Genomic DNA, 56,021 nt, shown 5'->3' on the forward strand with positions numbered 1-56,021 from the left:
GCAGCGGCGGTAGTTCTAGCTGAGCAGCTCTTAAAAAATGGCTATGCACTGGCGGATTTATGAGGGGATCCTTCAGGACCCTGTATCCGAAGCATCAGGAATGGGAAGACTAACGTCTTCCTGGTCATCAAAGTTAACCGATTCCTGAAAATTGACACCTTGTGAACCCGCGCCTCTGGGATGTCTATTCGCAAAAATGGCGATAAGAATAGTTAATGGAATTAAGGACAAAATAAGCCCTCCGCTTCCAGCAATTTTGTATGCAGCGAACAAAGTAGCCAGCACTATGCTCCATCCAAATATACGTTTCATATTGAATACCTCCGGTCATTCTATGACCAATATTTCATTATTACCTGAAACTGCAAGTCTTCAAAGTATCAAAAAATGATACTGTAAAAAAACACAGTATTTGGCATTGCATATCTGAACTTTCGTGATAGAAAGGAATTGAAACCCTAGTTTTATCGTAGGAGATATGTGATGAAGAACACCAAGAAAAACAAACTGGTCTGGTTCGTTGCCGCCCTCTTTTCCTTGTCTATCGCGTCGCTGATTACGCTTGACGGGGTGGAGCGAAGCGATTGGCTTTACGCGGCAGCTCTTCCAGTAGTGATTGCAGCGTTGTGGATGCAATACCGAAATTTGTTCGCCAATAGCAAGGAAGCCTGACAATGGAGAAAAGCACGGATTATAAATCAGGGTGGCTAGGCCGATGGATAGCTGCACGCCACATGGCCTTGGCTGGCTACATCACCAAAATCATCATGATCGAGACGGGACTGACGTACAAACAGGTACGCAGGTTATATCAGGACATCGAAAACGACGGATACGAGCTGGAGCGCAGATCACGTACCTTCCGTGGCGGGGCCACGCTTATTCACAGTCACACCTCCAAGATTCAGGCGTCACTGCTGATGCAGCTTTACCGCAATATTGGTGGTGAGGACGTAATCAGATCGATTGATATCAAAGCCTTGAACAAGGCATTTCGTATGTATCACGCTATTCGCAAGGAAGTTCCTGGTATGAAAGGAGCTCGATGGGCTCCTTTCGATATCACTGATGCCTGGTGTTTGGCATCTGAGCTCAGATGTGGTGATGCAATGCTTGAGCAGTGCGATAATTGTGAATGCACGTACTTTACCTCGGTCAACCAAAGGACCTGCGTCGAGTGTCCTTTTTGCGTCGCCGATAAGAGTAAAGCCGCGTGATTTTCCGCAATTGGGCAGTTTGGCGTAGGAGGTTTATTACTTCAGCCGAATAGCATAGCTCTCAAGATTTTATTGAGAGCTATGCTATGAGAAACCAAACACTCTTCATGAGAATAGTGGCCTTGCTGCTGACGGTCACAATCTCGATGCTGCCGATCCATACATACGCCACCGACGGTCAGAATCCGGATATTTCCTCTGTTGGGAAAGAAGCTCAGACCTTTGGGCAGGACCTAGCCAATTCGTTCAGAGCCAACTCGGGTTCGGTCCAAAACGGCACGATCTCGATGCCGACGCTGAAAGACGGTCAATTCCAGATGAATGGTGGAAGCCAGATCAATGTGAATGACCTGTTTCCTGGCACCAGCGGTGGTGACGGTCAACCCGATAGCTACTATTTCCCGGATGCCAACAAACCCGATGTTGACATGCTCCAGGGTATTTATGATTCCGGCGACGATATGGACGACGTGGGCAACAGCGCCAAGGGGGCTCTTTGGTCCGACGCGAATAGCGCCGATCCATCCATCTCAGGCGCTGCCTACAAAGTACTCCTCGATGCAGCTAACCGCTCACGTCCAGATTTCAGTAAGGACCCGATACTGAACTTGAGCAAAAAGACCTACGAGGACATGGACCTCATTGCTGATGGGTTTGGAGATTGCTCTGCCGAAACAACCATCAGCCAGAACGATATCAATACTCATGTTCCTGAGTATGAGCGATGCCAGCGCGTTGTTGACCAAAGCGCTGATTGCGAAGTGGTTCATGATTACGATGCCTCTGTAGTGAAGCACTATGACGGTCCATACAACCTCAAGTCTTGTGGCGAAGGATGTACAGAGCTCTGGATTGGTAAAGTCGGGGATGACTATTGGGCAGGTAACTGCAAAATCTATGAGGAATACACCCGTGTCCAGGTAAGCAACCCGGACGCCATCGTTTCCGCGACGCTTGAATATGTGAAGTGGGACGACTATATGCAGGTTTGGGTCGGTAAATCCGGCCAAGAGGCTAAGGTGTGGTCCGGCCCGAATGGAAACTTCCCTCCTGAAACTGTTGGTAAATGTGAGCTTTCCACGAGCTGGGAGCGGAACCCAAATGTTGATGTCACACCCTATTTCAAGAATGTGAAAGATGGTGATGTCGTTACATTCAAGATCCGGGTTTCAGTAACCGGGGAAGGTGAAGGCTATGGCCGCATTAAGCTCCGTTATGACCCATCCAAAGCCATTACCAAGGATGAATGGTCTCCGCAGAGCTGTATGGATTCTGCCAAGGGCGTAGCCGACGGATTTGCTCAAGGGGAAATTACCTGCATTGATAACCCGACCGATACTACCGGCTGCACTGTTATCAATGGCATCAAGGTTTGTGAATCACAACTCAAGCCGTCACCCCTGCCAGGCATTCCAAAGCTCTGCAAAAAGGTGCGGGTCAAAGCTGACTACGACTTCTACAAAGGGCAAATGGACTGCTGGACCGATCCCCAGGGGGAAACTCATTGCCCGGTCAACTCGGGCGGTAATCTCAATAGCTGTACTGAATTCGAGAATAACCTGCAGTGCGGTTTTATCAGCTCTAAGTGCGTGGATGGGGCCGAGGGCGCATCCGGCACCTGCTATGTGCATGAAGATACCTACGATTGCGGCTCCGATGTGGCTGTGCCAACGCTCGAAAAGGAGACCGAGTACCAGTGTGGAGGGCCTATCCGCTGCATGGGGGATGATTGTCTCGATGTGTCAAAGACCCAAAGCACTGACTTTGCCCGTGCCACAGCTCTTCTCAATGCGGCTCAGTTTATGACCCAGGATATGAGCTGTACTGGACAAGATGGGGACAAGAATCCAACTGGTGATGAGAACGTCGTATGTTCAGCATTCGCAGGGGAGGCAGGTGAATGCAAAATAGCTGTAGGAGGTGTATCTGATTGCTGCGAGAAGCCATCTAACATTTCGCTAGCCGACTACCTTAACCTGATCATGGCAGTACCAAAGCTGGACGGTGCAGTGATGGGCCTACAGAACGGTAATTCAATCAAAGGCGCTTACCAGATCCTGCGTGAGCCCGTCTTACAAGGCTGGACCGAAATAACCAAACCTTTCACCAGCTATATCGAGAATATCTCCGGCGCAGTTGATTCCTTCTATCAACCGGTAGAGCAGGTTATTGATGAATTGATGGACCAACTGACCGAGCAGGTTAAAGAGGTCATGGCGGACATCATGAAAGGACTTGGGCAGGATGCTGCCACTCAGGAGGCGGCTGCCGGAGGCGCTGGTAAGATGGCTCAGGAAGGAATGATGGAAAGCGCTGCCACTTGGCTGAGCACAGCGATGACAATCTATACGGTCTATGTCGTGGCGATGGTCATGATCCAGATGGTTTACAAATGCGAGGAGGATGAGTTCACCATGAACGCCAAGAGGGCTCTCAAGAACTGCTCCTATGTTGGCTCGTACTGCAAGTCGAAAGTTCTTGGTGCTTGTGTCGAGAAGCGAGAGGCATACTGCTGCTTCAACTCGCCCTTGTCTCGTATCATCCAAGAGCAAGTTCGGCCTCAACTGGGTCAGTCCTTTGGTGATCCGAAGAACCCTCAGTGTGGTGGCATCCCGTTGGACAAAATAGCAGAGATCGACTGGAGCAAGGTGAACCTAGATGAGTGGCTTGGCATTCTGCAACAGAACGGCAAGTTTCCGGACCCGAGTTCGCTAAACCTCGACAGCCTTACCGGCAACGGTAGCGACTTCAACATTGACGGTAGTCGTAAGAATACCAAGGAGAGAACACTGGAACGCTTGAACGGCATCGACGTCGATAAGGCACGGCGCGACTTGGCGTCCGAGATCTTTCCAGACTGGGATGGTAAGCAGTAGTTTGCTGTGTCGGAGGGGCCTGGAACTTTCACATGTGAAAGTTCCAGGCAGAAAGATAAGGCAAGTTTTCTTACTTTTACACCCCAAAAGGGCAACTTGAGCGCTCTGCTTTAAGCCCTAACAGATTAAGAATATCCCCATCGTATTAGCAATATCCAAGAAGATGGGAATTTCGAATGAACAGCTCACAAAATATCAATATTGGTTTAGACCATACCAACGCAGAGTTACGGCTCCTTACTATCCGAGAAGTAACTGACTTGCTCCAGATTTCTCATGTCACCCTCAATCGCCTTTCAAAAAAAGGCGACTTTCCTCGCCCGGTAAGAGTGTCTCGCCAAGTTCGTTACAGAGCCACAGAAGTTCGGGACTGGATACAGAAGAACCAGCATTAAAACAACAAACCCGGCACTGGGCCGGGTCTGGTAAGCGGTTGTTGAATGCTGATGAGTTGGCGCTCCGCAAAGCATTCAGCACATGGCTTGGGAAGCCAATGCGTATAAATAATGTACGCCATAAGTTAGCTATCTGCAACCTTGCTCGCTGGGAATTCCAGTTCAAGGTGACTTTCGACTTCCCGTGGCCGCTCAGAATCAAGCGAAGGGAAGGGTACATTGAAAGTAGCAGTTTCCACTGCCGATTCCGGTCGGTATTTTCAACAAGGTACGGCACTCCACCGGATTTTATCGGAAGCACCATACTTACCGCGATGCAGTGACAATAAGACGGCTGCCAGGATCAGGCCCCGCGAGTATGCCATCCGCTATCCCTATATGCAGGTCAATCGTCCTGGCATGGTTTCCTGGTTGGTCTTCGACCTCGATCACTCCAACCCGTTAATCTGGGAGGACGAAGGACTCCCCGCTCCCAATATCATCGTCAGTAACCGCAAGAATGGTCACCCGCACCTTTATTACGCCATTCCCCCTGTTTGCACAACCGAAAACGCCCGCTCCAAGCCTATCGCCTTCATGAAAGCCGTATACGAGGCTATGGCGGCCCGATTGTGCGCTGATCCGTCCTACAGCGGTCCGGTCGCAAAAACACCGGGGCATCCGTGGTGGAATACCTGGGAGATCCACCATTCAATCTATGATCTGGGCGAACTGGCCGATTACGTTGATTTGGCTGTTAAGCCCTTGTGGAGCTCTGGCCCCAACCTTGATGCCGTGGCGCACTCACGGCATTGCCTGTTGTTCGAAGAGCTGCGTTTCTACGCTTATTCAATCGTCAACCGTGAACGTGAGCAGGGGAACTTTGGTTCCTTTAACCGGCTGTTGGAAGCCTACGCCTTTAATAAGAACAATTTCAGGCTTCGTGGCTTTGACATGAATCTAACAGCAGCACAGGTCAAAGCCACGGTCAAAAGCGTCGCCAGATGGACGTGGGACCGCTATACCGGCTCCAGTCGATGCCATCGGGGGATGATGCGACTTGATAGCTCCCTACCGCTGCGAGAACGTCAGAGATTGTCGGCCAAGCGTACTCATGAGGTTCGCCAGAAGTCCACGGAATCACGGATACGGGCTGCTTGCAGGCAGTTATTGCAACAGGGCTTGAAGCTTACTCAAACAGCCATAGCAAAGCTCGCCAAGCTATCCAGACAAACGGTGGCCAAGTATCGCCATATCTGCAACGAAGTCTCCGAAAGCTCAACGAATGTCATCAGCTTAGATGAGGTTGTTATGGCCCCCAAAGCTGTTAAGCATGGTGTACATCAGATACCTGCCCCCCGCAGGGGCCAACAAGAATCGTCCCACCTCGGTGGTGATTTGAAGTCAGATGACGCCAAAACTAGGGATGTTCATTCCGAAGACCTCTCAACCAGGCCCGTTGATTGGCCTTTAAAAGAATAAGCAAAACTTTCACATGTGAAAGTTCCAGAAAGTAAGCCGAGTTGTCCAAAAAGGGCACTTTCAGAGCGGAGGTTTCTCAACGGGCACCCATAAAATTGCAGTCATTGAGAGGGTTGCCAATGAAGTAGGTATGCGATGACAGCACAAGAAAGCGAACTGTTACAAAACTTGAGGAATGAGATGGCAGAGATAAAAATGTTGCTAGCTCAGGTTGTTGAGAATGCTGGGAGTGACGGCAATAAGTCGAGCTTACCACCGTCTGATAAAGAGTATCTGACTGTTGATGAGGCGGCGGCTTACATTGGAGCCAAACGTTCCTACATCTACCGTTTGACTCATGAAAAACGAGTATCGTTTACTAAACCGGGAGGGAATAGAGTTCTAATTAAACGATCAGACCTTCAGGCGTGGCTTGAAACGAACAGAGTGAAGTCCCAAGATGAAATTCATCAAGATGTTGCAGCCTATATTACAGGCTCTCGTCGTGGCCGCAGAGCATCCTAAGGGTTTGCTTGCTGACCACAGTGAGGGCAACAAGATCCAAATTCTTTTGCTTGTTCTTCAAAGATATCGGGAAAGCTCCTCATTGCTGTTACTCTGCGGCTTTCGAGAATATCTGCATAAATTTCAGTTGTTCTTAGCTCTGAGTGTCCAAGAAGCCGAGAGAGAGAATAAATATCAACACCACGGTTAAGTTGGGCTACAGCAAAGGTATGCCTACCAGCATGAAAAGTAACGTGTTTGGTTATGCCTGCTCTCATAGCCCATTGCAATAGAGCCACATTCATATAGCTATTGTACTTTAGGCCAACAAAGACTCGATCATCAGGCCCTTCCTTATTTTGAATATTTAGAAGCGTAACCGCTGAATCTGGCAAATCCAGATATACAAGAGAATTGCCTCCGTTCTTGAGTTTTTGCTGGTCAAATATAATTCGATAATGACCGGGTTCGAATTCCTCTATTTCACTCCAAGTAAGCTTATTGATGTCGCTCCATCTCAAGCCTGTCGTGCAGCTAAAAAGAAACGCCCGCTTCAAAACATCATAGCGACACTCTGCCTTTGTCATTGCCCGAACTTCATCTAGAGTGAGATAGGTTCGTTTCGTATTTTCCGCCTTGACACTTTTTACCCGCTGGACAGGGTTATCTCTGATGATGCCTTCTCGGTATGCTTCATTCAGGGCGGCTCTGACTTTGTTGAAATAACTAGAGGCAGTGTTTTTGGCAAGTTTGGATTTAGATTTCGTTAGAGGTTCTTCCAGAAGATATTTCCTAAACCCTTCCAAGAATTTTTTATCAATTTCCTCAAAAGTAAGTTCCGCTCTCCCATGGTAGCTTCGAAGATGTTTGCCCGCTGAAACCCAAATTGAATAGTTTGAGGTGCTTCCTGACTCCTTGGTGGAAGTCAATCTGTCGTAGTACTCGTAAAAGCTCGAAGCAAGCTTTACCCGGTCTTCAAGTTGGAACTTGTTGGCGTGAGATTCAACCAGCCTGGCTGACCGCGCAGCCTCGGCCTGACGCAACATCTCTTTATTATGCTGGCGTTCTGCTTGAGTCTTTGGGCTCTGATAGACATAGAGCTCTAACGGCTCGTAGTCGCGCTTTGGTCTTTTTTTGCCATCTTCCCCTTCAACAACACCGTAGTAGTACACCAGTCTAAGTTGCTGAAGCCCTTTCGAGTTAGGATTACGCTTGTTTACTGATACCTTCATCTCCGCTCCTTTTTGCTCCCATTACTCCAAAATTCTAACCTGGGAGTAAATAGGGATCAATTTTTAGCAAAGAGGAGCAAAAGCATGTGAAATGCAGTAAAACCGCTTCGCAACAAAAAATGAATAATCATCATTAAAAACAATTAGTTATTTTGATGTGTTTTGAAGGGTTTTACCACATTTCTCTGATTGATGAGCTACTTCACTTCCCGATACAGAATGAGCTAAAGATGCGACCCAGCAGGTCGTCAGAGGTAAACTGGCCAGTGATCTCGCTCAATGCCTCTTGGGTTAAGCGTAATTCTTCAGCTAGCAGTTCGCCGGCTTGGAACACTTCCAACTGCTCTTTACCGAGCGCGAGATGTTCGCTGGCAGTTTGCAGCGCATCGAGGTGTCGACGGCGAGCGATAAAGCTCCCTTCGGTACTGCTATTAAAGCCCATGAGCTGTTTTAGATGCTGTTTTAGCTCCGCCACGCCAGCGCTAGTTTTCGCAGAAATACGGTACACTGGATAGCCTTGTTCTGTGCTGTTAGCTACCACTTCACCAGTGAGATCGGCTTTATTGCGTACGACCGTAATGCCAAGCTTTGCTGGTAGACGATCAACAAAGTCAGGCCAAATCTCTTTCGGATTAACCGCATCTGTATCGGTACCATCCACCATAAATAGAACCCGATCAGCATTGGCTATTTCGGCCCATGCGCGTTCAATACCTATTTTCTCTACGGCATCGTCGGTATTGCGTAGCCCGGCGGTATCAATGATGTGTAGCGGCATGCCATCAATATGAATATGCTCGCGCAGCACGTCGCGGGTAGTGCCCGCAATTTCGGTAACAATAGCGGATTCTTTACCTGCCAAGGCGTTAAGCAGACTCGACTTACCCGCATTGGGGCGGCCAGCAATGACCACTTTCATTCCCTCGCGGATCAATGAGCCTTGTTGTGCGCTTTGCTGTACTTCGCCGAGCTTAGCTATGATGCGATATAGGGCGTTGGCAATTTTGCCATCAGAGAGAAAGTCGACTTCTTCGTCTGGAAAGTCTATGGCAGCTTCGACGTAGAGGCGCAGATTAGTGACTTGTTCTACCAACTGATGCACTTCGTTGGAGAACTCACCTTGCAGGGACATTAGCGCGCTTTTAGCTGCTTGTTCACTACTGGCTTCAATCAAGTCGGCAATGGCTTCGGCTTGAGCGAGGTCGAGCTTATCGTTCAAAAAAGCTTGTTCGCTGAATTCCCCAGGGCGTGCCATACGGATACCGTCGACGTTTAATACGGCGCGCAGCAACATATCCATCACGACTTGACCACCATGCCCCTGAAGCTCCAATACGTCTTCACCGGTGAATGAGTTTGGCGCTTTAAAAAACAGTGCGATACCTTGGTCTATCACACTACCATCGGCGGCTTTAAACTCACAGTAATCGGCGTAACGAATTTTAGGCACTTTGCCCAGTAATGCCTGTGCCGCTTGCGTTGCAAGCTCACCAGATACACGAATAATGCCTACACCGCCTTTACCGGGAGCGGTAGCTTGCGCAACGATAGTATCGATAGCCACGGTATATTCCTTACGTTTAACAATATAAAAAGGCGGCTGATGGGCCGCCTTATAATTTAGCTAACAAAGCCGTTTTACTTCAGGCCTTTTTTCTCAAGACCGGCGTAAATAATCTTCTGTGACACGATGTTCACAATGTTACCTACCAACCAGTACAGTACCAGACCTGCTGGGAACCACAGGAAGAAGAAACCGAAGATAACAGGCATGTATTGCATCATCTTGGCTTGCATTGGGTCCATGGTTGGTGACATCGGTTGCAGCTTCTGCATGATGTACATGGTGATACCGTTCAAAATCGGCAGCACGTAGTATGGGTCTTGTACTGACAAGTCATGGATCCAGAAGATGAATGGTGCATGACGCAGTTCAACACTTTCCATCAATACCCAGTACAAGGCGAAGAAGATCGGCATCTGCAATACGATTGGCAGACAGCCACCCATAGGGTTTACTTTCTCTTTCTTGTAAAGTTCCATCATCGCCTGACCCATCTTTTGGCGGTCATCGCCAAAGCGGTCTTTCAGCTCCTGCATCTTAGGTTGCAGGTTGCGCATTTTCGCCATTGAAGTGTATTGCGCTTTGGTCAATGGGAACAGAATACCGCGCACGGTAAAGGTGATTAGGATAATTGCCAGACCCCAGTTACCCACAAATGAATGGAAGAACATCATCAGTTGGTAAATAGGTACTGCTAACCACCACAGCACGCCGTAATCCACCACCAAGTTCAGTGTTGGTGATAATTCTGACAGTGCAGCTTGGTCTTTTGGGCCGACATAAAAATCGGCACCGACAGTTTTGGTTTCACCTGGGGCAACAGTTTTTACTGTACCTTGGAAACCAATGGTCGCAATCGATGGACCATCTTTGGATGTCACTAAGGTGTTGTTTTCATCAGCTGGTGGTACCCAAGCAGACACAAAGTAGTGTTGCAGCATGGCAACCCAGCCACCTTGAGTGTTCTCACTGAGGTTTTTCTTGCTGATATCATCAAAGTCATACTTTTCGTAGCGTGTATCAGTGGTAGAGAACGCGGCACCACGATAAGTCGGCATCATCATGTGGCTGTCAGACTCTTTAATGGTCTGCGCAATGTTAGCCGACATCTGAATTTGCAGTGGCTCTGCCGAGGTGTTGTTGATGCGATAATCAACCCGCACATCAAATTTACCTTTGGTGAAGGTAAACACTTTGGTATAGGTCACGCCGTTAGCCGCCACAAAAGTTAATGGCACTTCGAGTTTATCTTGGCCGTCAACTAAGCTGTATTGCTGCTTCTCTGCTGCATAAGCGGCACGCTTAGTATCTGAATCAATACCGTTTTGACCGATCAGGCGGCTCTGGGCGATGTAACTGAAATCAGGTTTCTGTTCCAGCAACACAAACGGCTCATCTTTATTGAGTTCCAGTTTGTGAGAGACCAGCGCTGCACGCACAATATCGCCACCCACTGGGTTGATCAGCACATCCAACTGGTCAGTGGTTACATGGATCAACTCTTTAGAAGCGGCAACTTGATTGTCAGAAGCATTTGCTGCAGTCGTATCAACGTTACTATTCGCAGCTGCTTGTTGCTGTGTTGAAGTCGCCACTGCAGGTTCTGTTACTGCTGGCTTGGGTGCATGATCTGCCTCCCACTGGTTCCAAATTAAATAGCTCACCAGTAGCAGGGCGATAAGCAATATATTGCGTTGAGATTCCATAGCCTATTTATTACACCTATTGTTTTTAGGAGGTACGGGGTCATTGCCGCCCGAATTTAAGGGGTGACATTTTATAATGCGTTTGATGGATAACCAACTCCCTTTAAGCGCACCGTGAAGTTGAACAGCTTCAATTGCATAATGAGAGCAACTTGGATAAAAACGACAACGCTGCCCAAGTAATGGACTGATAAACATTTGATAGCCTCGAATGAGGCTAATGATCACCCATTGAAACGGCGACTTAACTTGCGCCATAGCTTATCCACCAAGGTTCTGAGCTGAGCATTGTCCAGCTCCAGCACTCCACCCCGTACCAGCACCACGATATCAATATCTGGCATTGCATGCTGATTCTGGCGAAAACTTTCGCGAATAATGCGTTTAACTCGGTTGCGTTGATTAGCTCTTTTTACATGGCGTTTCGCCACAGTCAAGCCAATTCTAGGATGGGGCAAGCCGTTAGGAATCGCCAGCAGAGTTATTTCCGCTGATGAGGCTTTTTTAGGGTCGGTAAAAACTGATTTGAATTGTGCGGGAGTTAACAAACGTAACTCCCGCGAAAAGGTGTAACTTGTCACCTATGTCTACTCTACTTAATTAAGCAGACAGACGAGCGCGACCTTTAGCACGGCGACGAGCTAGTACCTTGCGGCCGTTAGCTGTAGCCATGCGTGCGCGGAAGCCGTGAGAACGCTTGCGCTTCAGGTTGCTTGGTTGAAAAGTACGTTTACTCATGATGGCAATCCGTCTTCATAGTTAGTTAATTTCCCTGAATCCGGAGATACAGGTGCAAAAAAGAGGCCGAATTGTAATCACTTTAATACTGTGCGTCAACAATGCGGCTTCACTTTGCAGCGAATTAAATCGCTGCAAACGATATTGATTTTGTTTTAACACTATAGAGTGTGGATAACTTTGTGTATTTACCACAAGATATAGTACTGAATTCCACAATAACAAGATCGCTGGGCGCGCATTATAGATCAATGTCGATCGCTTAATAAAGTGGGATTTTTCATAGATTCTTTACCCCAAGATCCAGTATGATCGCCGCAGATCAAAATAGATGCAGATCGACGATCAGCTTGGGGATAACATTTTTGTCCATGCCTGGTTATTCAGATCTTGCCTTATAATTCGCACCCTCAGGGCTAAATATTGGGGATAAATTGGTGACAGTTTCTCTTTGGCAGCAATGCATTGGCAGATTGCAGGATGAGCTCTCTGCACAGCATTTCAGTATGTGGATTCGACCTCTCCAAGCAGAGATGGATGGTGAAACACTGGTGTTGTATGCGCCAAATCGTTTCGTACTCGATTGGGTACGCGACAAATACCTCAATATGATCAACCAGTTTTTCACTGAGCAATTGGGCACAGATGCGCCGAAGTTACGCTTTGATATTGGTAGCCGTCCTGTTGCTAAACCTATTGCCCCCGCGGCACCTAGTGCCAGTACGGTGACTCGCACCAAAAATACCGCCGCCAAAGCTGCGATGCCTGCGTCATTGTCTTTCGCTGATGATGAACCTGTTGTTGAACATGGCTACCGTAGCAATATCAATCCGACATATCAGTTTGATAACTTCGTTGAAGGTAAATCGAACCAGTTGGGTAAGGCTGCGGCACTGCAAGTGTCTGAAAACCCTGGCGGTGCTTACAATCCACTGTTCCTCTATGGCGGTACCGGCTTAGGTAAAACCCACTTATTACATGCGGTAGGCAATGGCATTTTAAAAAATAAGCCTAACGCCAAAGTGGTGTATATGCATTCAGAGCGCTTTGTGCAAGACATGGTAAAAGCGCTACAAAACAACGCTATTGAAGATTTCAAACGCTACTACCGTAGCGTGGACGCGTTGTTTATCGATGATATTCAATTTTTTGCCAATAAAGATCGTTCTCAAGAAGAGTTCTTCCACACCTTTAATGCGTTGTTGGAAGGTAATCATCAGATCATCCTGACGTCTGATCGTTATCCAAAAGAGATCGACGGTGTTGAAGATCGTCTTAAGTCGCGTTTCGGCTGGGGTTTAACCGTGGCTATTGAGCCGCCGGAGTTGGAAACCCGCGTGGCAATTTTGATGCGTAAGGCGCTGGAGAACGGTATTACCTTACCTGATGAGGTGGCGTTCTTTATTGCTAAACGTTTACGTTCTAACGTGCGTGAGTTAGAAGGGGCATTAAACCGTGTTATTGCTAATGCAAATTTCACCGGTCGACCAATTACTATCGATTTTGTGCGCGAAGCGTTACGTGACCTCTTGGCTCTGCAAGAAAAATTAGTCACTATAGATAACATTCAGAAAACTGTGGCTGAATACTACAAGATTAAGATGGCTGACATGCTATCTAAGCGCCGCTCCCGCAGTGTTGCCCGGCCACGGCAAATGGCAATGGCGTTGTCTAAGGAATTGACCAACCAAAGTCTGCCAGAGATCGGCGATGCCTTCGGTGGTCGAGATCATACAACGGTGCTTCATGCTTGCCGCAAAATTGCACAGCTGCGTGAAGAAAGCCACGACATCAAAGAAGATTATGCGAACTTGATCAGAACCTTATCTTCTTAAATCAGGGATCTACACAATGAAATTTACTATTGAAAGGGATGAGTTGCTCAAACCGTTGCAGCTCGTATCAGGTGCAGTTGAAAGACGACACAATTTACCCATTCTCTCTAATGTTCTTGTGGAAGTAAGCGGTCACTCACTTAAGCTGACCGGTACTGATTTAGAAGTTGAATTAGTCGGTTCTGCCGCTGTATCTGGTGATATTCAAGAAGGGCGCACGACGGTGCCCGCCAAGAAGCTGCTCGACATCGTTAAATCCCTGCCTGAGCACACCGAAGTTAACGTTGAACAGCAAGAGAACAAATGGCTGTTACGTTGTGGTCGCAGTCGTTTCTCATTGGCAACATTACCTGCCGAAGAATATCCCAACGTTGAGAGTTTTGCGCCAAATATTGAGTTCAGCCTGAGCCAAGGGTTATTGAAATCGCTGATTGAGTCGACCCAATTCTCCATGGCTAACCAAGACGTGCGCTATTACCTCAATGGTTTGTTGTTTGAAACCGAGGGGAGTGTGTTGCGTGCGGTGGCAACTGATGGTCATCGTTTGGCGTTAAGTCACCGTTCTATTGAGGCGCAATTGCCTGAAAATCAGGTGATCGTGCCACGTAAAGGTGTGGTGGAGTTATCTCGTTTGCTGGATAGCGATGATCAAACTATCGCGTTAGCTATTGGTGAGAATGCCATTCGCGCTACCACTGAAAGTGCTGTCTTGACCAGTAAACTGGTTGATGGTCGTTTCCCTGATTATCGCCGTGTTTTGCCCAAAGGTGGCGATAAAGTGGTGATTGCCAGCCGTAACTCGTTGAAACAGTCATTAACGCGCGCCTCGATTCTTTCCAATGAAAAATTCCGTGGTGTACGCATTCAACTTTCTGACTCGCTGTTAAAAATCAATGCCAACAATCCAGAGCAGGAAGAAGCGGAAGAGATTGTTGATGTTGAATACGTTGGGCCTGCGTTGGAGATCGGCTTTAACGTCTCTTACTTGTTAGACGTGCTCAACAGCCTTAAATCAGACGATGTGCGTATTACCTTGTCTGATGGCAACTCCAGTGCGCTGATTGAGAACCACGTAGAGGAAGATTCTATGTACGTGGTCATGCCGATGCGGTTATAGGTCCTACGCGCGTTAATGATTATTCAGCAGTTGCACGTAGAGAGTTTTCGCAACATTCGTTCAGCCCAATTGTCACCCGGCAATGGGCTGAATCTCATTTATGGCCAGAACGGCAGCGGTAAAACCAGCCTGCTGGAAGCCATCCATTTCCTTGGTCTTGGCCGTTCTTTTCGCAGTCATCTTTCGCAGCGTGTCATCCAAGAAGGCGAGGATAAGCTGCAACTCTTTGCTCGCTTAGCCGCAGGGGATGATCAACATAAGCTCGGATTGCGCCGTTTTCGCAACGGTGATACCGAAGTGCGGATGGACGGTGATCGCATCAAGAAACTGTCGCTATTAGCCGAAGCGTTACCGATTCAATTAATCACGCCAGAGAGTTTTGCGTTGCTGTTTGAAGGGCCAAAAGCACGGCGGCAGTTTATCGATTGGGGCGCCTTTCACGCCGATGGCAGCTTTTATTTGAATTGGATGAGTGTTAGACGTGCACTTAAACAACGCAATCAATTACTTAGAGATAAGGCGCGTTATCAACAAATCGCCTTTTGGGACAAAGAATTCGTTCGATATAGCCAAGTCGTTACTGAAATACGAAAACACTATGTGGACTCGTTAAATGAGCAACTTAAGGGTATAATCGGGGGGTTTTTACCGCAGGTAGAAGTGCGGGTTTCTTTCACTCAGGGATGGGACAGTAAATCTGATCTGGCTGAGTTGTTGCAATCGCAATATGAGCGGGATATCGCGCTAGGTTTTACCGTTAGCGGCCCACATAAAGCGGACTTGCGCTTACGAGTAGGGACCTTGCCGGCGCAAGATGCTTTGTCCCGCGGTCAGCTGAAATTGTTAGTTTGCGCGTTGCGAATCGCCCAAGGAAAACTGCTCCAGCAGCAGTTAAACAAGCACAGCATCTATCTGGTGGATGACTTGCCGTCAGAGCTAGATAAACAACATCGAAAATTATTGCTGCAGGAGCTGGTGGACACTCATGCTCAGGTATTTGTGACTGCCATCGACCCTGCTGCTATATCGGATTCTTTGAACTTCCCACCTGACAGGACGTTCCGCGTGGAGCGGGGGGAAGTGAAGGTCATTGAATAGCCAACGAGAGAATAATATGTCAAATAACAGTTATGATTCTTCGAGTATTAAGGTGCTCAAAGGCCTGGACGCCGTACGGAAAAGACCAGGTATGTACATTGGGGATACCGATGACGGTACCGGTTTGCACCACATGGTATTCGAGGTGGTAGATAACTCCATCGACGAAGCTTTGGCGGGTTACTGTCGCGATATCACCATCACTATTCATCTCGATGGCTCGGTATCCGTTAAAGACGATGGTCGTGGTATTCCAGTGGCGTTACACCCTGAAGAAGGTGTATCGGCAGCACAGGTGATTATGACCGTACTGCACGCCGGTGGTAAATTCGACGACAACTCTTATAAAGTTTCTGGTGGTTTGCACGGTGTGGGTGTGTCAGTAGTAAACGCTTTGTCTGAAAAGCTGAAGCTGACCATTTGTCGTGACGGCCATAAATACGAGCAGTACTACAACCACGGTGAGCCGAAAGAGCCGATCAAAGCGATTGGTGACACAGATAAAACCGGTACTGAAATCCGTTTTTGGCCAAGTAAAGAAACCTTCACCGATGTTGAATTCCATTACGAGATTCTGGCAAAACGCGTTCGCGAACTGTCATTCCTGAACTCAGGTGTGGGCATCCGCTTGGTGGATGAACGTGACCAGAAAGATGAATTCTTCCACTATGAAGGTGGTATCAAGGCATTTGTTAACTATCTGAACGTTAATAAAACCCCAGTAAATAAAGATATTTTCCACTTCTCGCAAGAGCGTGAAGATGGCATCACCGTTGAAGTGGCGATGCAGTGGAACGATGGTTTCCAAGAAAACATTCTGTGTTTCACCAACAACATTCCACAACGTGACGGTGGTACCCACTTAGCGGGTTTCCGCGCTGCGTTGACTCGTAACCTCAACAACTATATGGAAGCTGAAGGTTACAACAAGAAGAACAAAACCAGCGCTACCGGTGATGATGCCCGCGAAGGTTTGACTGCTGTGATCTCGGTAAAAGTACCGGATCCTAAATTCAGCTCGCAAACCAAAGATAAACTGGTATCAAGCGAAGTGAAAGCTGCCGTGGAACAAACCATGGCAGAGAAGCTGAATGACTACCTGCTAGAAAATCCAAACGAAGCACGCATGATCGTATCGAAAATTATCGATGCAGCCCGTGCCCGTGAGGCGGCCCGTAAAGCGCGTGAAATGACTCGCCGTAAAGGCGCGTTAGACTTAGGTGGTTTGCCAGGTAAACTGGCTGACTGCCAAGAGAAAGACCCTGGTCTTTCTGAAATCTACATTGTGGAAGGGGACTCAGCGGGCGGTAGTGCTAAACAAGGCCGTAACCGCAAGAATCAAGCGATTCTGCCGCTGAAAGGTAAAATTCTGAACGTAGAAAAAGCCCGCTTCGACAAGATGCTGTCTTCACAAGAAGTGGCTGCGCTGATCACTGCATTGGGTTGTGGTATTGGCCGTGACGAATACGATCCAGATAAAACCCGTTACCACAACATCATCATCATGACTGATGCTGACGTCGACGGCTCGCACATTCGTACGCTGCTATTGACCTTCTTCTTCCGTCAAATGCCTGAATTGATTGAACGTGGTTATATCTATATTGCGCAGCCACCACTGTTCAAAGTTAAAAAGGGCAAGCAAGAACAGTATCTGAAAGACGAACCAGCGTTGACCGAATACCTGACTAACCAAGCGTTGGATGGTGGTTGTATCTATCCATCTAAAGATGCACCAGCAATTGCTGGTGCCTCGATGGAAAAACTGGTTTATCAATATCGTGAAGTGGAAAAAGTGATCGAGCGTTTGGAAAAACGTTTCCCTACTAACGTGACAGACCGCATGATCTACCACCCACGCGTTACTGCCGAGATGCTGGCCAGTGAAGCCGATATGGCCTCTTGGTGCAAAGCGCTGTTGGAAGACCTTGAAGCTCGTGAAGTGCATGGTGTGCTGTACAAACTGGTACCAACTTTAGAGCCTGAACGTGGTGTTTATCTGCCACAACTGACGGTACGTAAACACGGTATTGATACTCACTACCTGTTTAGTTTTGATTTCTTCCACTCACACGATTACAACAAGATTGCTAGCCTCGGCGAGCAGTTGGATGGTTTGATTGAAGAATCTGGCTACGTGCAACGTGGTGAACGTAAGAAAGACGTTGATACCTTCGCAGACGCGTTAGATTGGCTGGTGGCTGAATCCAAGCGTGGCGTGTATATCCAGCGCTATAAAGGATTGGGTGAGATGAACCCAGAGCAGCTGTGGGAAACCACTATGGATCCTGAAGCCCGTCGTATGCTGCAGGTAACCATTGAAGATGCTATCGGTGCCGATCAGCTGTTCAATACCCTGATGGGGGATGCGGTGGAACCTCGTCGCGACTTTATCGAATCTAATGCCCTGAACGTGGCAAACTTGGACGTGTAAACAAGTACAATAGATTGATAAATAATAAAAAAAGGAAGCTTCGGCTTCCTTTTTTATTGCTCAAATTCGCGGCAATCTACGATAAACGAGGGCATAAAAAAATGCGCCACTCTATCTCAGAGGTTGGCGCGTCATTATTGCTGAGGCCTTTACGTGTGTAGCCACAGACCGCTAATTGCGGTTATTGCAGTAACGAGATATCTGCAACTTTAAGGAACAGGCCTTGCAGCTTGTTCAGCAGTGCCAAACGGTTACTGCGTAGCGCGGCGTCGTCTGCCATCACCATGACGTGTACGAAGAAGTTATCTACCGTCTCACGTAGGCCGGCTAATAAGGTCAGGGCTGCTTGGTATTCACTTTGCTCAAACATAGGAGCCAGTTGCGGTGCCAATGCGTTCAGCGCGTCATTCAGCGCGATTTCCGCAGCATCTTGCAACAATGCTGGATTGATGTCGCTTGGCAATTCGCCGTCAACTTTTGCCAGAATGTTGGATACACGTTTGTTCGCCCCTGCCAACGCCTCTGCTTGTTCCAGCGTGCGGAAGTGACTTACGGCGTTGATACGCGCATCAAAGTCAGCAGGTCTGGTTGGATAACGCGCCAGTACGGATAAGATAACGTCGGTGGCGATACCTTTATCTTGGTACCAAGCACGGAAGCGTGCCATCAAGAACTCTACTACCTCATCGGCAGCATTAACGTTGCTTAGGCTGCTACCATGTGCCGCAATTGCTTGTGCCACGATATCACGTAGATCTAAGTTCAGTTTGTTCTCAACGATGATACGCAAAGTACCAATTGCTGCACGACGCAGCGCAAATGGATCTGCGGCACCTTTTGGCGCTTGGCCTATGCCGAAAATGCCCGTCAGCGTATCGAGTTTCTCCGCTAGCGCTACCGCACATGACGTAATGCTAGTTGGTACGCTATCGCCAGAAAAACGTGGTTTGTATTGCTGTTCTAATGCCACGGCAACCGCTTCGGTTTCACCATCAAGACGGGCGTAATGCATACCCATGGTGCCTTGGGTGTCGGTAAACTCCATCACCATGTTGGTCATCAGGTCAGTTTTCGACAGCAGACCCGCACGTTTAGCATCTGTGCCACTTGCACCTAGGCTTTCAGCAATGAAACCAGCCACGTTGGCGATACGCTCAACACGGTCTTTTAATGTACCGAGTTGTTGTTGGAATACCACCGAGTCCAAACTCGCAATACGTGATTCAAGTGTTTGTTTCTTATCGGTATTAAAGAAGAACTCCGCGTCGGCGAGGCGAGGGCGAACCACTTTCTCGTTACCCGAAATGATCTGCTGTGGATCTTTTGATTCGATGTTGGCAACAAAGATGAAGTTAGGCATCAGCTTGCCGGCGGCATCAAATACTGGGAAGTATTTTTGGTCACCTTTCATGGTGTAAACCAAGGCTTCTGCCGGTACTTCCAAGAATTTATCTTCAAATGATGCTGTCAGTACTACTGGCCACTCTACCAGTGACGCGACTTCTTCTAACAGGTCGTCGTTAATATCTGCAGTGCCACCCAATTTAGCGGCAGCGGCTTCGGCGTCGGCTTTGATGATCGCTTTACGTTGCTGGTAATCCACCATCACTTTGCCACGTTCTAGCAGGCTTTGTTGGTAGTCATCCGCGTGTGCCAGTTCAAAGCTTGCTTCACCCATAAAGCGGTGACCACGAATAGTGCGAGCAGAAGCAATTCCCAGAATACTGCCGTCAACTACGGCGTCACCCAGCACCATAGTCACAGTGTGTACCGGACGGATAAATTGTGCAGTATTTGCGCCCCAACGCATACGTTTAGGGATAGGCAGTTTATCCAGTGCGGTTTGTACCATGGCAGGGATCAAGTTGGTGGTTTCTACGCCCGTCACTTTGGCGTGATGGACCAACCATTCGCCTTTATCAGTTACCAGACGTTCGGCTTCAGCCACATCAATACCATTACCACGCGCCCAGCCTTGGGCAGCTTTGGTTGGGGTGCCTGCGGCATCAAATGCCGCTTGTACCGATGGACCGCGTTTCTCAACCACTTTGTCTTGTTGTGCGGTTGCCAGTTGCTCAACCACAATCGCCAAACGACGTGGTGCCGCTAACCATTTGGCTGACGTGTAAGGCAGTTCAGCTTTGTTTAGCTCTTCAGTGAAGCTCGCAAGAAACGACTCTGCCAGTGTACGCAGAGCTTTCGGTGGCAGCTCTTCAGTGCCAATCTCAACAAGTAAGTTTTCAAATTTCATACTGCTATTCCTCACTTACACATTGGGAAGCCGAGCGCTTCACGAGCTTGATAGTAGGCTTCTGCCACACCTTTAGCCATGGTGCGTACGCGCAGGATATAGCGTTGACGTTCAGTCACCGAAATCGCATGGCGAGCATCCAGCAAGTTGAATGCGTGAGACGCTTTCATCACTTGCTCATAAGCGGGCAGTGGTAATGGTTGTTCCATTGTCAGCAGCTGGTTGCAGGCTTTTTCACATTGGTCGAACAAGCCAAATAGGAAGTCCACATCGGCGTGTTCAAAGTTGTAGGTAGACTGTTCCACTTCGTTTTGGTGGAACACATCACCGTAGGTGATTTTGCCAAGAGGGCCGTCAGTCCACACCAGATCGTAAACGCTATCAACGCCTTGAATATACATCGCCAGACGTTCTAAGCCGTAAGTAATTTCACCGGTTACTGGGCTACATTCCAAGCCACCCACTTGCTGGAAGTAAGTGAACTGAGTCACTTCCATGCCGTTCAACCAGACTTCCCAGCCAAGACCCCAAGCGCCGAGCGTTGGTGATTCCCAGTTGTCCTCAACGAAGCGAATATCGTGTACGGTCGGATCAACCCCCAGCGCTTTAAGCGAACCCAGATACAACTCTTGGATGTTATCTGGAGAAGGCTTCAGCACTACTTGGAATTGATAGTAGTGTTGCAGGCGGTTAGGGTTTTCGCCGTAGCGGCCGTCGGTTGGGCGGCGGCAAGGCTGGACATAAGCACTGCTCATTGGCTCGGGGCCGAGAGAACGTAAGAAAGTTTGCGGATGGAATGTACCTGCACCCACTTCCATGTCCAGCGGTTGGACAATTGCACAGCCTTGCTGTGCCCAGTAATCCTGTAACGTCAGGATAAAACCTTGGAAGGTTTTAACGTCATACTTGCTCGTCATGTCTACTGTGTCAGCCATTGATAGAAAATGTTTTCGATTATACCTTGTAGGTCACTGGTTATGTAGGTTAATTTTGCCGCAAAAGGCCAATTTGCTGGAGTTTATTATGGATAATGTTACCCGTTGTGGTTGGGTGTCCAACGATGCTATTTATCAACAGTACCATGATGAGGTATGGGGGAGACCGGTTTATGACAATCTGGAGCTGTTTGCCAAGTTGTGTTTGGATGGTCAACAAGCCGGACTGAGTTGGATTACTATCCTCAAACGCCAACAGAATTATTATCAAGCGTTCGCTAATTTTGAACCCTCCCAGATTGCCAAGTTTGATGACGTGCAGGTGGAGTTGTTGATGCAGGATAGCGGCATTATTCGTAACCGTGCCAAAATCCGCTCGATAATTGGTAATGCTAAAGCCTATTTGTTGATGGAGCAGCAAGGAGAGAATTTTAGTAATTTCTTATGGAGTTTTATCGGCGCTGAACCACGCATTAATCATTTTGCAGATTTGAGCGAAGTGCCGACCCAAACGCCAGAATCGGTTGCCATGTCCAAGGCGCTCAAGAAAAAGGGCTTTAATTTCTGTGGCCCCACAATCTGCTATGCCTTTATGCAGGCCGTTGGTATGGTAAATGATCATATAACAGATTGTTTTTGTTATAAATCTTGCCGAGATGTTTCACGTGGAACAACTGCAAAATAGCAACAACATTGTGAAATCGTGCGCTACGTAAAATCTGCGGCTATTTTGAGTAACTTTACCCGCAGATTTTAACGAAATTTTCGACTCATTTAAGGGTAAGTCTTCCATAAGCGACCGAATGATGTAAGGGAATAAAAAAGAGCAGAATCATCCCGTTCCCGTTTTTATGACAAGTTGGTTGTCGTGCTTAACGGATTTTTGCGGCGAGTGATTCGTTGATCATTTGCATAGGAGCGCTTGCTCCGACTTTTGCCAGCATAACTAACGAAGTCATTCAAACAGCGCTAAGCGCACAAATACTTTTGGGTTGGTGATCTCGTTGAGAACTCCGCAATCGACTTCCGGTAGCGAATACTGATTTGCCAAACGCGCCGCAGTTTAATCTTATTAAGCTGGCCGATAAACTGACCGAACCGGTTTTGCCAAGTTCGAACTAAAGGCCTTTCTTGATCAAATAGTGGAACGGCATGGTTTCAGTTTGGGAGGTCACTAGCGTGTGGTCCATAAACTGGCAGAAGCCAGGAATGTCGCGGGTAGTTGCTGGGTCATCTGCGATGACTAATAAAGTCTCTCCATCCTGCATGTGACGAACTTGCTTACGAATCATCATAATTGGCTCTGGGCAACGTAGTCCTAAAGCGTCCAGAGTGACATTAGCATTTTCAAATTCGGTTGCAGACATTAGCTACTTCTTCTCTAAAGACAAAAATCGTTTGGCTATTTTATCCTGCCCGTTGACAGATTGCAGCAGGGAATTTTTGATTGTTTCACGTGAAACAAATGGGGGACGATGATGGCTCAATTAAAGTTAAGCACGTCTTTAATGAAAGGCCGCGGCATCGACATAACGGCTCAATTTTGCCTCAACATTGCCGGCTAGAATCGTTACCTTGTTGCAATGACGCATTAAAAAAGAAGGTTGCTGAGTAATACTAATTCACTGCCATTTGCTTAATGTTTCACGTGAAACAAAAATAACTTCAAGAATGGCGGCCAAAAAACTTAATCTGTTTGGAAAAGTCTTTGGCTAGATCCGCATAATTACTGCAGCGTACTTTTCAAATCAAAGGCACGGACTGTTTCATCAGAAGGTGCAGGCAGAATATATGACTCTGAGCGACAGCATCGCTGTTAATGTTTCACGTGGAACCGAAGCGAGCTTAGAGTTTATGGCGGCCAAATGAAGCTTCATCTGTAGGGTAAAAGTCTTTGGTTAGATCCACATACAATACCGCGGTGTACTTTTCAAAGGCACGGACTGTTTCATCAGAAATTGGAGCAGGCTGAAAGTATGATTCTGAGCGACAAGCATCGCTGTGGATGTTTCACGTGAAACAAAAGCGAGTTCAAAGTTATGGCTGAAGTTTACTGTGTTCCAGCTGGAACCAAAGAGTCTACGCCGTTCAACATACGGTGACAGGCGCGCACTTTTTCAAAGGTGTCATTCGACTAGCAAGGCTGCATTGAACACCAGACATGTGATAGATGATAGCGAGCGATAATCATCTCAATTAAATAATCAGCGCAGTTGAATGTTTCACGTGAAACAAAAAGGGACTTCAATGAAGTCCCTTTGTTGGTGGCAACTCATAGCGATTAGTCGACGCGTTCAAAGATGGTACTAATGCCTTGGCCAAAGCCGATACACATAGTCGCTAAGCCAAAGGTGGCATCACGTTGCTGCATCAAATTGAGCAGGGTGGTTGAGATACGAGTACCGGAACATCCCAATGGATGGCCTAATGCAATGGCACCACCATGCAAATTTACTTTGTCGTCAATCTGCTCCATCAAACCTAAGTCTTTCACGCAAGGCAAAGACTGCGCCGCAAAGGCCTCGTTTAACTCTACGACATCAATATCGGCGATGCTGATGTTGGCTCGCTGCAATGCTTTCTTGGTAGCAGGCACTGGACCATAACCCATAATCGCAGGATCACAGCCGGCAACAGCAATTGATTTAACCCGCGCTTTGATCGGCAGTCCTAGTTGCTTCGCTTTGCTTTCCGCCATGACTAACATCGCCGAAGCGCCATCTGAAAGCGCCGAAGATGTCCCCGCAGTGACTGTACCATTGGCTGGATCGAACACTGGCTTTAGTTGACTTAATGCTTCCAGACTCGCATCGGCACGAATCACTTGATCATCTTTTGCCAAACAAACATTACCGCTATCGTCGTGTCCGAGTGTCGGTAAAATTTCATTGATAAATTCACCTGAGGTCATAGCGGCATACGCCCGTTGGTGTGAACGCAGCGCAAACTGGTCTTGCATCTCGCGGCTGATACCGTGCAACTTACCCAAGAGCTCCGCTGTTAGTCCCATCATAGCCGAGGCTTTAGCCATCTGCTTACTCAAGCCAGGATGAATATCTACGCCATGGGACATAGGAACATGGCCCATATGTTCAACACCACCGACAATAAAGACATCACCCATGCCACACATAATGGACTTAGTCGCTTGATGTAATGCTTCCATTGATGAACCACAAAGGCGGTTGACGGTAACGGCTGCGACGGTTCTTGGTAAGCCTGCAAGTAGGGCGGCATTACGTCCGATATTGAAACCTTGCTCTAACGTTTGCTGCACACAGCCCCAAATGACATCCTCAACTTGGTTGGGATCAACCTGTGGGTTGCGTGCTAGCAAAGCTTGCATTAGATGGGCTGACAAATCTTCCGCCCGCGTGTGGCGGAAAATGCCTGCTTTTGAACGCCCCATCGGAGTACGTAAACAATCAACAATAACTGCGTGTTCCATTTTCACTCCTCCTTAGGCGTTGTGATAAAAAGATTGTTGCTGCTCAATACGAGCATGAACTGATGAGGGCACTTGATAAAGCGGACCGAGGTGAGCAAAGGCAGCGGCCCAATCAAGATAGTTACTGAGTCCCATCTGTTCTAAATAGCTAAAGACTCCACCACGAAACGGTGGAAAACCTAAACCATAAATCAACGCCAAGTCTGCCTCGGCAGGTGATTGAACGATGCCTTCATCCAAACACAGCAGAGTTTCATTAATCATCGGAATCATCATGCGGGCAATAATTTCATCGTCAGTAAACGGTGTATCGTTCGGCTTAAACAGCTCCAGCGCATTTACTGCTGGAACTTTGGCGAGTTTGCCACGTTTATCAAGGCTGTATTGATAGAAGCCTTGTTTGGTTTTCTGGCCGTAATGTCCAGCGCTAAACAGCTTATGAATCGCGTCTTCGTAAGTCACCGCCATCCGTTCTGGGAAGCCTTCAGCCATGACTTGTTGTGCGTGGTGAGCAGTATCAATCCCGACCACATCCAACAAATATGCGGGACCCATCGGCCAGCCAAAGGTCTTTTCCATCACCTTATCAATTTGGATGAAATCGGCACCGTCAGCCAGTAACTGGCAAAAGCCGGCAAAATAGGGAAACAGCACTCGGTTAACAAAGAAGCCTGGGCAGTCATTTACCACGATAGCGGTTTTTCCCATCTGGGTGGCATAGCCAACCACGGTCGCGACAGTTTCGTCAGATGTCTTTGATGACTTAATCACTTCAACTAATGGCATGCGATGTACCGGGTTGAAGAAGTGCATACCGCAAAAGCGTTCTGGTTTTTGTAGCGCTTGTGCCAATTGGTTGATAGATATGGTGGACGTGTTAGAGGTGATGACTGCGGTTTCCGCTACATGCTGTTCGACTTCAGCGAGCACCTTGGTTTTGACGTTGGGATTCTCAACCACTGCCTCAACGATGACATCACTGTTGCCAATCGCATCGTAAGTTAAGGAGGGATGAATCGCATTAAGCACCGTTGCCATTTTATCAGGGGTGATCTTGCCGCGTTCTAGCTGCTTGCCGAGCAATTTACTGGCTTCGGATAATCCGAGTTCGATAGCGCTGTCAGCGATATCTTTCATCACCACCGGCACTTTTTTAGAGGCGCTTTGATAAGCGATACCGCCCCCCATAATACCAGCACCTATCACCGCAGCATGGTGGGTTGCTTGGCCTTTAGCTGCGTACTTTTTGGCAACGGATTTCACGTACTGGTCATTGAGGAATAATCGAATCAATGACTGTGCCGCAGGCGTTTTTGCTACGCTTATAAAGGCTTGGTGCTCGTTCACTAACGCTTGCTCTCGTGCAGCTGCCGCGCTTTTCTCTATCGCACTCAGCGCTGCCATTGGGGCTGGATAATGTTTACCGGCTTTGGCATATACCAAACCTTTCGCCACATTAAAGGCCATGGTTTGCTCGAGTGAACTTAATGGCAACTTAGTCTGTTTTTGTTGGCGCCGTTGCTGCCAATCGATATCTTGCTTAATAGCCAATTGCAGTAAGGAGTGGGCACTCTCGACGAGTTGCTCGGCACTAACAACCGCATCAACTAAGCCCAATGACAATGCTTCCTCGGCGCGACACTCCTTGGCAGTAGTGATCAGCTCTAGCGCATTATCTAGACCAATCAGACGTGGCATGCGCACTGTGCCACCAAAGCCGGGAATAATCCCGAGCTTAGTTTCTGGCAACCCGATACGGGCGCTATTGCTGGCGACACGAAAGTCAGTGGCCAGCACGGCTTCACAGCCGCCGCCAAGGGCATAGCCGTGAATGGCGGCTACCGTGGGAAAAGGTAAGTCTTCAAGCTTATTAAAGATGACATTAGCGCCTTCAAGCCATTGGTAGAGTTGCGCGTCTTCTTCGGCAAATAATGCGAGAAATTCCGTAATGTCAGCGCCAACAATAAAGCTATCCTTGGCTGAACTCAGCAGTAAACCTTGGATATTTTTGGTGGCACTGATGATATCGAGTGCTTGCTCAAATTCATTCAGCGTTTGCCGGTCAAACTTATTTATGGCGCTTTGCTGGCGATCGAACTGCAAATGGGCGATGTTATCTTGAAGCGACACTTTTAGCGTTGAACTGTGATAGAGCATGGTCAACCTTCCATATGAGTGTGGCGCAATGACCACAGTGACAGCTGGGACGATGATGATGTTTCAGTGTGAAAGCTAATTGAGCAAATTACAACAACCAATTTAAACGGTTGTTTTAATTTTTATGGGTGGGTTAATTAGATTTGATTCAACATTATGAATCTAAAAGGTAAAGTTGCTTATAATCTAAGCGAGCGCGCTAGCTATACCTTGGTCTAATGCAGACTTATGAAATGCTAAAGTAGCCGCTTTGGGGGTGAGCAAGGCATAATAGCCCACACGAAAATGTGGTTAGGAAGGCGCATTGAGTCATCAGTATTTTGTGCTGGCAGCACCGGTAGAAGTGGCAGAGGAAGTTAAGGGCAGCAAGTTTATTACTGTGCTGTTTCATGCCGCCGATCAGCAAGCGTTTCGTAATCAATTACAATTGGTTAAGGAGCAGTATCCCAGCGCGAATCATTATTGCCAAGCGTTTGTGATTTCCGCTCCCGGTGATAACGCCGTTGTTGGTTTTAGTGATGACGGTGAGCCAGCTGGGAGTGCGGGGCGGCCGATGTTGAACGTGCTTGTTGGGGCGCAACTAGGCTACTGTGGCGTAGTGGTGGTGCGTTATTTTGGTGGCACTAAACTCGGTGTAGGCGGTTTGGTGCGGGCGTACGCTGGCGGCGTTAAATTTGCGCTTAGCCAAGCCAGTTTACTAACTCGAGAGCCGACAGAAACGGTGACATTGCATTGCCAATATAGTGAGTTGGGCTCGGTGGAGCATTTTTGTCAAAAGCAGCAATTGCTGATTGAAGACAAGCAGTTTGCCGAACAGGTCGCGGTGAAGATTCAACTGCCGTTATCCTGTATTGATCAGTTATGTGAGCAGTTGAACGCCATTCATCCGGTGGCGATCACCATTATTAGAAATTCAGCCAATATTCGTCGGTAGTTAGGCGTTTAGGAGCGAAATGCACTATCGAACTATTACACGTATTACGGGCCTGCTGGTTGGGCTATTTTCGATCACCATGTTGCCACCAGTGGTAGTGTCCATGTGGTATGAAGATGGCGGCGGCACCGCATTTGTGGAAGCGTTCCTGCTCAGTTTGGTAATGGGGGGCATGCTTTGGTACCCCAATCGACAACATAAGCAGGAGCTGCGTACGCGAGAAGGTTTTCTCATTGTGGTGCTGTTTTGGACCGTGCTGGGAGCGATTGGTACCTTGCCATTCCTGTTGGTAGATAAACCGTCACTGGGGCTGGCAGACAGCGTTTTTGAGTCATTTTCGGCACTAACTACCACTGGGGCGACAGTTATTGTTGGCCTAGATGAACTCCCCAAGGCGATTCTGTTCTATCGACACCAATTGCAGTGGCTAGGGGGCATGGGGATCATCGTGCTTGCTGTGGCGATTTTGCCCGTACTAGGCATCGGTGGTATGCAGTTGTATCGTGCTGAGATACCTGGCCCAGTTAAAGACAGTAAGATGACGCCGCGTATTGCCGAGACGGCTAAAACGCTGTGGTATATCTACCTGCTGTTAACCATTGCTTGTGCGGGCGCCTATTACCTTGCTGGCATGACGAGTTTTGATGCCATCTGCCACGCGTTTTCTACTATCGCTATCGGTGGCTTCTCAACGCACGATGCCAGTATCGGTTATTACCAAAGCCCAGCGATTAATCTCATCTGTGTGTTTTTCTTGTTGGTGGCGGCGGTTAATTTCAGTCTACACTTTGCCGCCTTCTCGCGACGCGGTATCAACGTTAAAACCTATTTTCGCGATGCAGAATTTAGGGCGCTGATCTTCATTCAACTCGCGCTGACGCTAGTGTGCTTTGCAACGCTGCTGCACGCAGGTATTTATGATTCCGCCGAAGAAACTTTCGATTACGCGCTGTTTCAGGCGGTATCTGTTTCAACCACGGCGGGGTTTGGCACCGAGAGCTTCCACGAATGGCCGCTATTTCTCCCTATTTTGCTGATTTTCTCTAGCTTCATTGGTGGCAGCGGCGGCTCTACGGCAGGCGGTATCAAGGTGATCCGCATGGTGCTATTGATGTTGCAGGGCTTTCGCGAGTTAAAGCGGTTAATCCATCCGCGGGCGATGTTCTCAATTCGCATTGGTACTAAAGCCTTGCCCGACCGCGTGATTGATGCGGTGTGGGGCTTTTTCTCCGCGTACGCGTTAGTGTTTGTGGTGTGTATGTTGATCTTAATGGCGACCGGTATGGACGCCATTACCTCGTTTAGTGCGACAGCTGCGTGTTTAAATAACTTAGGGCCTGGGCTCGGTGATGTGGCGGCAAACTATGCGTCCATTTCCGATGCAGAAAAGTATGTGTTAGTGATCGCCATGCTGTTTGGGCGCTTGGAAGTTTTCACGTTGTTGGTGTTGTTTATTCCCAGCTTTTGGAAAAGTTAATGACAAAAATATTGGTATTGTATTCGACAGTAGATGGTCAAACGCGTCGTATTTGTGAAGTGATGATCAAGACATTCACCACGGCTGAGGTGCAGTTGGTTGCCATTGAGCAAGCCACTGAACAACAGCTGCATTGGGCCGATAAAGTATTGCTGGGTGCCAGTATTCGTTACGGTAAATTTAGACCCGCCTTATTTCAATTTATTCAGCGGTTTAATGTGTTGTTAGACGCAAAACCCAACGGCTTTTTTTGTGTCAATGCGGTAGCGAGAAAGCCAAACAAAAATACCCCAGAGACCAACGGATATATGCGGAAGTTTTTGCAGCAATCACTGTGGCAACCCAAACAATTAGCGGTATTTGGTGGTCGTATTGATTACCAACAGATCGGCTTGGTTGATAGAACGATGATCCGCTTTATCATGTGGATGACCAAAGGGCCAACCGACATGACGCAGGTGCATGAATTTACCGATTGGCAAAAGGTGCGTGAATTTGCGGAAGCTTTTGCCCAAGAGGGATAATTAAACACTACAAAATTTACCGTGCAGTATTGAAATGATTTCAGTCACTTGCTGGTTTTTCAGTGAGTAGTAAACAATCTGCGAGCTTTTGCGCGTTGCGACTAAATCCTCAGCGCGTAACACGGCTAAATGCTGTGATAGCGCTGATTGGCTTAACGGTACCGTTTCGTTGAGTTCAGTCACGCTCAACTCTTTGTCGAGCAGCAAACACAAGATCATCAGCCGATAAGGATTGGCCACCGCTTTAAGCCACTTAGCGGCCACACCTGCGTTGGTCAGCATGGCGTCGACATTAATATCTTGATTCATTTGCAGCTCTCATCGTCAATTTGATTAGATAATTCTAATTCGATAATCATCCGTCAGCAATCCGTAGCGCTTGAACCTAGATCTCATTTTTGCCAATTTGCCTTGGCCTAGCCGTGCTTCTTCGTCCACGGTCGTAGATTCCGTGGCTGGATTACGGCACTATTTTTACTTACGTTAGTGTGAGAGCCCCCAACAACATGAAATCAATTCTAATTTTGTACTATTCCCGTGGTGGTCATACAGCCCGTATTAGCCGTCATATCATGCAAACGATTAATGCCCAGCAATATCATTGCGAAATGATGGATATCACTGAAGCGAGCAAAGAGGGGATCGATTGGGATAAGTGGGATGCGATCGTCGTTGGCGCTTGTGTGCTCTATGGCACCTACGATAAAAGCGTATTTGCCTTTTGTGAGCAGCACCAACAAGTGCTAACAGAAAAAGCGGTGAGCTTCTTCTCGGTAAACGTGGTGGCCAGAAAGCCAGAAAAACGCCTGCTAGAAAACAACAAATACATGCAGAAATTTATCAAGCTTTCGGCTTGGAAACCGCAGGATATTAAGATTATCGCTGGCAAGGTGGATTACCCATCATGGGGTTGGTTAGATTCACTGATGATCCGCTTTATTATGAAAATCACCGATGGCCCAACCGATCCAACCTCGGTGATTGATTACACCGATTGGGATGATGTGGCCGCCTATGGCGAGCACATCATCAGTTTAACTAATCAAGGCTGATCAATAACGCCAGAAGCTGGGGTGCATGAGTACGGCAACCGTTAAAATTTCTAGCCGCCCCAGTAACATACCTATCGATAATGCCCATTTAGCCACATCTGGCAGACTAGCGAAATTCCCCGCAGGACCGATGACACTACCTAACCCAGGCCCCACGTTGGTTACCGCCGTAACGGCGCCCGATAAGCTGGTGAGCGGGTCTAGTCCGCACAGCACCAAAATCAGAGTTAATAGCACAATGACAATCGCGAACAACATCATAAAGGTGACCAGCGAACGCACAATCTCTTCATTGATTGGACGGTTGTTGTAGCGTTCTCTAAAGATGCCGTTGGGGTGAAACTGCTGTTTCAGCTGCTCACGCATAATCGCGATGGCAATTTGGAAGCGGAAAATTTTGATCCCGCCAGAGGTGGAGCCAGAGCAACCGCCGACAAACATTAAAAACAGAAAGGCGATATTAGCTAGTGCGCCCCAACTGCCATAGTCGGTCAGGCCATAGCCGGTGGTAGTGACTACCGATATCACGTTAAAGCTGGATAACCGCAGCGCATCGATGAACTGAATATCTCGGCTGGCGTACAGCCAATAGGCTAAGCAAAACGATACCAGCATGAGGAAGGTGACATAACCGCGGATCTGCGCGTCATTCCATACCTTCAAGCTGCGGACTTGGATTGTTTGGGCAAACACCAGTAAGGGCAAACCACCGGCGGCCATAAATACCACTCCAACCCAATGGCAGCTGGCGGGAAAAGCTGCCATAGAGCTATCAGAGGTGGAGTAGCCGCCTGTCGACAATGTCGTCATTGAATGGTTAATGGCGGCAAACCAGTCCATTCCCGCTAAATGATAGGCAATGGCGCAAGCGATAGTCAGACCGATATAAACCAAAAACAGATGCTTGGCTAAGCTTTGCGTACGTGGGATGGTTTTGTCTGACCAATCTGACGACTCCGTACGGAACAGCCGCATCCCCCCCACGTTAAGGAACGGCAGAATAGCTACCGCCATCACGATAAAGCCGATACCACCGAGCCACTGCAGCAACGAGCGCCATACCAAGATGGAGTGATCCATTTTATCTAGGCCCGAGAGTACGGTGGAGCCGGTGGTGGTCACCCCTGACATGGTTTCAAAAAAGGCATCGGTATAGCCGATGCCGTGATACAGGGTAAATGGCATTGCCGCAAACAGGCTCACAATAAACCAGGTCAAACTGGTCAGCAGGAACATATCGCGGATATTGAGGTGGATCTTTTTGCTTTGGCCGTTATGCAAACAGATACTGGCAAAGACGCCGGTTAGCATGGCCGAAACCATAAAGGCCATGACCGTTTCTTCGCCATAAACCAGCGCTAATATCAACGGGATAAACATAAATCCCGTTAACATCGATAAAAATAGACCCAAAATAAATAGCAGCGGCTTATAGTTCAGCATGGTAAGACAACCTAGAAGAAGAACGCGCTCGGTTGGAATAACTTCTCAACTTCGCCGATGAACTTCTTGTTTACCAAGAATAGAATCACGTGGTCGCCTTGTTCGATTACTGTGCGGTCGTGGGCCATTAATACTTCTTCATTGCGAACAATTGCGCCAATGGTGGTGCCCGGCGGCAGCTTGATATCGCCTACCTGACGCCCCACCACTTTACTGGTGCCTGCATCGCCATGGGCAATCGCCTCAATCGCTTCGGCGGCACCGCGGCGCAGAGAATACACGTTACAGATATCACCTTGACGAATATGGGTCAGCAACGCGGAGATAGTGGCTTGTTGCGGCGAAATGGCAATATCGATATTGGCCTCTTGCACGATATCGACATAGGCTTCGCGCTGGATCAACACCATGACTTTCTTGGCACCAAGGCGTTTCGCCAGTAACGCTGACATGATGTTGGCTTCGTCGTCGTTGGTTACCGCAATAAACACATCAGTTTGGTCAATGTGTTCCTCTTGCAGTAACTCTTGGTCAGAAGCATCACCGCAGAATACGGTGGTGTTTTCTAACGCTTCTGATAATGCCTCGGCGCGTTCAGCGCGATGTTCAATCAGTTTTACGGAGTGGTTGCGTTCCAGCTTTTTGGCTAGCCCTTGACCAATATTACCTCCACCAGCAATCATAACGTTGCGATAGGAGTTATCCAGCTTCTGCATCTCACTCATCACCGCACGAATGTGGCGGCTATCGGCAACAAAGAACACTTCATCATCGGCTTCAATGATGGTGGTACCCCGGGGCATGATGGCGCGACCTTGACGAAAGATTGCCGCCACCCGGGTATCAATATTTGGCATGTGTTCACGTAGTGCTGCCAGCGCGTTACCCACTAATGGGCCACCGTAGTAAGCCCTAACCGCCACTAAACTGACCTTGCCATTAGCGAAGTCGAGTACCTGTAAAGCGCCTGGATATTCAATGAGACGCTGTATGTAAGTAATCACTAACTGTTCTGGTGCGATCAGCTCATCTATCACGAAACCACCGCGTAGTTTCGCCTCGGCATTTTTGGTCTCGCTGTCGATAAATAGCTTGTCTTGAATCGCCAAATATTGCTCAGAACGGATACGGGCAATCTTGGTTGGGGTGCCAAACAGGGTATAAGCAATCTGACACGCCGACATATTACATTCGTCGCTATTGGTCACCGCCACCAACATGTCGGCATCTTCCGCGCCGGCGTCTCGTAGCACCCCAGGGTGGGCTCCATGGCCAACCACAACCCGTAAATCAAACTTATCTTGCAGCGTGCGCAATCGGTTGCGGTTATGGTCAACAACAGTGATGTCGTTGTTTTCCCCTACTAAGTTTTCAGCAAGGGTGCCTCCAACCTGACCGGCACCAAGGATGATGATTTTCATGCCTTGAATAGCTCCTAAGCGATAGCTTTGACCAATTTGGCGTAGTAAAACCCGTCCATATTGTCTTGTCCGGGCAGGATTTGCCACCCCGTTGCGTCGTTTTCTTTAGAAGCTGTGATGGTCTCTAAAGTGGCATCGGATGTACGTGCGAGGAAAGCCTCAATCTGTTGGCTGTTTTCATCGGGCAAGATCGAGCAGGTGGCGTATAGCAGCGTGCCGCCGGGTTTGAGCCACTGCCAGCAGTGATCGAGAATTTGCGCCTGTAGCTGCTGCAGCGTGTCAATATCAGCGGCTTTACGTAGCCACTTGATATCGGGATGGCGACGAATCACGCCAGTTGCAGAGCAGGGCGCATCTAACAAAATTCGGTCGAACTTGTCGCCATGCCAACTGGCATCAATATTGGCGGCGTCAGCACAGAGAATTGTGGCTTCAAGACCGAGGCGTTGGCAGTTTTCAGTTACGCGTTCGAGTCTTTTAGCATCATTGTCCAGTGCGACTAAACGAACATCGGCAGATTCCATAATATGGCAGCTTTTACCTCCGGGTGCCGCGCAGGCGTCCAGAATCAAGTCGCCGTCTTGGGCATCTAACAGGGTCGCGGCCCATTGTGCGGCTTGATCTTGCACCGACACACTGCCTTCGGCAAAGCGTGGTAGGGCGGTAACATCTGTGGGAGCTTCCAACAAAATGGCATCAGCAGTTAAACCTGCGCTCGCGCCAATCTCCAGCGTTGCCAATTGCTCAATGTATTGAGCTTGGGATTGTTGCCGTTGGTTGTTACGTAGCCACATTGGCGGACGTTGCTGGCTCTGTTCGATAATGTCTGCCCACTTGTTGGGATAAGCTGCTTTGAGCTTTTTCACTATCCAACCAGGGAAGCAGTATTTCAGGGTGTCATTGTTGGTGGCTAATGGTGCGTCATCACGCTGAATATTGCGTAGCACACCGTTGACGACTTTAACTAAGCCCTCTTGGCCAAATTGGCGGCTGGCTTCAGCGGTTTCTGAAATAGCCGCATGCGCAGGAATTCGCGTGAAATACAGCTGATAACAGCCAACCAATAACAGATGATGAATTTGGCGTTGCTTGCCCTTAAACGGTTTTTGCAACCGTTGGCTTATGCAGTTATCTAACTGCGGTAAGACGCGCATTACACCGTAGCAGAGTTCTGCCAGCAGCGCCCGGTCTTTGCCGTTGCCGAGCTGTGCTTGGTGATGTGGCAATACGTTAGATAACGAGGCACCATTTTCGAGAACCTGGAAGATAACCTGTGCCGCTAAGGCGCGAACATTTAGCCTCATTGCGCACCATCCAGCACTGTTCCCTCGGCAAACCAGTCGCCGCGAGCGTTGAGAATATCTGCCACTGGCATCGCCTTTTTGCCGGGTAGTTGCATCTCGGTAATAACCAGTTGGCCATCACCGGTGGCGATCGTCAAACCTTGTTTGTTGGCGCTGACAATAGTGCCTGCTGGCAGGTTTACGTTGGTGGCAATCGGTTGTGCCTGCCATACTTTGACGTTTTGCTCGTTAAGGGTGAAGTAACTTACTGGCCAAGGATTAAAGGCGCGCACTTCGCGAGACAGTGCTAATGCCGATTTATGCCAGTCGAGTTGCGCTTCCTCTTTGGAGAGCTTTTCGGCATAGGTCGCTAAGCTATCATCTTGTGGTTCGGCTGCGAGTGTGCCAGCCGCAATGCCTGCGAGAGCGTCTACTAATGACAGTGGCCCCAACGCCGCCAACTTGTTATATAAGGTGGCAGAGGTATCGCTGTCACTAATAGGCAACTTGCTGATTAACAACATATCACCTGTGTCTAGCCCAGCATTCATCTGCATGATGGTGACACCAGTTTCCACATCCCCCGCCCATAACGCGCGCTGAATTGGGGCTGCGCCACGCCATTTAGGCAGAATGGAGCCATGTACATTGATACACCCTAACTTGGGCGTATCCAATACGACTTGCGGCAGTATTAGGCCGTAAGCCACTACCACCATGATATCGGCATCCAAGGCAGCTAATGCTTGCTGGGCAGTTTCATCACGTAAGGTTTTCGGCTGGTAAACTGGCAACTGGTGCTGTTCCGCCAATACCTTTACTGGGCTCGGTGTCAGTTTTTGGCCGCGGCCAGCAGGTCGGTCTGGTTGGGTGTAGACAGCCACCACTTGGTGATGGCTATCGATAAGCGCTTGCAGATGCTTAGCGGCAAAGTCGGGCGTACCGGCAAAGATGATTTTCAGCGAGTTCAAAATGATGTCCTGAATAAGTGCAAATTAACGGCCTTTGGCATCTTGGCGAGCAGATTTCTCTAGCTTCTGCTTGATGCGTTGGCGTTTTAGTGGCGACAGATAATCGACAAACAATTTGCCTTGCAAGTGATCCATTTCGTGTTGAATGCAGATAGCGAACAGCTCATCCGCTTCGACGGTGAACTCGTCACCATGGCGATCTAACGCCTTTACCGTGACAAATTCACAACGGTCAACTTTGGCGTAAACGCCGGGGACCGAGAGACAACCTTCTTCATTACAAAAGTCGCCGCTTTTGCTAATGATCTCAGGGTTGATGAACACTTTTGGACGATCGACTTCGTCTTGAAGGTCCATCACAATCAACTGCTGATGAAAATCGACTTGAGTGGCTGCCAAACCAATGCCTTTTTCCTCATACATGGTTTCGAACATATCGTCGATCTGCGTTTGCAGTGCTGGACCGAAATCGGTGACCGGTTCGGCGATAGTTCTAAGTCTTTCATCTGGATAACGTAGTACGGTTAACAAGGTCATATATAACTCTTAACAATCGTGCTAAAACCAAGTGACTTGGTTATACTCTTTGGTGCTAATGCCATAATTTTAATCGTTCGTGGCTATCAATAACAGAAAAAGCTCGTTTTTCCTAATATGCCAACTACATGGATGGGCCCATGAAAAGGTTTACTTTACTTGCGTTGCTTGCCGTTTTCTGCGGTGGAACACATGCGGATGAACTGACATTAAAGGCCGGTCACCCCGACGCTTATGTTGTAAAAAGAGGGGATACCTTGTGGGATATTTCGGGAGTGTTCCTTAAAGACCCTTGGCGCTGGCCTCATTTATGGCAAGCCAACCCACAGATTGCCAACCCACATCTTATCTATCCCGGTGACCGACTTACTTTAGTATTTATTGATGGTCAGCCGCGACTGGTGAGCAAACGCTTTGTCAAAAGTAGCCCAAGCGGGCAAGTAAGCCCCAAATCTAACGCGATTCCAGCAATCGATTTAGCGCTGATTGAGCCTTATCTGGTACAGAACCGCGTGGTTGATGGTGACTGGTTGGCACAGCAGCCGAAAGTGCTTGGTGGTGAAAATCCCTCTTATCATCACGTAGAGGGTGACGTAATCTATGTGCAAGGCCAAGTGACCGAAGGCACCAAGTTGGCGTTTTATGCAACCGGCCGCGAGTTTGAAGACCCAGATACCGGTGATAATCTTGGGCAAGAGATTATCTTGTCTGCTACTGGCCGTGTGATTGAAAGTGGTGAGGTCTCACGAGTACAACTGCTGAAGAGCTTCCAAGAAACCAAAGTTGGTTACCGCGTATTGTCTATTGAAGATGATGCGTTCATGCCCGCCTATTTTATGCCAAAGGCAGGTGCAGTCGCTGATGCTAAGTTGCTAGCGGCTCACGGTAATATTCGCGAAATGGGTAAGCTCGATGTGGCCTATATCGACCGTGGCTCGCAGGCTGGTGTGCAAGCGGGGCAAGTCTATACCGTGTATAAGCCGGGTGCGACAGTGGTCATGAATCGTGATGGAATTCCTGTTGCCGCGGCGGATCAGTCATCCTATGAGAAAATCAAAGCCTCATTTGGTGACGAAATTCAGTTACCTGATCTGTATCGTGGACAAGTGATGATATTCAAAGTATTTGATAAAACCGCCTTAGGGTTGATCTTGGTTGACCAACGCCCGATGCGGGTAGGCGATAAATTGTTTAAACCGGACGTATTATTGCAGGGAGAGTGACGGAAGATTCTCTAGTCGACTGGTTAATTGTCAGCGCAATATCCGGGCTTGGCTCGCAACGGATTAGACAATTGCTCACGCACATGGATGTGCAGACGTTACGACAGCGGTTACAGCATGAACCTGAAACCTTGTCGCATAAGCTGCAGGCATCCCATTTTGTTGCCGCCCAACAAAAGTTAGACACCGCACTCACCTGGCAAGCAATGGCTGATGATCATGTGATTATCACGCCGGATTCTCCCTTCTATCCACCACTGCTGCATGAGATTGATGACGCGCCGACAGTATTATTCTGCAAAGGTGATATTCAAACGTTGTTACAGCCTGCTGTGGCCATCGTGGGCAGTCGCGATGCTAGCCGTAACGGGCTGCAGCAAGCCTATGACTTTGCTTCTCAGTTGGCCAGTGCAGGATTAGTGGTTGTCAGTGGTATGGCGGCGGGCATCGATGGTGCTGCCCATCAGGGGTGTTTGGCTGCTGGAGGTAAAACGTTAGGGGTTCTCGGCACAGGTGTTGAGCAAATTTATCCGCGACGACACAAGCAACTCTTTAGCGAGGTTCAGCAGCAGGGGTGTTTGGTCAGCGAGTTCTGGCCTGACGTTAAGCCGTTTGCTGGTAACTTTCCCAAACGTAATCGCATCATTAGTGGTATCGCGTTAGGTACGTTGTTAATTGAGGCGCGGCGTAAGAGTGGCTCGTTGATTACTGCGCGGCTGGCGAGTGAACAGGGGCGAGAGGTATTTGCTATACCCGGCAATGTGTTAGCTGGCGACCATCAAGGTTGTCACGATTTAATCAAAAATGGGGCGAAACTTGTCGAAGATATTGCCGATATAATAGAAGAGCTACCGCCTTTATTGCAGGCTCACCTTGAATCGCTAGCAATTGAACCCCATTTAGCCAATCAGGACAGCTCCGAGTTGCCATTTGGTGCACTGTTAGCTAGTGTAGGTTATGAAACCACTGCATTAGATGTAGTGGTTGAACACAGTGGGATAACGTTGGATCTGGTGTTGGAACAGTTGTTAGAACTGGAACTGCAAGGTTGGGTAGCAGCTGTGCCTGGTGGTTACATTAGACTTAAGAGGAGCTAGCCATGTTCGATATCCTCATGTATCTGTTTGAAAACTATGTTCATAGTGAAGTAGAACTCATGGTCGATGAAGATGAGTTGACCAAAGAACTTACCCGTGCTGGTTTCCATCAGTCTGAAATTCTTAAAGCGTTAAATTGGCTTGAACGTCTTGCAGCATTGCAGGAAAGTGAATCGCCGTATCTCGCTGCCAGCAATAAACATTCTTTCCGTATCTACACTGCGGAGGAGATGGATAAGCTAGACGTAGAATGCCGTGGTTTTCTGTTCTTCCTTGAGCAAATCAATGTATTGAGCTTTGAAACCCGTGAAATGGTGATTGACCGTGTTATGGAGCTAGAAGAATCCGCATTGGTGTTGGAAGATCTGAAGTGGGTGATCCTGATGGTGCTGTTTAATGCACCGGGTAATGAGTCCGCTTACGCGCAAATGGAAGATTTGATCTTTGAGCAGCCGGATGGTCGGCTACACTCATAAAATATCGAAGAAGAGGCGTTGAGCCTCTTTTTTATTGCTTAGGGGCTGCTTATCTTTAGTGTTTAATTTTTGTTCAAATTAAACGCGTTATGAACGAGGCGAGACCAGCGACGCTTAGTCAACTAAGCAAGCTGGGCGCAACAAAGTTCAGGAGGCGTTTAAATGAACCCTTCGGGCAGCGACAGCGCGCAATTTATTCAGCGTTAGGCGCTGTTGGTGGAGAATAACTACACGGCACATCACCTGCCTTGCCTAAATCACGCGCTGCCTGCTGCAAAAGCAACCAGCAAAGATAAACAGCCCCTAGGCAAAACAAAACCCGCATAAAGCGGGTGTTGTGGGAGATAGCGACCAAGTATTTACACGTGGCTGACTAACACTAAGCGAATTGCATCAAGCTGCAGTTGGCACTGGTCGAGATAACCGGCCAATTCCGTTTGTTGCTGGCGCAGGTACTCCAACTCTTCATCACGAATGTTAGGGTTTACTGCTTGCAACGCTTCCATACGGTTCAGCTCACTGTTGAGGCTGGTTTCCATCTGCGCGCGCGCCTTAGCTATTACGGTAGTCAATGCTGCTTGAGCGTGGTTATCGCCTTTTTCCAGCAGTGGATGCAGTAAGGTTTGCGAGGCGTTGACCAGCTTGCTACCTATATGGCGGTTCACCGGGCTCAGTTGTGGATTCCATTGCTCGTAGCTGACCTTATCACCGAGGTTGTTGCCGTCTTTATCCAACAATACGCGGATTGGTGTTGCTGGCAGATAACGGAACAATTGCGATGATTTTGGCGCTGATGCATCGGCCATGTAGATCATCTCAACAAAAATGGTACCAGCAGGTAGTGCTTTGTTTTTCAAAATCGCTACCGAGGTGGTACCAGTATCTGAACCGGTGATCATATCAATACCCGTTTGCACCAGTGGGTGTTCCAAGGTGATCAGCGCGATATCGTCACGGGACAACGCTTTTTCACGGTCGAACGTTACGGTGACGCCGTCTTCTGGCAAGCTTGGGTAGGTTGGGAACATCATGTGTTCGGTTGGGCGGAGGATCATGGTGTTTTCACCGTGATCTTCTTCATCGATACCGAGGATATCCCACAGACGAATAATGCTGCCGATGGTATCAGTGCAGTCATCCATCTTCGCCAGTTGCTCGGCCAATGCTTGCGCCTTGCGACCGCCGTGCGAGTTCAACTCCAGCAGTTTATCGCGGCCTTGTTCCATCGCTTGTTTCAGCGCTTTGTACTGGCTACGTGTCTGGTTCAGCAGCGTGGTCAACGCTTCTTCATCTTCGTTGATTAGCAGTTGCATCAGCTGTTCGCTATGGGCTTTAAACAGCTCATGGCCGCCTGGACAGGTCAGCTCAAAGGCATTCAGCCCTTCGTGATACCAACGCAGCAAGGTGGTTTGTGCTGAGCCGTTCAAGTACGGCAGATGGATCTCGACGTCATTTTGCTGGCCGATACGGTCCAAACGGCCGATACGTTGCTCCAGCAAATCAGGATTCAATGGTAGATCGAACAGCACTAAGTGGCTGGCGAACTGGAAGTTACGACCTTCAGAACCGATCTCTGAACAGATCAGTGCTTGAGCGCCACCTTCCTCTTGGGCAAAGAACGCACCCGCTTTATCGCGTTCGATGATCGACATGTTCTCATGGAACACGGTGGCCATAATCCCTTCGCGAGTGCGCAATGCTTCTTCCAACGCCAAGGCGGTGTTGGCTTGTGAGGCGATGATCAGCACTTTTTTACTGCGATGCGTTTTAAGGAAATCAATCAGCCAATCAACGCGCGGATCAAACTTCCACCATGCATCGGCGTTTTCATCAAACTGCTGATAGATTTTCTCTGGGCTCAGCGCCAACCGCACTTGGGCATCGAGTGGCAGATTGCGGTTCATGACATTGCTCACCCGCAATGCCGTCTCATATTGTGATGGGATCTCTTGCGGATAGGCATTGAAAATACGTTTTGGAAAGCCTTTCACAGAGGCGCGGCTGTTACGGAACAATACGCGGCCAGTGCCGTGGCGATCGAGCAGTTGTTGCAGCAACTCTTCACGGGCGGCCTCACGTTGCTCATCATCCACATCTTTGGCTTGCATGAGCTTCAGCGCAGGCATGATGTCGTTTTCAGACAACAGCTCAGTCAGGCTGCTGATCACTTCATCAGCAATACGCTCGCCGCTAGCAATTGCGTCGGCAGCAATGGCCACTTGGCGATAATCTTGCTCTTCGCGCACAAAGGCATCGTAGTCATAAAAACGATTGGGATCGAGCAGGCGCAAGCGAGCAAAGTGGCTCTCGTGGCCGAGTTGATCTGGCGTCGCCGTCAGCAACAGTACGCCGGGGATCACTTGCGACAACGCATCCACCACTTGGTATGGGCGGCTCGGTTTATCGGCTGACCATTCTAGGTGGTGCGCTTCATCAACGACCAGCAGATCCCAATCGGCATCCAATGCTTGGTCAAGACGGCGTTTGTTGCGCAGCAGATCCACTGAGCAGATCACCAACTGTTCGGTGTAGAACGGATTGTCGTGATCGGCAAATGCTTCGACGCAGCGGTCTTCATCAAACACTGCAAAACGCAGGTTGAAACGGCGCAGCATCTCTACCAGCCATTGATGGCGTAGCGTATCTGGCACCAAAATCAGTACGCGTTCGGCGCGGCCTGTCATTAGTTGCTGGTGGATGATTAAACCCGCTTCGATGGTTTTACCTAACCCCACTTCATCAGCGAGCAGTACCCGCGGAGCATGGCGGCGGCCAACTTCGCTAGCGATCCACAACTGATGCGGGATCAAGCCTACGCGTGGGCCTTGTAACCCCAACATGGATGAGGTGGCTAGACGATAGCGTAGTTGTTGCGCTTGGTAGCGCACAGTGAAGCGATCAAGACGGTCAATTTGACCAGCAAACAAGCGGTCTTGTGGCTTGTTAAAACGAATATTGTGGTCTAGCAAGGTTTCGCGCAACTGGCATTCTTCACCCGTGTCATCACGAACACCCGAGTAAAACACTAGCCCATTATCTTCGGTCACTGTGTCAATTTTCAGTGACCAGCCTTCGTGGCTTTTAACTGAATCGCCCGGGTTATAAATTACGCGCGTCAGTGGCGCATCGGTGCGGGCAAAAGTACGGTTTTCACCAGTTGCGGGAAACAGCAACGAGACCACCCGGCCTTCGAGTTGCACAACCGTTCCCAATCCAAGCTCTGATTCCGTGTCGCTAATCCAGCGTTGGCCTAAAGCAAAGGGCATTTTTCTCTCTCATCCTCGGGGTTGCGGGGGGCGCGTATGTTATACCAATCGGCCACGAATACCAATGCTAGCGCATGCATTGTTTCGTCGTAAAAATGGGTAAATTCCTGCTGTTTCTTAGTGTTACAAAAATGTTGATTTTGGCATTGTCATCGCTCGGTAATGGTGCCAGTATAAAACTGCAGCTACAAATTAGTTTAGTGCAGAACGATTCCAACCACAGGAGGATCAATTTAGCTCACCATCGATAACAACATTTTCGACAACCATTAGTGCAACAAAATGGAGGCGCTATGGAACAAGACGACAGAAAATTGTTTGTACTTGATACCAATGTGTTATTGCACGAACCACTGGCGATTTACTCATTTAAAGAACACGATGTTGTTGTACCCATGACGGTCCTTGAGGAGTTGGACCAGATTAAAGACCGCAAACGCGATGTCAGCCGTGACGCCCGCGTTGCCATTCGCGCCTTGGAAGATATCCTCGGCGGTGATATCACTCCAGAACAGATTATTAACGGCGTACCGTTGCCGCTGCGTGAAGGCCACACCAATGTGTCTGGCACGCTGTCTATCTTCCCCGACCATCAAATCGAGTTCACCATTGGCTCGCTGCCCGGCGACAATAACGACAACCGCATCATCAACACTGCCTTACATCTGCAACAGCAATTTCATCCTCGTACTGTGGTGCTGGTGACCAAAGACATCAACATGCGTCTTAAAGCCAAAGGGGCTGGCATGTTGTTGGTGGAGGATTATCGTACCGACCAACTGATTGACGATATTCGCTTTCTGGCCAAAGGCTTTCACGAGTTTGAGGGCAATTTTTGGGAACATTTGCAAAAAGTGGCCACCGAGCGCCAAGGGCGCCACACCATTCACGAAGTGCCGCTGAAAGATCTTGGCGACGATATTTTTTACGCCAATCAATATCTGTTGGATCAAGAATCGGACTTTTGTGGCCGCGTGGTGGGGCGCACCGAGTCGACCTTGAGCGTGCTCGATTTAGGCCGTGATCGCTTGCTCAATATGGAGGCGTGGGGCGTTCGTCCGAAAAACGTCTATCAAGGGATGGCGCTGCAAGCCTTGTTAGATCCAAGTATCGATATGGTGATCCTCACCGGTCCCGCCGGTTGTGGTAAAACCCTACTGGCGATGGCTGCCGCATTGGAAATGGTGGTGGAGCGTAACCAGTACGATAAGGTTATCGTCACCCGTAACACTCCAGAAATTGCCGAATCTATCGGCTTTTTGCCCGGTACCGAAGAGGAAAAAATGGCACCGTGGTTAGCCGCCATCACCGATACGTTGGAGGTGCTACACAAACATGATGTTAATCCGGCGGGGTCGCTGAACTACATTATGGATAAGGCCAATATTCAGTTTAAATCGATCAACTTCATGCGTGGCCGTTCTATCCAAAATGCGGTAGTGATTTTGGATGAATGCCAAAACCTCACAGCTTCGCAAATCAAAACCATGATTACTCGTATGGGTGAGGGCACTAAACTGATCTGCAGCGGTAACTTAGCGCAGATTGACTCTAACTACCTGACGGCTGTGACATCGGGGCTAACCTATATCGTCGAGCGCTTTAAAAATTTCGAAGGCAGTGCCAACATCTACCTCAACGGTGTGGTGCGTTCTCGTCTCGCTGAATTTGCCGAAGAGCAACTTTAATACAGTAAATTGATAACAAAGGCCTCGTTGAGGCCTTTGTTTTCCAAGGTAAACTGCTATCATAAAAGGCTCTTTTTTTCGCTGTAATGCCAGCCGTAATATCCAAGGATAGCGGATGAAGCCAACTGAGCCCGATCTCCAGTTAAAATCGCCCATTCAGAAAAATTACAACCGAGCGGTGTTTTACACCTATATCGGCGTAATTGTGCTGGCATTGTTAACGGCTTGGTTGTTCTTTGAGCGCCAGAAAACGGAACAGATGGTGCAGCGAGAAGAGCAAGTTGATCGCCACGTAATGCAGATTGACTTGCTGCTGGAATCCAGCATTCGCGCTGTAAAAAGTTTGCGCAATACTGCGGTTGACCATCTGCGTCTGGCTGAGAATGTGCGTAAAAACCAACTGCCGCAATATCAAAAATTTAATGAGCAAGGGCAGTACTTTACCCTTGAGCCAACTTACGCCAACAGCGGCCAGCCGTTTACCAATATGGGACGCATCACTGGTGTTGGCTCGCTTGATGGTCGCAGCGAGAAGTTCTACCAAGAGCTGGAGATGCTGTTCGAGCTATCGCTGTCATTTCCGGTCGCCAAAGAGGCCGCGCCTAAGGCCTCGGCCATCTATTACATCTCCAAACGCCGCATGATGTCGTACTTTCCGTGGCCTGCCGATGAAATGCGCTTTCGCGATGACATGCTCACGCGCAAACAATTTCAGCTAGCCACGCCAGAGATGAATCCGCAGCGCAGCGTGTTTTGGAGTGAGGCATACGTTGATAGCACGGGCAAAGGTTTGCTGACCACTCTTGGCGTGCCCATCTATCTCGACGATGACTTTATCGGTTCCATTAACCTCGACATGACTTTGGCGTCGTTGGCGAAGCAGATCCGTCTCTATTTCAAAATGCCGGGTACGGTGATTCTGCTCGACCAAGGCAACAATATTCTGTCCCACAGCGATTTTGATACCTCCAACATTAATCGGGTATACCACATTAGCCAGCGGTTGCCGCCGGAGCTACATTCGCTGCCAGAGTCTGAGCTGTTTGATGCGCACGAGGGCATGGTACGTAACGGTTATTACATTCACTCGGTGGCGTTGCATAACGCGCCGTGGCGCTTGCTGTACCTGCAAAACGTCGATGATATGTTCTCTGAGTCGCTGGAAAAACTGAAAGCCACCTTCTTCCTCGTGGTGTTGGCGTTGTCAATTTTGGTGACCATTGTGCACTGGCAAACCCGCCGTTCATTCGTTAGTCCAGCGTCGCGGTTACTGTCGCATCTGGAAGAATGCTCGCGTGCCCCCAAAGGCCCGCCCAGCCGCATTAATCGCGATTGGTTACCATGGTTTAAGTTGGTCAGCCGCATTTTTGAAGAGAACGAGCAATACACCAAACATTTGGCTGAGCAGAATAAACGGCTCGATAAGCTAGTGGCGCGTCGTACTGAACGCCTGCGGGAAACCACTGAAAAACGCGAGCAGGAATTTGCGCTGTTACGCTCCTTGCTGGATACCATTCCAGAAGCGATCGTGTTTAAAGATAAAAATGGCAAGTACCTTGGTTGTAACCGTTCTGCTGAGCGGGTATTGGGTTACAGCGAGAGTGACATGATCGGCAAAACCAATGCCGAATTGACGCCGCCAGAGTTGTCGAAACGCATTCAAGAGGAAGATGAGCGCATTCTGCGTGACAAAACGCCGCTGCGTTATCAAGAAAAGGTGGAACTGGCCGGTAAACCTATTTTGCTCGATACACTCAAACTGCCGTTCTATAACCGCCGCGGTGAGTTGCAAGGTTTGATTGTGGTGTGGCGTGATATTACTCGAGAGTACGAGTCTGCCGAGCAGTTGCGTCTGTCGGAAGAACGTTATCACTTAGCCATGGATGCGGTGGAAGATGGTTTGTGGGATTGGTATCTCGACTCTGAGCAGATCATCTGTAACGCCTCGTTTTATACCATGCTGGGTTATCAACCTAACGAGTTCCCGTTGCTATTGCCGACCATGGGGGAGCTCACCCATCCGGATGACCGCGAACGTACTACTGAATATCGTAAACGCTATCTTACTAACTATACTGATGCGTTTGAGATTGAGTTCCGTATGTTGGGCAAGGATGGCAACTATCATTGGATATTGTCTCGTGGCCGCGTGGTGGAGTTTACCGATGACAATCAACCCAAACGTATGTTGGGTACGCATAAAGAGATCACTCGCCAGAAGAGCAACGAAGTGGCGCTGTTGGAGGCCAAACGCGATGCGGAAATGGCCAACCTGTATAAGAGTGAATTCTTGGCCAATATGAGCCATGAGATCCGCACGCCAATGAACGCCATTATTGGTATGCTGCAGTTGGCACAGCGCACGCCGCTGACCACACAGCAGCAGGATTATCTTGAAAAAGCCGACTTCTCCGCGCAATCACTGCTACGCATCATCAACGATATTCTCGATTTCTCGAAAATTGAGGCCGGTAAAATGGAGTTGGAGCGTGTGCCGTTCCAACTGGATCGCGTGCTGGAACACGCGCTCGATCTTAACGCGCTAAAAGCCCAAGAAAAGGGCATTGAGCTGTTGCTATATGCGCCAGTAACCGCCGGATTAGTCTTGAGCGGTGACCCGCTGCGTTTAGGACAAGTGTTGGTTAACTTGCTATCGAATGCGGTGAAATTTACCAGTGATGGTGAAATTGAATTAGGTTGTGAGGATGTTGGGGAGCGTGATCATCGCATCAGCCTTAAGTTCTGGGTCCGCGATACCGGCATTGGTATTGAATCAGAGAAGCAGTTACAACTGTTTGACGCGTTTGCCCAAGCCGACGGCTCAACGACCCGTCGCTACGGCGGTACGGGGTTAGGCTTATCGATCAGTAAACATCTGGTTTCAATGATGGGCGGTGATCTTCAAGTCACCAGCCAACCAGGTGACGGCAGTACCTTTAGTTTCACCATCAGTTTTGATATCGCTGAAGAAAGCCAGCCAGCTCAGTTAGTGTTGCCTGAAAGCTTCAATCAGCGCCGTACCTTAGTGGTGGACGATAACCCATCGGCGTTGCAGATCTACGCCTCACAACTGCGTGATTTTCATTTCGAGGTCGATACCGCGACAAGCGGCGCTGAGGCATTACAGCTGTTACAACAACATCACTATGACTTGTTGTTACTGGATTGGAAAATGCCAGAAATGGATGGTAGCGATGTGCTGGTGGCCATGGATGAACTGGTCAGCAACGGCGTTATTAAAGAGCGGCCTGTAGTGTTGATGATGACCGCCTATTCGGCTGAGCCTATGGCGCAAGAACTGGATAACTCCCGCGTGTATGCCTTGCTACAAAAGCCATTTAAGGCCTCTGCTTTGTTTAATGAAGTGATGAATGCGTTCTCAGAAGCACCAGACGAACAAGCAGAAGTAGTTGATACGCCAGAGAATGATAAACAGTGTCGCGGTGAGATCCTGTTGGTGGAAGATAACCTGATTAACCAACAAGTGGCGATGGAATTGCTGCGCAGCGCTGGCTTTAGTGTGGATGTGGCGGAGAATGGTCAAATTGCGCTGGATATGGTGCCGCAGAAACACTATGACGCCGTGCTGATGGACATTCAGATGCCAGTGATGGACGGTCTGACCGCAACTAAAGCGCTGCGTAAACAATACAATGCTGATGAGTTGCCGATTATTGCGATGACAGCTCACGCCATGTCTGGTGACCGAGACAAGAGCCTAGAAGCGGGCATGAACGCCCATATCACTAAACCAATTATGCTCAATGAGCTGTTTGATACCTTGGCTGAGTGGATCAAGAAAAGCTAATTCTTTGCCGCTCAGCGGTGAGCTTGGAAACAAGATGGCATGGCGACCGCTGTGCCATTATTTTTGAGCTACGAGCTACGAGCGCAACTCAACCCCAAGCGCTGCGTTTAGCCTTAGGATTGCGAGGGTAGAAGTTATCGGCTTTACGTTCGAGATGACTAAACTCACGGATGTTTTTATAGGGCAATTTCATAAACCCCGATACGCCTTGGCCGTGGATCTTATCTACGTGTTGCAAGATCCGCGCGAGACAACCAGCGAAAATCGACTGGCGATGCGGGTCGAGCAATTTCAAATAACTGTGGATTTTTAAGTGGGTCGGTAAGGCCTCAAAAATGATACAGCCAGTATGATGGATATGGTTAAGGCGACTTAGCTCGTTCATGATTTCCACTGGCAGTTCTAAGTTTTCATCTGGGTCTTTGCCGTCTTCAAAATAGGAGTGCCAACGCGATTGCGACTCACTGTTAGGCACATCACCGATTTCAAACGGCAACTGTTGCTCAGGCGGGCACACAAAGGGGCTAGTTTCCGAAGCACGTTCGATATGAATCGTATCTTTGGCATTAAAAAAACACGCCTTAAAAATCCCAATTTTGCGAATGCCGCGCGCAAGCGTCACCATATTGTTTACGGCTTGTAGCAACGCTGGTTGCAGTTGTTCATCGTAGAGTGCCAAATTAGAGTCGATAAACACACCTTCTTCACGCCAGTGAATGGCAAGGCCACCGGCTATCGGATACTGCCCTAAGCGACTGACTGAGGCGATAAAGCCTTTTTCGGTATCGCCCATCCCCACTAGAAAGTTGCGATAGTACTTTTCTAGTTGAATATCATGCTGATTGATCTGCGCGTATTGCTCGGAGCCCTGATGGCTTTTAAGAAATGACTTACGTGAGCTGTAACTTACGGTTTCAACATCCCGATGGTGTGGCTGCAACCAGACTGGGATCTCTGCCTGCAGCGGCGCCTTGGTTAAACTAGGTAATAGTATGCCTTGGGCGTATTTCATGCTACTGAGAAAATAATCGCCGCCGCGTTTACGCAGTTGTAGGTCGTCACTCAGCATGGCATCGAGTGTACGTGCCAACTCCTGTGGCAAGCCTAAACTGGTGGCGGGAATGACCTGTGAACCAAAGCGACTGATCTGCCCCGATGCCAGCGCATACAAAGTGGCTGCCACGCCTTGCTCATCAAAACGTGGGCTGGATAACTCACCCGACAGCTGCTCCTCACCAATAAAATATACATCGCCCATACGCGCATTGGTCTGATGTTGGTCAAGTGACAAAGTATTCAGGATATTGTCGTTCGCTGGGCGATCATATTCATCGCGCTGAGCGAATACGGCGGAGCCCCAGTCGATTAACGACAGCGTATCGGTGCGCTCATCATAGATAAGGTTGGAGGGTTTGATATCCCCATGCACCAGTGGTCGACCGACACGCAGATACTCCAGCAGATCAGCGAGTTGACGGGCAATGCTCATAATCTCTTGCACTGGTAGTGGGCCGAGACGACGACAGCGAACATCTAAGTCTTCACCGTGCGCCCGCTCCATCACTAAGATGCCTTGGCGGCCAACGCGCTCAAATTTCACTAATGGGGGCACATTGGGGTGGTTGAGCTGCCCTAGAATATAGGCTTCCTCTTCCAAGCGGTCTTGGATCTGCTGCGGCAGTGTCACCCGCGAGAACTTGAATACATGCTCCTCATTCGCCTGATTGTGCCCCGCAAACACAAAGCCATACGCGCCTTTACCGATCAATTCGGGTTGTTGATAGCCCAACTTGATGAGTTGTTGTTTACACAAGCGGATCCACGCCCGATGTTTACGGGCATCGTTGGCTTTGAGCAGGTAGATCGATTGTTCTTCAGCGATATAGAAATGCTGTAGTTCGGGCAGTGGCAACGCAGTATCCTAGCTGAGGCAAGCAGAGAACAGTTGCCCATTTAAGCAGCTGGCGTCTGGGGCGGCAAGTGCCACAAGGTGAGATCTGGCTTCAATTTTGTTGTTCCTATCGAATCTTTTTAGTGAGCACTTTGACATGTATCAACTATTGCTGAATCAGTAATGAGTAATCTTACCGCATCCCAACCCCCTGTTATTGAGGTCGCCTATCATGCCTGAGCCTGACAAACATGAGCTAATTGCGTTGTTTGAATATGCCAGACCCAGGATTATCAAATCCATGGAACTACGCCATTGTCCCCATTCCGGTTTTTATAATGCCGTGGATGAGCGTTGCACTTTCTGCCATCAAGGCATGGAGTGTTTATGGATGAATCGTAATGATGACCTCGTCGCGATGGAGCAAAAATCTGTCGCCGAATTACGACAGCAACTGCTAATGGCGGTTGAGTATGTTGATGCCAGTTTAACCCCGCACCATCTTTCTCGCCGTCAATGTCAATGTGACAACTGCCAATGGCTCAAACAGGTTGAAAAAGCTCTGGCTAAGTTTAAATAACCCGTTAGCTCTGATATTCAGTAAGCAGTAACTTGCTAGTGAGTGCTGTTGATTGCTTCCGTAGAGCGATGAGGTGTTTTGCATCCTGCGGCGGGAATGCGTAGAGTGACGCCATCGACAGTCTCTTGGGAACATGCATGGAACCTCATTTTTGGCATGATCGCTGGCAACGTCAGCGGATCGGATTTCATCAACCACAGATCAATCCCTTTTTGGTTAAGCACTGGCCAGCATTGCAGGCTGATGCTGGACAAGTGTTTGTCCCCCTATGTGGTAAGACGTTAGATCTGCACTACTTGGTTGAACAAGGTCACCCAGTGCTGGGGAACGAGTTTAATCAGTTAGCGGTTGAGCAGTTTTTTGCTGAGAGCCAATTGCAGCCTCACATTGACCAGTCCACTGGGATACCATGTTACCAACATGGAGATTATCAGCTGTTACAGGGCGATTTTTTTGCACTGACGGCTGAGCAACTACAGCAATGTAGCCACTTTTATGACCGTGGTGCCTTGGTGGCCTTGCCTGAAGAGATGCGTCAGCGTTATGCCGCACATTTGAAGGCGATTTTACCTGCGGGGTGTAGTGGCTTAGCGATAGTGCTGGATTATCCGCAGGCGTTGCTGTCTGGCCCACCGTTTGCGATCAGTGAAGCGTGGCTAAACCAACATCTGGGTGATGCGTTTACCATCAAGCAATTGGCGTCATACGATGTGCTAGCCGATAACGGGAAGTTTGTGAGTAATGGCGTACCGTGGCTCAGAGAGAATGTGTACCAGCTAACACGCAACTGAGCGCACAGGGCTCGAGTTGAACTCAATAGCAGGCATTAAAAAGGCGACCATTGGTCGCCTTTTTTAACTGATCTCAAGTGAGATTAGAAGTCGTAACGTACACCTACGGAGAATACGTTGTCATCGTCTAAGTCAATTTTGTCGCCAGACAGTTTATAATCACCTTCGTAGTGAGCGTAGTGACTGTAAACCAGCGTGCTTTTCGCTAAGCGATAGTCAGCACCAACGATGATGCTAGTAACGCTAACGTCATCAATAGTGGTGTCGGCTGCAGCTGATTTCAGATTGTTGCCAGATGCATTACGGAAATATTGACCGAAGCCACCATCATCATAGATGTATTCAGCTTTCAGGTTCACACCGTTCAGGTTGTAAGATACGTTCAACAGGTAAGTGTTACCGTCGATATCGCTGTTAACGGTATTTTCGTTGTTTTGGTACAGAGCACCTACTTTGAAGTCTGCCAGTTTAACTTGGCCTACTGCACGGTATGCATCAACACCATCGATACCTTTGTTGTATGCCGCAGCAGCATAGAACATTTGTTGTTTCAGTGCTTTGTCACCGAATACTGCGCTTACTGCGTATTGGCTGCCGCCGTCACCTTTATCTACGGTGTCGTTGTTGTCATCAAACAGGTAAGTTGCGTTCAGTGTGAACAGATCAGCAATTTTTGGAGAGTAATAGTTAATTACGTCAGCAGAACGAGTTTGAGCAGGGAGGATACGGTCCATATCGGCGTTGCTGTTACCGAACAGGTCAATACCACCTTCAGAGTTTTTGAACACAGTGTCTCTGCGGCCAAATACTGCAGTACCAGCTACGGTTTTAAAGCCCAGGAAAGTGTTACGAGAGGTGAATTGGTTGCCACGGCTAGAGGTGTTTTCTACGCCATATTCCATCTGATAAACGATTTCCAAGCCATCAGAAACTTTTTCGGTACCTTTCACACCCAACCATGAGAAGTTGTTTTCCAAGTAAGTACCATTTTCGCCCATAGTTACATTGTTGGTGCTACTTTGAACGGTATAACCGCCATCAGTGTTGGTCACCATCAGGTCTAAACGACCATAGAAGTTAGGGCCATCTGCCATAGCGCCAAAAGATGCTGCCGTCAGCAACGTTGCCACAGAGGCTGAAATAAGACTTTTTTTCATGTGTGTGCTCCCTAGAACCTAAGTTCTAATCCATCTACTTATGTGTGTTTTTTTGCTCTAATTATTCCTGAGCCAGCCTTGAATCGTCCTTTCCAAGACTAAGCTGCGCAGAATCTTACAGTTTTCATTTTTTATAAATGTGACCTACATCAAGGTTTTTGCCCGCTTTTTTTATCTAGCGTTCAAAAAACGGTCAAAAACGTTAATTGGTACTCAAAATTGCATCAGCACCTATTTTTGATGTTAACAAATCACATGAATAATGTAAGAAATTGCAACGTTTTCAGTACGCTAACCGGTAAACGCGCCCAAGAAGATAATTATCAACTAGATTAGTGATAGACGAAATTATAAAAAAGTAGAAATTTTTAGATTATTTTTCGCTATTTATCGCCATTTTTCTCGAATTGGATGAGTTGGCTGGCACTTTTCGGTAAAATTGCCGCCAATTTGTGAGCATCTGGCAGTCGCTCGATGTTTATGCCATTGTCATTAATTGAGAAGTCCCATCGTTATGTTTGAATCCGAAATCTACCAGCAGCGTTTTGGTGGTATCGCTCGCTTATACGGCGTTGCCGCGTTGCAAAATTTTTCTAAAGCTAACGTGATGGTCATTGGTATTGGTGGAGTGGGCACCTGGGTGGCAGAGTCGTTAGCTCGCAGTGGGATTGGTCATCTTCAATTGATGGATCTGGATGATGTGTGTGTGACAAACTCCAATCGGCAAATTCATGCGTTAGCATCAACTATTGGTCAATCTAAAGTGGCGGTCATGGCTGAGCGCGTAAAAGCGATCAATCCTTTATGCCAAGTGGACGAATTAGAAGACTTTATTGCGGCAGATAACTTGGCTGAATATCTACCAAGAGATAATGCACCGGACTATGTGATTGATTGCATTGACGCCGTTAAGCCTAAAGCAGCGTTGATTGCATGGTGTAAGCGCAACAAAATTAAGATCATTACCATTGGTGGCGCAGGCGGGCAAATTGATCCGTCACAGATCAAAGTCACAGACCTGTCTAAAACGGTCCAAGATCCGCTGTTGGCCAAAGTTCGCAGCATTTTACGCAAAGAGTATGGTTTCAGCCAAAATCTGCAGCGTAAATTTGCCATTGATGCGGTGTTTTCTACTGAACACCTTAAATACCCACAAGCTGACGGTTCCGTTTGTGCCACCAAAGAAGGGCTTACTGGCACCATGCGGATGGATTGTGCCTCAGGTTTTGGGGCCGTGTCTGTTGTAACTGGTACTTTCGGTTTTCATGCCGTTGCCCGTGTGTTGCAAAAATTAGCCGCGATGTAAGATTTTTATCATCAAAAAATTGATCTGGGTCGCCCCGCATTTTAGGTGGTTGCTGCTAAAATCCAGCCACCTTCTTGCGATAGAACCACCACTATGCAACAAGCACTTCTTAATCGCTTTCTGCGCTATGTGCAGATCAATACTCAGTCGAACAGTCACTCCTTACAATCTCCCAGCTCGGATGGTCAATGGCAGTTAGCTAAACTGCTACAGCAGGAACTTATTGAGTTGGGGTTCAGTGATATTCGCTTAACCGATAACTGCTGCTTATACGCGCGTGTGCCAGCCACCTTAAAGGATGTGCCCACTATCGGCTTTATTGCCCACTTAGATACTGCCCCAGATTTCAGCGGCGCGAATGTGAAGCCGCAGTTGGTAGAAAACTACCAAGGGCAGATTCTGCCGCTTGCTGGCGATGAGGTTCTGTCACCTGAGCAATTCCCCGAACTGCTGTATTACATCGGTAAAACCTTGGTAACGACCGATGGGACAACGCTGCTGGGAGCCGATGATAAAGCGGGGATTGCCGCTATTATTACCGCATTGCATCATTTGATTGCTCATCCTGATATTCCCCATGGCGAAGTGGTGCTTTGCTTCACTCCAGACGAAGAGATTGGCCGCGGTGCACAGCACTTTGACGTGGACTATTTCAATGCCGATTGGGCCTACACGATTGATGGGGGTGCAGTGGGTGAGTTGCAGTATGAGAACTTTAATGCGGCGACGGCCGTCATTTCAGCCAAAGGCAACGCCTGTCATCCCGGATCTGCTTTTGGGGTGCTCGTTAACGCCATGACGATGGCGTGTCGTTTTCACGCCAAAATGCCGCTTAATGACACGCCAGAGCACAGTGAAGGCTATGACGGATTTTTCCATCTCGCCTCAATGCAGGGCAGTACAGAACGTGCAGAGTTGGTGTATATCATCCGTGATTTTGACGCTGACCAGTTTAATCAACGTAAGGCGTGGTTAACTGAGCTAGTGCATAGGTACAATGATGAGTTGACGGCGGGTAGTCTCACCATTGAGATAAAAGACAGCTATCTTAATATGAAGCAAACCATCGAACTGCTACCTCATGTCATTGATATTGCGACTAAAGCGATGGAAATGGCCGATGTGCACCCAGATATCAAACCGATTCGTGGCGGTACTGATGGCGCACAGCTGTCTTATCGTGGTTTGCCTTGTCCTAACTTATTCGCTGGCGGCCATAACTTTCACGGCAAGCACGAGTTTGTCTGCGTTGAGTCGATGTTGAAAGCCACCGAAGTGATCATCAATATTGCTAAGTTAGCCACTCAGCGCTACAACTAAACACTGCGTGGCTCTCAACCTCACACTGGGAGCCACATCTCGTTTTTATTGGCATTAGAATTGCTTTAGATCGACCAGCGATCATTTTTTTGACACTGGACATGGTTATGAAGCGATTGAATTTGTCAGTACCTAAACACCTTTCTGTACGCGGCATTTTGCTGCCTGTTTCATTGTGGATTATCTTGTTGAGCTGTTTTTTCTTGCTGGTGCCGTCATCGGTATTGGAGCTTCTACGCCTTGATGGCTTAGTGCAGGAATTCACGCCTTACATTGCCTTAACGCTACTGGGCAGTGTGGCTTACATCGGCGTATTGGCGGTGAATTTTGTGTTAGATGAAGCGATTCGCTACCTACGCGGTAAACGTATTGAAGAACAAGTGGATGAGAAGGTGAAACTGCTGGATCCGGCCGAACGTGCGTTACTGCGAGAATTTTTCATCCAAGGGGCATCTGTGTTGTCATTGCCTCAGGATGACATGGTGGTGCAAGGTTTATTGCAGAGCCATATTCTTGCGTACGTCGGTAATGAAAAACACTACGCCATTCAAGGCCCAACGGCTGACTATAAGATTTCTGTCTATGCCCGCAAGTGCCTCAACCGCCGTGTGCTACGTTTGCCTGTCGGAGAAATGAGCCAAGATGCGTTACAGCAGCTGATGAAATCGCGCCCAGCATTTGTGGCTAACTTGAGCCAAGTGAGAAAACACGCGGCCTAATCAACATCAACAAAAAGGGCAGCGTAAGCTGCCCTCAGACTGCTGACAAAGTCCTGGACGTCAATCTAGGACTTTGATCTAATGAAGTGAGTTGATTTGAAGGCTCACGC

Annotated in this window: 46 protein-coding genes; 25 read left to right on the forward strand and 21 right to left on the reverse strand. The window is 48.5% G+C overall.

Annotated elements, in window-relative coordinates; genetic code table 11:
• Positions 1-72 precede the first annotated feature (72 nt).
• Entirely contained in the window at positions 73-312 is a 240-nt protein-coding gene (locus ACN0TT_RS16045) for a hypothetical protein (protein ID WP_417763157.1), read from the reverse strand.
• A 171-nt stretch (positions 313-483) separates the two neighbouring features.
• On the opposite strand from ACN0TT_RS16045, the gene ACN0TT_RS16050 reads away from it, so the two are divergent.
• The 6 genes from ACN0TT_RS16050 to ACN0TT_RS16075 all read left to right on the forward strand — a co-directional run bounded on the left by ACN0TT_RS16050 (position 484) and on the right by ACN0TT_RS16075 (position 6,453).
• Positions 484-672, forward strand: a complete 189-nt coding sequence (locus ACN0TT_RS16050) for a hypothetical protein (protein ID WP_209036156.1) — start codon at positions 484-486, stop codon at positions 670-672.
• A 2-nt stretch (positions 673-674) separates the two neighbouring features.
• On the forward strand, positions 675-1,217 hold the full coding sequence (locus ACN0TT_RS16055) for a FlhC family transcriptional regulator (protein WP_040552118.1): 543 nt from the start codon (positions 675-677) through the stop codon (positions 1,215-1,217).
• Positions 1,218-1,303: 86 nt separating this feature from the next.
• A complete protein-coding gene (gene traN, locus ACN0TT_RS16060; protein WP_417763158.1) occupies positions 1,304-4,093 on the forward strand; it encodes a conjugal transfer mating pair stabilization protein TraN in 2,790 nt (929 codons plus the stop codon).
• Between the two features lie 176 nt (positions 4,094-4,269).
• The gene (locus ACN0TT_RS16065; protein ID WP_080341940.1) at positions 4,270-4,488 is read left to right on the forward strand and encodes a helix-turn-helix transcriptional regulator; all 219 of its coding nucleotides are present in this window, start codon (positions 4,270-4,272) and stop codon (positions 4,486-4,488) included.
• A gap of 219 nt (positions 4,489-4,707) precedes the next feature.
• Positions 4,708-5,949, forward strand: a complete 1,242-nt coding sequence (locus ACN0TT_RS16070; protein ID WP_417763159.1) for a replication initiation protein — start codon at positions 4,708-4,710, stop codon at positions 5,947-5,949.
• 135 nt (positions 5,950-6,084) lie between these two features.
• Entirely contained in the window at positions 6,085-6,453 is a 369-nt protein-coding gene (locus ACN0TT_RS16075; protein ID WP_040552116.1) for a helix-turn-helix domain-containing protein, read from the forward strand.
• Here ACN0TT_RS16075 and ACN0TT_RS16080 read toward each other — a convergent pair.
• The 6 genes from ACN0TT_RS16080 to rpmH form a co-directional block, all read right to left on the reverse strand.
• Positions 6,450-7,664: a site-specific integrase gene (locus ACN0TT_RS16080; RefSeq protein ID WP_000868888.1), complete on the reverse strand. Its 1,215-nt coding sequence runs from the start codon at positions 7,662-7,664 to the stop codon at positions 6,450-6,452. The two genes, ACN0TT_RS16075 and ACN0TT_RS16080, sit on opposite strands and share 4 nt — an antisense overlap.
• Positions 7,665-7,866: 202 nt before the next feature.
• Positions 7,867-9,228: a tRNA uridine-5-carboxymethylaminomethyl(34) synthesis GTPase MnmE gene (gene mnmE / locus ACN0TT_RS16085; RefSeq protein WP_417763160.1), complete on the reverse strand. Its 1,362-nt coding sequence runs from the start codon at positions 9,226-9,228 to the stop codon at positions 7,867-7,869.
• Positions 9,229-9,302: 74 nt separating this feature from the next.
• Positions 9,303-10,934: a membrane protein insertase YidC gene (gene yidC / locus ACN0TT_RS16090; protein WP_417763161.1), complete on the reverse strand. Its 1,632-nt coding sequence runs from the start codon at positions 10,932-10,934 to the stop codon at positions 9,303-9,305.
• 3 nt (positions 10,935-10,937) lie between these two features.
• A complete protein-coding gene (gene yidD, locus ACN0TT_RS16095; protein ID WP_417763162.1) occupies positions 10,938-11,192 on the reverse strand; it encodes a membrane protein insertion efficiency factor YidD in 255 nt (84 codons plus the stop codon).
• Entirely contained in the window at positions 11,159-11,515 is a 357-nt protein-coding gene (gene rnpA, locus ACN0TT_RS16100; protein WP_417763163.1) for a ribonuclease P protein component, read from the reverse strand. The genes yidD and rnpA overlap by 34 nt, the downstream gene beginning before the upstream one ends.
• A 19-nt stretch (positions 11,516-11,534) precedes the next feature.
• Positions 11,535-11,672 (reverse strand): 50S ribosomal protein L34, encoded by a 138-nt coding sequence (rpmH, locus tag ACN0TT_RS16105; protein ID WP_011758135.1) that lies wholly within the window; start codon positions 11,670-11,672, stop codon positions 11,535-11,537.
• Between the two features lie 437 nt (positions 11,673-12,109).
• Between rpmH and dnaA the strand changes: the two genes are divergently transcribed.
• Genes dnaA through gyrB form a run of 4 tightly spaced genes read left to right on the forward strand, consistent with a single transcriptional unit; the run spans position 12,110 to position 18,156 of the window.
• Positions 12,110-13,507, forward strand: coding sequence for a chromosomal replication initiator protein DnaA (dnaA, locus tag ACN0TT_RS16110; RefSeq protein WP_417763164.1), 1,398 nt, complete (start codon positions 12,110-12,112; stop codon positions 13,505-13,507).
• 16 nt (positions 13,508-13,523) lie between these two features.
• A complete protein-coding gene (gene dnaN, locus ACN0TT_RS16115) occupies positions 13,524-14,624 on the forward strand; it encodes a DNA polymerase III subunit beta (RefSeq protein ID WP_417763165.1) in 1,101 nt (366 codons plus the stop codon).
• A 15-nt stretch (positions 14,625-14,639) separates the two neighbouring features.
• Positions 14,640-15,722, forward strand: a complete 1,083-nt coding sequence (gene recF / locus ACN0TT_RS16120; protein ID WP_417763166.1) for a DNA replication/repair protein RecF — start codon at positions 14,640-14,642, stop codon at positions 15,720-15,722.
• 16 nt (positions 15,723-15,738) lie between these two features.
• On the forward strand, positions 15,739-18,156 hold the full coding sequence (gene gyrB, locus ACN0TT_RS16125; RefSeq protein ID WP_417763167.1) for a DNA topoisomerase (ATP-hydrolyzing) subunit B: 2,418 nt from the start codon (positions 15,739-15,741) through the stop codon (positions 18,154-18,156).
• 181 nt (positions 18,157-18,337) lie between these two features.
• Here gyrB and glyS read toward each other — a convergent pair whose 3' ends face one another.
• Both glyS and glyQ read right to left on the reverse strand, forming a co-directional pair.
• The gene (gene glyS / locus ACN0TT_RS16130; protein WP_417763168.1) at positions 18,338-20,407 is read right to left on the reverse strand and encodes a glycine--tRNA ligase subunit beta; all 2,070 of its coding nucleotides are present in this window, start codon (positions 20,405-20,407) and stop codon (positions 18,338-18,340) included.
• A gap of 11 nt (positions 20,408-20,418) precedes the next feature.
• Positions 20,419-21,324 (reverse strand): glycine--tRNA ligase subunit alpha, encoded by a 906-nt coding sequence (gene glyQ / locus ACN0TT_RS16135; RefSeq protein ID WP_417763195.1) that lies wholly within the window; start codon positions 21,322-21,324, stop codon positions 20,419-20,421.
• Between the two features lie 106 nt (positions 21,325-21,430).
• Here glyQ and ACN0TT_RS16140 point away from each other — a divergent pair, with 106 nt between their 5' ends.
• On the forward strand, positions 21,431-22,027 hold the full coding sequence (locus ACN0TT_RS16140) for a DNA-3-methyladenine glycosylase I (RefSeq protein WP_417763169.1): 597 nt from the start codon (positions 21,431-21,433) through the stop codon (positions 22,025-22,027).
• 433 nt (positions 22,028-22,460) lie between these two features.
• Here the strand turns inward: ACN0TT_RS16140 and tusA are convergent, their stop codons facing one another.
• From tusA to fadB, 3 genes are all read right to left on the reverse strand, one after another.
• Positions 22,461-22,709 carry a sulfurtransferase TusA gene (gene tusA / locus ACN0TT_RS16145; protein ID WP_417763170.1) on the reverse strand — a complete coding sequence of 83 codons (249 nt, stop codon included), beginning with the start codon at positions 22,707-22,709 and terminating at the stop codon, positions 22,461-22,463.
• Positions 22,710-23,623: 914 nt separating this feature from the next.
• On the reverse strand, positions 23,624-24,790 hold the full coding sequence (fadA, locus tag ACN0TT_RS16150) for an acetyl-CoA C-acyltransferase FadA (RefSeq protein WP_417763171.1): 1,167 nt from the start codon (positions 24,788-24,790) through the stop codon (positions 23,624-23,626).
• Positions 24,791-24,802: 12 nt separating this feature from the next.
• Positions 24,803-26,947 (reverse strand): fatty acid oxidation complex subunit alpha FadB, encoded by a 2,145-nt coding sequence (gene fadB, locus ACN0TT_RS16155; protein ID WP_417763172.1) that lies wholly within the window; start codon positions 26,945-26,947, stop codon positions 24,803-24,805.
• Positions 26,948-27,251: 304 nt separating this feature from the next.
• On the opposite strand from fadB, the gene ACN0TT_RS16160 reads away from it, so the two are divergent.
• From ACN0TT_RS16160 to hemG (ACN0TT_RS16170), 3 genes are read left to right on the forward strand one after another with little or no spacing between them, the layout of a single operon-like run.
• Positions 27,252-27,881, forward strand: a complete 630-nt coding sequence (locus ACN0TT_RS16160; protein ID WP_417763173.1) for a YigZ family protein — start codon at positions 27,252-27,254, stop codon at positions 27,879-27,881.
• A 19-nt stretch (positions 27,882-27,900) separates the two neighbouring features.
• Positions 27,901-29,358, forward strand: a complete 1,458-nt coding sequence (locus tag ACN0TT_RS16165) for a TrkH family potassium uptake protein (RefSeq protein ID WP_417763174.1) — start codon at positions 27,901-27,903, stop codon at positions 29,356-29,358.
• On the forward strand, positions 29,358-29,882 hold the full coding sequence (hemG, locus tag ACN0TT_RS16170) for a menaquinone-dependent protoporphyrinogen IX dehydrogenase (RefSeq protein ID WP_417763175.1): 525 nt from the start codon (positions 29,358-29,360) through the stop codon (positions 29,880-29,882). Before ACN0TT_RS16165 ends, hemG (ACN0TT_RS16170) begins: the two co-directional genes overlap by 1 nt.
• Here hemG (ACN0TT_RS16170) and ACN0TT_RS16175 read toward each other — a convergent pair whose 3' ends face one another.
• Positions 29,883-30,191 carry an ArsR/SmtB family transcription factor gene (locus ACN0TT_RS16175; RefSeq protein WP_417763176.1) on the reverse strand — a complete coding sequence of 103 codons (309 nt, stop codon included), beginning with the start codon at positions 30,189-30,191 and terminating at the stop codon, positions 29,883-29,885.
• Positions 30,192-30,388: 197 nt separating this feature from the next.
• Between ACN0TT_RS16175 and hemG (ACN0TT_RS16180) the strand changes: the two genes are divergently transcribed.
• Positions 30,389-30,934 (forward strand): menaquinone-dependent protoporphyrinogen IX dehydrogenase, encoded by a 546-nt coding sequence (hemG, locus tag ACN0TT_RS16180; protein WP_417763177.1) that lies wholly within the window; start codon positions 30,389-30,391, stop codon positions 30,932-30,934.
• On the opposite strand, the gene ACN0TT_RS16185 is transcribed toward hemG (ACN0TT_RS16180), so the two are convergent.
• The 5 genes from ACN0TT_RS16185 to def are packed head-to-tail and all read right to left on the reverse strand — an operon-like array spanning position 30,935 to position 36,589.
• Positions 30,935-32,377 (reverse strand): TrkH family potassium uptake protein, encoded by a 1,443-nt coding sequence (locus ACN0TT_RS16185; RefSeq protein WP_417763178.1) that lies wholly within the window; start codon positions 32,375-32,377, stop codon positions 30,935-30,937. It lies immediately after the preceding gene.
• Positions 32,378-32,388: 11 nt separating this feature from the next.
• Positions 32,389-33,798, reverse strand: a complete 1,410-nt coding sequence (gene trkA / locus ACN0TT_RS16190) for a Trk system potassium transporter TrkA (protein ID WP_417763179.1) — start codon at positions 33,796-33,798, stop codon at positions 32,389-32,391.
• 14 nt (positions 33,799-33,812) lie between these two features.
• Entirely contained in the window at positions 33,813-35,102 is a 1,290-nt protein-coding gene (gene rsmB, locus ACN0TT_RS16195) for a 16S rRNA (cytosine(967)-C(5))-methyltransferase RsmB (protein WP_417763180.1), read from the reverse strand.
• Positions 35,099-36,052 carry a methionyl-tRNA formyltransferase gene (fmt, locus tag ACN0TT_RS16200; RefSeq protein ID WP_417763181.1) on the reverse strand — a complete coding sequence of 318 codons (954 nt, stop codon included), beginning with the start codon at positions 36,050-36,052 and terminating at the stop codon, positions 35,099-35,101. The genes rsmB and fmt overlap by 4 nt, the downstream gene beginning before the upstream one ends.
• A 24-nt stretch (positions 36,053-36,076) precedes the next feature.
• Positions 36,077-36,589 (reverse strand): peptide deformylase, encoded by a 513-nt coding sequence (gene def / locus ACN0TT_RS16205; protein ID WP_417763182.1) that lies wholly within the window; start codon positions 36,587-36,589, stop codon positions 36,077-36,079.
• Positions 36,590-36,717: 128 nt separating this feature from the next.
• Between def and ACN0TT_RS16210 the strand changes: the two genes are divergently transcribed.
• The 3 genes from ACN0TT_RS16210 (at position 36,718) to ACN0TT_RS16220 (ending at position 39,385) form a co-directional block, all read left to right on the forward strand.
• Complete coding sequence (locus ACN0TT_RS16210; protein WP_417763183.1) at positions 36,718-37,812, forward strand: LysM peptidoglycan-binding domain-containing protein; 1,095 nt, start codon at positions 36,718-36,720, stop codon at positions 37,810-37,812.
• Positions 37,813-37,895: 83 nt separating this feature from the next.
• On the forward strand, positions 37,896-38,909 hold the full coding sequence (dprA, locus tag ACN0TT_RS16215) for a DNA-processing protein DprA (RefSeq protein WP_417763196.1): 1,014 nt from the start codon (positions 37,896-37,898) through the stop codon (positions 38,907-38,909).
• Between the two features lie 2 nt (positions 38,910-38,911).
• Positions 38,912-39,385, forward strand: a complete 474-nt coding sequence (locus ACN0TT_RS16220; protein WP_417763184.1) for a DUF494 family protein — start codon at positions 38,912-38,914, stop codon at positions 39,383-39,385.
• Positions 39,386-39,744: 359 nt separating this feature from the next.
• Here the strand turns inward: ACN0TT_RS16220 and rapA are convergent, their stop codons facing one another.
• The gene (gene rapA, locus ACN0TT_RS16225; RefSeq protein ID WP_417763185.1) at positions 39,745-42,651 is read right to left on the reverse strand and encodes an RNA polymerase-associated protein RapA; all 2,907 of its coding nucleotides are present in this window, start codon (positions 42,649-42,651) and stop codon (positions 39,745-39,747) included.
• A 293-nt stretch (positions 42,652-42,944) separates the two neighbouring features.
• Between rapA and ACN0TT_RS16230 the strand changes: the two genes are divergently transcribed.
• Positions 42,945-44,339 (forward strand): PhoH family protein, encoded by a 1,395-nt coding sequence (locus ACN0TT_RS16230; RefSeq protein ID WP_417763186.1) that lies wholly within the window; start codon positions 42,945-42,947, stop codon positions 44,337-44,339.
• A 115-nt stretch (positions 44,340-44,454) separates the two neighbouring features.
• Complete coding sequence (locus ACN0TT_RS16235; protein WP_417763187.1) at positions 44,455-48,147, forward strand: response regulator; 3,693 nt, start codon at positions 44,455-44,457, stop codon at positions 48,145-48,147.
• An 88-nt stretch (positions 48,148-48,235) separates the two neighbouring features.
• On the opposite strand, the gene ACN0TT_RS16240 is transcribed toward ACN0TT_RS16235, so the two are convergent.
• Positions 48,236-50,059, reverse strand: a complete 1,824-nt coding sequence (locus tag ACN0TT_RS16240; protein ID WP_417763188.1) for a serine/threonine protein kinase — start codon at positions 50,057-50,059, stop codon at positions 48,236-48,238.
• A gap of 211 nt (positions 50,060-50,270) precedes the next feature.
• Here ACN0TT_RS16240 and ACN0TT_RS16245 point away from each other — a divergent pair, with 211 nt between their 5' ends.
• Both ACN0TT_RS16245 and ACN0TT_RS16250 read left to right on the forward strand, forming a co-directional pair.
• A complete protein-coding gene (locus ACN0TT_RS16245; protein WP_417763189.1) occupies positions 50,271-50,618 on the forward strand; it encodes a hypothetical protein in 348 nt (115 codons plus the stop codon).
• A gap of 137 nt (positions 50,619-50,755) precedes the next feature.
• Positions 50,756-51,409, forward strand: coding sequence for a thiopurine S-methyltransferase (locus tag ACN0TT_RS16250; RefSeq protein ID WP_417763190.1), 654 nt, complete (start codon positions 50,756-50,758; stop codon positions 51,407-51,409).
• Positions 51,410-51,492: 83 nt separating this feature from the next.
• Here ACN0TT_RS16250 and ACN0TT_RS16255 read toward each other — a convergent pair whose 3' ends face one another.
• Positions 51,493-52,566, reverse strand: coding sequence for a porin (locus tag ACN0TT_RS16255; protein WP_417763191.1), 1,074 nt, complete (start codon positions 52,564-52,566; stop codon positions 51,493-51,495).
• Positions 52,567-53,080: 514 nt separating this feature from the next.
• On the opposite strand from ACN0TT_RS16255, the gene tcdA reads away from it, so the two are divergent.
• The 3 genes from tcdA (at position 53,081) to ACN0TT_RS16270 (ending at position 55,911) form a co-directional block, all read left to right on the forward strand.
• Entirely contained in the window at positions 53,081-53,872 is a 792-nt protein-coding gene (gene tcdA / locus ACN0TT_RS16260; protein WP_417763192.1) for a tRNA cyclic N6-threonylcarbamoyladenosine(37) synthase TcdA, read from the forward strand.
• Positions 53,873-53,965: 93 nt separating this feature from the next.
• Positions 53,966-55,192 (forward strand): peptidase T, encoded by a 1,227-nt coding sequence (gene pepT, locus ACN0TT_RS16265; protein WP_417763193.1) that lies wholly within the window; start codon positions 53,966-53,968, stop codon positions 55,190-55,192.
• A 107-nt stretch (positions 55,193-55,299) separates the two neighbouring features.
• Entirely contained in the window at positions 55,300-55,911 is a 612-nt protein-coding gene (locus ACN0TT_RS16270; RefSeq protein WP_417763194.1) for a superinfection exclusion B family protein, read from the forward strand.
• Positions 55,912-56,021 lie beyond the last annotated feature (110 nt).

Origin of the sequence: Shewanella sp., assembly GCF_048265805.1 — a bacterium.
Taxonomy (GTDB): domain Bacteria; phylum Pseudomonadota; class Gammaproteobacteria; order Enterobacterales; family Shewanellaceae; genus Shewanella.

Bases quoted from the DNA above. Each gene is read 5' to 3' on its own strand.
- def (WP_417763182.1), bottom strand. From the start codon at position 36,589: ATGACCTTGTTAACCGTACTACGTTATCCAGATGAAAGACTTAGAACT.
- ACN0TT_RS16245 (WP_417763189.1), top strand. From the start codon at position 50,271: ATGCCTGAGCCTGACAAACATGAGCTAATTGCGTTGTTTGAATATGCC.
- ACN0TT_RS16050 (WP_209036156.1), top strand. From the start codon at position 484: ATGAAGAACACCAAGAAAAACAAACTGGTCTGGTTCGTTGCCGCCCTC.
- rpmH (WP_011758135.1), bottom strand. From the start codon at position 11,672: ATGAGTAAACGTACTTTTCAACCAAGCAACCTGAAGCGCAAGCGTTCT.
- yidD (WP_417763162.1), bottom strand. From the start codon at position 11,192: ATGGCGCAAGTTAAGTCGCCGTTTCAATGGGTGATCATTAGCCTCATT.
- glyS (WP_417763168.1), bottom strand. From the start codon at position 20,407: ATGAAATTTGAAAACTTACTTGTTGAGATTGGCACTGAAGAGCTGCCA.
- ACN0TT_RS16230 (WP_417763186.1), top strand. From the start codon at position 42,945: ATGGAACAAGACGACAGAAAATTGTTTGTACTTGATACCAATGTGTTA.
- ACN0TT_RS16075 (WP_040552116.1), top strand. From the start codon at position 6,085: ATGACAGCACAAGAAAGCGAACTGTTACAAAACTTGAGGAATGAGATG.
- ACN0TT_RS16045 (WP_417763157.1), bottom strand. From the start codon at position 312: ATGAAACGTATATTTGGATGGAGCATAGTGCTGGCTACTTTGTTCGCT.
- ACN0TT_RS16235 (WP_417763187.1), top strand. From the start codon at position 44,455: ATGAAGCCAACTGAGCCCGATCTCCAGTTAAAATCGCCCATTCAGAAA.
- ACN0TT_RS16255 (WP_417763191.1), bottom strand. From the start codon at position 52,566: ATGAAAAAAAGTCTTATTTCAGCCTCTGTGGCAACGTTGCTGACGGCA.
- ACN0TT_RS16165 (WP_417763174.1), top strand. From the start codon at position 27,901: ATGCACTATCGAACTATTACACGTATTACGGGCCTGCTGGTTGGGCTA.
- yidC (WP_417763161.1), bottom strand. From the start codon at position 10,934: ATGGAATCTCAACGCAATATATTGCTTATCGCCCTGCTACTGGTGAGC.
- ACN0TT_RS16080 (WP_000868888.1), bottom strand. From the start codon at position 7,664: ATGAAGGTATCAGTAAACAAGCGTAATCCTAACTCGAAAGGGCTTCAG.
- ACN0TT_RS16140 (WP_417763169.1), top strand. From the start codon at position 21,431: ATGGATAATGTTACCCGTTGTGGTTGGGTGTCCAACGATGCTATTTAT.
- ACN0TT_RS16270 (WP_417763194.1), top strand. From the start codon at position 55,300: ATGAAGCGATTGAATTTGTCAGTACCTAAACACCTTTCTGTACGCGGC.
- traN (WP_417763158.1), top strand. From the start codon at position 1,304: ATGAGAAACCAAACACTCTTCATGAGAATAGTGGCCTTGCTGCTGACG.
- ACN0TT_RS16065 (WP_080341940.1), top strand. From the start codon at position 4,270: ATGAACAGCTCACAAAATATCAATATTGGTTTAGACCATACCAACGCA.
- rapA (WP_417763185.1), bottom strand. From the start codon at position 42,651: ATGCCCTTTGCTTTAGGCCAACGCTGGATTAGCGACACGGAATCAGAG.
- ACN0TT_RS16220 (WP_417763184.1), top strand. From the start codon at position 38,912: ATGTTCGATATCCTCATGTATCTGTTTGAAAACTATGTTCATAGTGAA.
- fadA (WP_417763171.1), bottom strand. From the start codon at position 24,790: ATGGAACACGCAGTTATTGTTGATTGTTTACGTACTCCGATGGGGCGT.
- tusA (WP_417763170.1), bottom strand. From the start codon at position 22,709: ATGTCTGCAACCGAATTTGAAAATGCTAATGTCACTCTGGACGCTTTA.
- gyrB (WP_417763167.1), top strand. From the start codon at position 15,739: ATGTCAAATAACAGTTATGATTCTTCGAGTATTAAGGTGCTCAAAGGC.
- ACN0TT_RS16210 (WP_417763183.1), top strand. From the start codon at position 36,718: ATGGATGGGCCCATGAAAAGGTTTACTTTACTTGCGTTGCTTGCCGTT.
- ACN0TT_RS16185 (WP_417763178.1), bottom strand. From the start codon at position 32,377: ATGCTGAACTATAAGCCGCTGCTATTTATTTTGGGTCTATTTTTATCG.
- tcdA (WP_417763192.1), top strand. From the start codon at position 53,081: ATGTTTGAATCCGAAATCTACCAGCAGCGTTTTGGTGGTATCGCTCGC.
- trkA (WP_417763179.1), bottom strand. From the start codon at position 33,798: ATGAAAATCATCATCCTTGGTGCCGGTCAGGTTGGAGGCACCCTTGCT.
- ACN0TT_RS16055 (WP_040552118.1), top strand. From the start codon at position 675: ATGGAGAAAAGCACGGATTATAAATCAGGGTGGCTAGGCCGATGGATA.
- glyQ (WP_417763195.1), bottom strand. From the start codon at position 21,324: ATGACGAGCAAGTATGACGTTAAAACCTTCCAAGGTTTTATCCTGACG.
- recF (WP_417763166.1), top strand. From the start codon at position 14,640: ATGATTATTCAGCAGTTGCACGTAGAGAGTTTTCGCAACATTCGTTCA.
- ACN0TT_RS16175 (WP_417763176.1), bottom strand. From the start codon at position 30,191: ATGAATCAAGATATTAATGTCGACGCCATGCTGACCAACGCAGGTGTG.
- hemG (WP_417763175.1), top strand. From the start codon at position 29,358: ATGACAAAAATATTGGTATTGTATTCGACAGTAGATGGTCAAACGCGT.
- dnaN (WP_417763165.1), top strand. From the start codon at position 13,524: ATGAAATTTACTATTGAAAGGGATGAGTTGCTCAAACCGTTGCAGCTC.
- rsmB (WP_417763180.1), bottom strand. From the start codon at position 35,102: ATGAGGCTAAATGTTCGCGCCTTAGCGGCACAGGTTATCTTCCAGGTT.
- hemG (WP_417763177.1), top strand. From the start codon at position 30,389: ATGAAATCAATTCTAATTTTGTACTATTCCCGTGGTGGTCATACAGCC.
- ACN0TT_RS16250 (WP_417763190.1), top strand. From the start codon at position 50,756: ATGGAACCTCATTTTTGGCATGATCGCTGGCAACGTCAGCGGATCGGA.
- pepT (WP_417763193.1), top strand. From the start codon at position 53,966: ATGCAACAAGCACTTCTTAATCGCTTTCTGCGCTATGTGCAGATCAAT.
- dprA (WP_417763196.1), top strand. From the start codon at position 37,896: ATGGATGTGCAGACGTTACGACAGCGGTTACAGCATGAACCTGAAACC.
- fadB (WP_417763172.1), bottom strand. From the start codon at position 26,947: ATGCTCTATCACAGTTCAACGCTAAAAGTGTCGCTTCAAGATAACATC.